Consider the following 57671-nt stretch of genomic DNA (forward strand, 5'->3'; position numbering starts at 1 on the left):
GGTCGGCGTCGCTGTCGAGGTAGCCTGGCTTGCTGCCACGACAATCCGCACCCAGAATGCCTGGTTACCGCTCGGTCCAATCCCAAACAGCTCTCCAGAAGGGTTCATCAGCTTCCAATTGCCCTGGTAAGTTCCAGCCGATTGGGGAGCCACCATCTCCACAGAAATTTCCACACTCTGCGAAGGCAAAACGGACCCTTTCAGTGGGACACTCTCCGGGGCACCCATGCGGTCGCCATAGAAAAAGCTGGCTGAGTAGGCGTTCGTCCAGGTGCAGGTGCCGGTGTTCACCAGCTTCCATGTTTTAACAAAGCTTTGCCCGGCGGGGATCAGGCTGTCGTCTGGGATGGTGACGTCCAGAGGGTTGCCTGCCCCTACCTGATCGCATAGCTTATCGGGGACATTGGTCTGTGTGGCGGGTCCGGCTGTCGGGCTGAGCCTGGGCGTGGCGACCGCCATGGTAGCTGTCTTGGTCGGGGCAGCCGTTGAAGATGCTGTGGCGGCCGGCCTGACGGCTGCTGCTGTCTGGCTATTTTGGGTATTCACCAGTGCGGCAATGGTCTGGTTCACCTGGCTTTGGTTAGCCGTGGCGGTACTGACCGGTAGGTTGCTGGCAGACAGGCGTGCGATTACCTGCCAGAGCAAGAAGATGATCCCACCTGCCACAGCCAGCCAGACCAGGGCGGTCAGCAGCCCAAACCGAACGGGGAGGCGTTTTTCAGCGGCCATGGGAAAATCTTATTTCTCGATTCCGAGCTGGCTGGCGATGAGGCCGGCAATTTCGTGGGCGGCTGCAGGGCGGGCTGCCTGGCAGCAGGCTTCTGCGGCCAGTTCCAGCTGCCTGGGGTGGGCGATCCATGCCCGTAAGGCGCTGACAATATAGCTGGTCTTGGGTGCCCAAATCCCCACGCCTTCGGAGATCACATAATCGACATTGCCATCTTCTTGCCCGGGTAGGCGGCTGTAAAGGATCATCGGTAACCCGGCATTGAGTGCTTCAGTGATGGTGCTCGGGCCAGCTTTAGTCACCAGGATGTCAGCCGCACGCATGAAGTCTGGCATTTGGTGGACAAAACCATAGATCAAGGTCTTCATCGGCCAGGTCCGCGCTTCCAGTTGTTCCTTGAGCGCGGTATTACGCCCGGCAACGATTACCAGCGTGATCGGCAGGTTGGCTGCCGCAATCGCTTCCGCGGTCTTTTCTAGCGGGCCCATCCCCTCGCCCCCACCTACTAAAAGCACCAGCAGCTGGTTTTGCGGCCAGCCTAATTGCTGGCGTAGACTAATTTTATCCCCCACGGGCTGGCAGAAGCGCTCAGCCACGGGTAGCCCTACCACTTTTACCTGCCCCGGCTGCATGCCAGCCTGTATGGCGCGCTGGTAAGCTGCCTCCGTTGGCACCAGGCAAAGGTCAACGCCCGGGTGGTACCACAAGGTATGTCCGGTCACCAGGTCAGTGACTACGGTGATGAATGGTGGGCGCTGTTTACCAAGGGCGTGCAGGAAGGGTTCGTTTGCCAGCGGGTGCACGGAGACGATCATATCAGCCGCATTTTGGTTGATCACCTTGCGTAGTCGGCGTCGGATATATGGATAAGCACCCTCAACGATCATCTTTGAGCTATGGCTGCCATCGCTGATGCGGTAACCGATCGCCCAAACCTCGGGCACCCGCACCATGTAAGGGTACCACTTTGGGGCATAATTTAGAGGGCGTGGAGCCACGTCCAGGAAGATATCCACCATCTGGGTGGTCAGGCGATCATCATAATCGAGCTTCAAGGCTTCTATAATGGCTTCAGTTGAGCTGCGGTGACCACCACCTGTATCGGAGAATAAAAACAAGATATGCGGTCGTTTGGTTGGGATGTTAGCCATTGGGAGTGCCAGGGAGTTCGGGATGTGGGGTGATCGATTTCATTCTGCGGGCTAGCTGGCGCCGCGGAAGCAAAACCCGATGGCCGCAGGTCAGGCATTCAATGCCAATATCCGCCCCCAGCCGGACTACTTTCCATTCATAGCCACCGCAGGGGTGGGGCTTGCGCAGGCGCAGGACATCATCCAGCTGTAAATCGGGCAGCATGAGGGCATTATAACACGCAGCCGTCAGACCCCTGGATGGTATAATCTTCACCTGAGGAGTCATCCAGCCTTGCTGAATTTCTTGCCTTCCCCATCAGAGCTGATCACATACTTGATAATTCTACTCACCGCATTCCCCGTGCATGAATTTGCCCACGCCTGGTCTGCTGACCGGTTTGGCGATACCACTCCACGGGCAAATGGGCGTCTGACCCTGAACCCATTGGCGCACCTGGACCCCATCGGCACCTTGATGATGATCCTGGTTGGTTTCGGCTGGGCCAAGCCGGTGCCCGTCAACCCGTATGCCTTGCAAAAGCGTTCTTCGGCTGCGCCGATGCTGGTCTCCCTGGCCGGACCAATGTCGAATTTACTGATGGCCATCATCGCCAGCATACCATTTCGCGTGGGTCTGGTATCCACCCACGCTATCAAGCTGCCTACTGGTTTGTTGCCGAGCCTCCCCTGGTTTCTGACCACATTTATTTATATCAATCTATTGCTGATGCTGTTCAACCTGATCCCCTTGTTTCCTCTGGATGGTGAAAAGGTCTTGGAATACTTTTTGCCGCCGGCTGGCGTTCGGATTTTAGATACCATTCGCCCATATAGTCCGATCATCCTGATGGCGATCCTGTTCGTGCTACCCATGATCGGTATCAATCTCTTGGGGACGATCCTCATACCAGCATTAACTTCTCTCACCCGCCTATTGATAGGGGCATAGCCTTCGTGCGCATCATGTACCGCGTGGGCCAGTTCTGGCACACGATATTTACCAGAGCCGATCCTGAAAAATATAACCAGGCGCACAAGCTATTAACCCCTGTAGAATGGGAGCTATTTGATAAGCTGCAGCCTGCCGAAAAATCTCATGCTCTGACAATGGTTCACAAGCTGCTCAAGCAGGGGGAGACTCAGCCTGACCTGCTCATTGCAGCATTGCTGCACGACGTGGGCAAGCTGAGATATCGCCTAAACCCCCTTGAGCGTGCCATGATCGTCCTGGCGAAGACTTTTGTACCTGATAAGGTTAAGCGCTGGGGAAGCGAACCGCCTGGCGGTTGGGAAAGCCTCCCATCCTGGCGAAAGGCTTTTGTCCTGTCGGAGCAGCACGCTGCCTGGGGTGCCGAGCTGGCCCATAATGCAGGCGTGAGCCCGCTCAGCGAAACCCTGATCCGCCAGCATCACATGCGGCAGGGCAGCGAGAACCAAACCAAAGAAGATAACCTGCTGCATAAGCTTTGGCTGGTTGATAATGAGAGCTGATCGAGGTTTCCGATGACGATAAAGATAACCATCATTGGCACAGGGCTGGTCGGTGCATCGATCGGTCTGGCTTTGGCGAGCCGGCAGGAACAGTTCCTGCGTACCGGGCATGACAAAAACCCCCAGGCGGCCAATCGAGCGAAAAAGATGGGCGCCCTTGACAAGGTGGATTACAACCTGCCCAGCTCGATCGAAGACGCCGCCATTGTCATCCTGTCACTGCCGCAGGACCAGATCCGTGAGACCCTTCAGTTCATCGCCTCTGACCTCAAAGAAGATGCCGTGATCATGGACACCGCCCCGTTCAAGGGCAAAGTCAGCCAGTGGATGGCGGAGCTTCTACCACCCCAGCGCTACTATATTGGCCTTACCCCGGTGCTCAATCCCGCTTACCTGGAGACCTCCTTCACGGGGGTTGATTCGGCTCGCGCTGACCTTTTCAGAAACGGTATGATGGCGATCTATTTACCCCACGATCTGCCTGAAGAAGCGGTTAAATTAGCTACCGATTTTTGCCAGCTGCTGGGTGCAGAGCACATGTTCATCGATCCACTGGAGCTGGATAGTATGATGACCGCCATTCATCTCCTGCCTGAACTGGTTGCTGCTGCCTTGTTGAATTCCACTGTCGACCGGGCCGGCTGGCGGGACGCGCGCAAGCTTACCGGCCGGCCGTTTGCATTGACCACCGGTGCGCTGCCACCGGCTGGGCTGGCCAGCTCGTTATCCAGCCAGGCCATGGCGAACCGTGATAGCCTGCTGCGCAACCTGGATATCTTATTGGATAACCTGGCAGTGCTGCGGTCGCAGCTGGAAACCCAGGAAGGTGAGCAGTTTATTGCTTACTTAGAAAAAGCCCGCCTGGCGCGTGAGACGTGGCTGCAAGATAAAGCTGATGCCAACTGGGCTGCCAAGGAATTTGTCTCCCCCGTAGAAATGCCGACTTCAAAACAGACCTTCTCGCGCATGTTCACCTTTGGCGGCGGACGAAAACCCAAAAAACCGAAATAACTGGTGCTAGCCGGAGCTATGCGCAGCATTTGACTGCAAATTTTATAATCAGCGAGGTGCCTTATGACCGATAAACTGCAATGGATCCAGGATGAGCTTCAAAAACTAAAAGATGACGGTTTGTACAATCGCATCCGCACCCTCAGCTCGCCTCAAGGCGCCTGGTTGGTGGTGGATGGCAAACGCGTGCTGAATTTTTGTTCCAATAATTACCTTGGGCTGGCGAACGACCCGCGCATCGTCCAGGCTGCCCAGGAAGCGGTAAAGAAATACGGGGTCGGTCCGGCTGCCGTGCGCTCCATTGCCGGCACCATGGACCTGCACCTCGAGCTGGAACGCCGCCTGGCTGCATTCAAAGGCGTGCAGGCTGCCATCACCTTCCAGTCGGGCTTTACCGCCAACATGGGCACCATCCCGGCCCTGGTGGGCAAGGATGACGCGGTTTTTTCGGATGAGCTCAACCATGCCAGTATCATTGACGGTTGCCGGCTGAGTGGGGCCAAGATTATCCGCTATGCCCATTGCAATCCTGACGACTTGAACCGGGTGCTGAGCGAAGAGCGCTCCAATTATCCCAAAGCCATGGTCATCACCGATGGTGTCTTCAGCATGGATGGCGACATGGCCCCCCTGGATAAGATCTACGAGGTCGTGAAAAAATATGACGCCATCCTGATGGTGGATGACGCCCACGGCGAAGGCGTGGTTGGGAAAGGCGGGCGCGGCATCGTCGATCATTTTGGCCTGCATGGCAAAGTGGATGTGGAGATTGGCACCCTCTCCAAGGCCTTTGGCGTGGTTGGCGGTGTGTCGGCCGGCAATCCGGTGGTGGTGGAATGGCTGCGCCAGCGTGGGCGCCCATTCCTGTTCTCATCCGCCATGACCGTCCCCGATGTAGCCGCTTGTCTGGCTGCCCTGGATATCCTGGAGACCTCCACCGAGCTGGTGGATAAGCTGTGGGAAAACACCCGTTACTTCAAGGCTGAAATGCTTCGCCTGGGCTTCGACACGGGGCTGAGCACCACCCCCATCACCCCCATCATGTTAGGTGAAGCACCTTTAGCGCAGCAGTTCAGCCGTGAGCTGTTTGAGAATGGCCTGTTTGCCATGTCGATCGGCTTCCCCACCGTGCCTAAAGGCAAAGCCCGCATCCGCGTGATGATCTCCGCCGCTCATGCCCGTGAAGACCTTGACAAGGGGCTGGAAATCTTCGCCCTGGTCGGCCGCAAATTAGGCGTGATTCAATAATCGTAAAGGCGAAGCATCCAAAGATGCTTCGCCTCTGCACCTCGACGACAAATATCTACGCTAAATTATTCTTTGAATGGATCGTAAGTTGGGTTGGTGCCAGCCCAGATGCAGCTCGGACGCCCATCCAGGTTGCATGAAAATCCATGGCTACAGCGGTGGGCCAGGATGCGCCCCGGCTGGTCTGGCAGGTGCTCGGGTGGGAAAACCACCTGCGCCTGCAGCCCCACCTTCTGGTCGATATGCTGGCAGTACTGCACTTTTAAGGTTTCCCAGGTCTTTTCGGTCATGTCTTATCTCCGATCAGGGATTAGTATACCTTGAACTTTTAGTCCGGCAAAGAGTTTTATTAAATCATCCGTCTCGCTGATTCCCGCCGGCAGGTATTCTGGTCTCTAAATCACGCATACACTCGTGCCGGATTAGCTACCCTCCTTGCTCATCAATGGCACTTCAGTTTTGTTCAGCAACTCTCGCACCACATCCGCAGCAGTTTCTCCGGACAGGGCATTCTCTGGGCTCATCATCATACGATGAGCCAGGCAGGCTACCGCCACCGCCTTAACGTCATCTGGGATGACATAATCACGCCCTTGTAGGACGGCACGCGCCTGGGCTGAGTGGTACACTGCCAGGCTGCCGCGTGGGCTGGCACCCAGGCTGAGTGCGGGATGCTGACGGGTGCTGGTCACCAGGTTCAGGATGTAGCGGCGCACGCTTTCCACCACATGCACCTGGCGCACCCTATTCTGTAAACCAGACAGGCCAGCCACGTCAACGGTCTGCTGCAAGCTTTCGATCGGGTGGGCCAGCTGTTGCCTCTTTAGCATGTCGTCTTCACTGGAGAGATCAGGGTAGCCCAGGCTAATGCGGAACAGGAAGCGGTCCATCTGCGCTTCCGGCAGAGGGAAGGTGCCCTCGAACTCGATCGGATTCTGGGTTGCCAGCAAGAAGAATGGCTTCGCCAGCGGATATGTCACCCCGTCCACGGTAACCTGCCCTTCCCCCATGGCCTCCAGCAGGGCGCTTTGTGTGCGTGGTGTCGCCCGGTTGATCTCATCAGCCAGCAGGATGTTACTGAACACGGGTCCAGGCCTGAACTCAAACTCTCGGTTTTTCTGGTTAAAAATCGACACACCTGTAACATCGTTAGGCAGCAGGTCAGGGGTGCACTGCAGCCGTTTAAATTCCAACCCGGTGGTGATCGCCACGGCGCGCGCCAGCATGGTTTTCCCAGTTCCAGGAGCATCTTCGATCAGCACATGCCCTTCGCACAGCACTGCCATCACCACCAGCTCAATGGTTAACCGTTTACCGATGATCACTTTCTCTACATTGGTGATCACCTTCTTCGCGAACTCTTGCACCTCATCAACAGCGACTTCTGCGGGTTGGATATCCATTTTCATGCTGGCCCTTTCTCGTCAATAGCGCTCATATCTTGTGGCAGTTTTGGCTGGAAGCGTTGCAAGATAGCTCTGGCTTGTTGCATGGTCCATAGCAGGCGTAGCTTCCAGCGAAGCTTGTTCCATAAGCTGATAATTTCACGGCTTGTGCTTGTACCAGTCGCATCTGGCCTGTAGCTGAGCCGCACAATGAGGTTCGTTAATGCTATGGCTTGCCCCACAGCTCTATTTCCGCTGTCCTCCAGGCTGCCCCCACGGCTGGCCTCCTCGATCTGCCTCTCCAGCAAGGCGCAAACTTCAAGCGGGGTCTCACCACCGGTGAATGGCACTCCCAACAGCTGGTCATAGCGTCGCAGCCGGCGATACACCTCGCTGGCTGCCTGCTGGGGCTTCAGCCGGTGCAAATGTAGCTCTGCCCATGCGATCCATGCCCCGCTTGCGAGCAACACTGCACAGAGCAGGGTCAGCCCAGCAGGCTTACTCAGGCTAATTCCGCCTGTACCGCTGGGTGGTGGGGGTACCATCGTTGGCGCAGGTGTGATTGGCGGGAGAAGCTGTTCGTTGCGGTTGATAGCGGGTAATCCAGCCGTCGGCTCAAAGGGCACCCAACCAATATCTGGAAAATAAACCTCCACCCATGAGTGGGCATCTGCCTGGGTAACGATGAAGCGCTTGGAGTTTAGATTATAAGTGCCACTGGCATAACCGATAGCCAGGCGGGCTGGGATGCCTGCAGAGCGTGTCAGGATCACCATGGCCGATGCATAATAATCGCAGTATCCCTTACGCAGGTCGAACAGGAAATAGTCCACTAGGTCGCGGCTGGCGGGGGGCAGGGGCACGTCCAGCGAGTAGGGGTAGGTACTCCGCAGGTACTGCTCGATCGTCCGCGCCCGATCATACGGTGTTGGCTCACCTGCTGTCAACTGGATGGCCAACTGCCTTACCCGCGCCGGCACCTCAGTTGGCACGGCCAAGTAGCGCTGTAAGACCCAATTTGGGTAATCCTCTCCGGCCTGCTTCAGCACCATCTCATTGGCTATCGGTACCAGCGATTGGATTACGTACCCGCTGCTCTCTATCTGCATCCCGAACAGGTCATTGAATGTGCGCCAGGCTGCACTGCTGGCTGTATCAATCACCACGGGCTCACCCGCCGCATAGATGCTCCCACCTTGACCAGGAAAGCTGCGTATGGTCTCCGTCACCAGCTGGTGGCCTGGCAAATTGGGCGGTTGCATCGGCTGCCCCGCCTGGTATATCACCTGGTCTGTCATGCTCGTGCTCCAGCCATGACCGGTATAGATATCATACGTGTAGCTGCGCCAGTATAGGGGTGGTAGCTGCCCACCTTGAAGTAAACCACCCAGGTCATCCACCTGCACTGACATGACTTGCTCATGGCTCAGCTCCGGGCCGGATCCTACCAGCAGCTCGCGTGGCAGCCCGGGATTTCGTTGGCTGCTGAAGGTATCGGGAGTGGGTGTGATAGCCGGCTGGATGCCCAATGACTTCGCCAAACCGCTTTGCTCTTGGGGAGATGAACCTCTTAGCCCAGCTGTCCACTGTGAAATCCGCTGGATGGATAACGATGAAACGAAGGCTGCCAATACCACCAGCAGGATGGTAATGAGCAGTGACACTTCACTCACCTGGCGCGATTTTCTTTGCGGATAAGCAACCTTGGTACTCACCCAATCTCGTTCGCGCTGCCCAAACTGCACGATGGCGACTAGCACCAAAGTTGTGCCCAGGATTATGTAGGTGGAAGCCGAGTTGTACCGCCCGTACGAAAGCGTGCTCAGGTTCAGCAGCACTGCGGGTAGCACTGCCAGGAGGGCATTCTTCCCGGCTCCTACCATCCAACCTGCCCAGGCAGCCACCAGCCATATACCATTGCTCCATACGATAGCCGCAGCTACAGGGTCAAAGATTGCCTGGCCGGTGAATAAACCTTTCATCCATACAGCCGCCCTGCCGAGCACCACCCCCTGTGAAGCAAACAGCCGCTGCACTGCCTCACCCAGGGGAGTCAGGTTCGCTCCTTTGATTGTCAGGGCAGTGACCATGCTGCTGATAAGGTGGACGAATTCATTCACGACGCTGCCAATTCTCGCATTCATCCCACCGGCAATCCATAAGCTAAAGCCCAAGCCTGCTAAGATCACGACCAGCGCTGACCAACCTGCCCGCCAGTGGAAAGCTGCCAGGCTCCACCCGAGCAAAAGGCCGAACAACAGGCTTTCCCACAATAAGCTCCACACCGGTCCCGTCAGCACAGCCGAGATGCCCGCCGCGCAGGCGGACAACAAGATGAAAAGCAGAGACAGGGTGAGCAGCTTGTAAAAACCTGCTGCCTGCATCAGGTTTCTTGTCAGCGAGTACTTTAATCCACGCTCTGCCAGGCTGGCCTCCCGTGCTGTGAATATAGCTTGGCCTTCTCCCCTGCCAGGATTTGACGCCGCTTGTTTTGCTGACCGGTGGCGTACGCATCTGCGAGTAGCTTGCCCGGTAGCTGCCGGTAAGGGACGTTGCCCCGTTTCAGGGCTGCCAGTACTCTTTCCTGCCCAACCGGGCTGCCAAAATCGGTGGGATCCACTAAAAGAGCTGTGAGGCTGCCCCACTTCTGCTGCCTTTGGGCATTTCCCACCCAGGCCGGATCACTCGATGGGGTGATCAGGATGACGGTTGCAGTGCGGATGCTTTGCCCTTGCTGCATTAACTCTGAAAGTGAATGGCTCCCAGGTTGGGCGTTGGCTAACAACCGTAGGATACGCCAGCTCTGGGTCGGGTCTGTGCTGGGCTCCAGTTTCACGTATCCCGGCCCTGCCATCACCAGCCCGACTTTTCGATTCTCCCGTAGCCCGCGCATGGTCAGTGAAGCCGCCAGCACGATGCACAGCTCCAGCGTGGAGTTATCCCCCGCTCCCGCTTGCACCGCCTCGTCCAGGTCAACGAAGATCAACCAATCTCTCGAAGCGGCAGTTTCCAGCTGTCTGACGATCAGCTCATCGAAGTGAGCCGATGCCCTCCAGTGGATATATTTCAGGCTGTCTCCTGCGATGTAATTGCGCAGGCCAATGTCATTGATGTTACGGCCCATAAAACCACGCCGGAGCCGCTCGTCACCTGCAATGCCTCCGCTGGGGATTTTGATCTGGCTGCTTGGCAGCAAAGGCGGCATGATCAGGATGGTGCTGGCATGTTGGTCCAGCTTGGTCAGGGTGTAGATGCCAAAGGGGTCGCTGCAGCGCAGGCGGGTAGGTCCCAGGGTATACACGCCGCGTCGCTTGAACAAATGATTCAGGTGCCGCGTGCGATGGGTATGGCCTGCTACGTCTGATACGAGTCGCATCGGAGTATCCATCGTGTCTGACACATCCGTGATCTCCACCCACAGTGCGGGCAGCCAGCCGCGGTTGGACAGCCTGATTTCCTCGGGCACCGATTCCCCCACCGTGGCCCAGGCCAGGTTGATTTTACGCTCTATTTCCAGGTTACGCTGCAGTGAATGGACCCATAAGAAAGCCAGTAGCCATGCCCCACCAGTCCCGATGGTGAAGATCAGCCAGCCCCGATACCCGGTGAGGATGTATAAGAAGCCTAAGCCAGCCACCAGGAAAGGTAGTATACGCAGGTTGAGGCGTCGCTCACTTTGTCGGGGTCTTTTTTGCACAGGATCTTTGCTCAAGGTGCCCATAGGGTACACCAATACAAACAATGTTTAGTATAATCCCCACTTTTTCCAGCTAGCCACAACATTTGTATGGTTAATAAAAAAAACACTCACCTGGCGCTGATACCTCCATATGCCTTACCAGGGATGAGGATGATTTTCCTCCCGAAGGATAAACCTATTTCAGGAGCTCTTCTGCAAAATGGCAGGCTGTCACGTGTTGCGGTCTCAATTCACGCAGCAGGGGTTCTTCGACAGAGCACCTTTCGCGCGCCATTGGGCAGCGCGGGTGGAAGTGGCACCCTGATGGCGGGTTGATCGCGTTGGGTATCTCGCCTCTTGGCATGGGCAGTGTTCGCCGGTGAGTGGGGTCGGGCACAGGCACGGCTTCGAGCAATGCCCGGGTATAAGGGTGAATGGTGTATTGGTAGACATCATTTAACGGGCCAACTTCACACATTTTACCGAGATACATGATCGCAATCCGGTTGCAGACGTATTTTGCCGTAGCCAGGTCGTGGGTAATGAATAGATAGGTCAGGTCGAACTGTTCCTTGAGCCTCATCATCAGGTCAAGCAGCAATGCGCGTACGGAGACATCCGCCATGGCGATGGGCTCGTCTGCTACGATTAGTGCCGGGTGGGTCACCAGAGCTCTAGCCAGCACCACTCGCTGGCGCTGCCCTCCTGAGATCTGGTGGGGGTAAAGGTCGTAAAAGATATGCGCAGGATTCATACCCACGGCAGATAGGATATCTAAAACCAGCTTACGCCTTGCTTCAGGGGAAAGGTCGGTCAGGTGTATTCTGGCTGGGTGGTCGATCGCCTGGCCGATCGTCATGCGTGGATTAAGCGATGCTAAAGGATCTTGGAAGACGATCTGCATGCGTGAGCGCATCTTGCGCATCTCTTCACTCTTCAGGCTGCCCAGATCGGTGCCATCGAAGATCACCTTGCCTGCTGTGGGTTCTAACAGGCGCAGCACCAGCCTGCCAACGGTAGATTTTCCTGATCCGCTTTCACCAGCCAGGCCGAACACCTCACCCTTGTAGATGCTGAAGCTGACATCGTCCACTGCCTTAACTGATGGGATATTGCCGCGGTTCAATAGGGAAGCGAACATACCAGATTGGATCGGAAAGTACTTTTGTAGATGCTCAACCCTCACCAGTTCTTCATTGGTATCAATAGAAGATATCCTGAGGTTTTGGTTGTGCATGGCGCTCGACTCAGGCATGGCTCTGCTCCTGTTTCTTGGCCATTACCTGAGGGTAAAGCCAGCATGCAGCCAACAGGCCTGCTTCAATATCCTCCAAAGGAGGGTCTTGCTCTCGGCAAATATCCATAACGAAGGGGCAACGTGGGTGGAATCGGCAGCCGTGAGGTGGGTGTGATAGATCCGGGGGTGCCCCTGCCATTTTATACAGCTCTCCACCATCCAACTTGATGTTAGGCACCGAGCGCAGCAATCCCTGGGTGTATGGATGCCTTGGGTTGGCAAAGACTTCGGTTACATCGCCGAGCTCGACCAGCTTGGCCGCATACATCACCGCAATGCGGTCGGCCACTTCTGCCACCACGCCAATGTTGTGCGTGATGAGCAGGATGGTCAGGCCGAATTCTTTCTGCAATTCCTTGAGTAAATCCAGGAACTTGGCCTCAACGATAACATCCAAAGAAGTGGTTGGTTCATCGGCAATCACCAGTTTTGCCCTCAGTGAAAGTGCCAGTGAGATCATTATTCGCTGTCGCATACCGCCCGACATCTGGTGTGGGTATTCGCTGATGCGCTCTTTCCGGATGCCTAGCCGCTCGATAAGTTCTTCGGCGCGTTTCCTTGCATCTGCATCAGAGACTTCCGGCTCATGGGTTTGGATGGTTTCGGTCAGGTGCTCACTGATGCGCTGGACTGGGTTGAGTGAAGTCATCGGGTCTTGGAATACCATCCCGATTTCCGCCCCGCGGATCTCCGGTAACTCCTTCTCCGACAGCTTCATCAAATCGCGACCATCGAACAGCAGCTCACCTTCAGTGATTCTAGCTGGCCCAGTATGTAAGCGCATTAAAGCCTTACCGAGGGTAGACTTACCACAGCCCGATTCACCCACTAAGCCAAGGTTTTCACCTCGTCGGATATCCAGTGAGACATTGTCCACGGCTTTAACCGAGCCCGCCCGGGTGAGGTACTCTACAGTAAGATCGCGAATGGAATATAGAATATCGTCAGGCATTAGCGTTGCCTCAGTTTGGGGTTGAATATCTCCATTAACCCCTCACCCAACAGGGTGAAAGCGAGAACGACCAGTAAGATGGTGAAACCAGGAAAGGTGATCAGCCACCAGGCATTTTGGATGAAGCGTTGACCACGTGCCAGGTCAATGCCCCAGTCGGCAATGGTGGGGGGTAAGCCTAATCCCAGGAAAGCCAGGCCGGCACCGGTCAGGATGGCATCTGCCACGTTTACCGAGAAGATAATGGCTACGGATTGGATGGTGTTGGGGAAAATATATTTCTGCAATATTTCCCAATTGCGAGCACCAATACTTCGCGCAGCTTCCACATATACATCCTCTTTTACCGACAGGGCCTGGCCGCGCACGATCCGGTAGTAGGTGGGGATATACAGCACTGCAATGGCGACAATGACATTCACTACACTGGGGCCCAACACCGCCGTGATGGCGATGGCCAGGATCAGGCCAGGGAAGGCATACATGCTGTCCATCAGCAGGCTCATCAGCCGGTCAAACGACCCTCCGATGAAGGCGGCCATCAGGCCTAAGGGCACACCCAGGATCAGGGAGAGAATTGAAGCGCTAAACCCGATCGTCAATGCCACTCGCGTTCCCCATAATAAGCGGCTCAAAACATCCTGGCCGATATCGTTCGTGCCTAATATAAACCCACCCGATGTATTTGCCCCCCCTGCTATACTTTCCCCCTCCTGAAGGGTTGGGTATTGGGATTTTACCCTCGCAAACTCATCTGATTCGACAACTGCCGCGACGTCCGTCCCGTTTGCCACGGCTTGCAGCGCTTCATCCAGAGTAGCGTAGCGGTCAATGACCGGGCGCAAGCGTAATCCACCTGGCTCGTTTTTAATCTGGTTGTCAATTTCCTGTGCTGCAGTATTTAATGCCCCGGCGGTATTACCTCCCTGGACGACTGCTACCGTAGGGCGTGATTGGTCTGAGGTGACGGCCAGGTCTTTTAAGGCCTTGACCGAAGACGTGTTCAATACGACCAACACAGGTACTGGGGGGTATTGACCGGGCGCCAAGAAGCTTGGTCCTACAATGGCATCCGGCTTGTATGGAGCAAACAATGAAGGAACGAAGGCAATGATGATAAAAATTACCACTAAAACCGATGAAATTGCTACGAACCACCAATCTGCTCCATACCACTTTCTGGCGTTGAGAATGCGCCTGACAAAACCTACCTTTTCAAGCTCAACTTCCCAGGTTTCGGTTGGGGCGCTAATTTCGGGAGGGGTTTTTCCGACGTTGTGCATGGTTAATACCTCACCCTTGGGTCAACCAGGCTGTAAATGACGTCCACTGCCAGGCTGATCATAGCTACCAATAGGGCGAACACCGCGATGGTGCTTTGTACGGCTGTGTAATCTCGTTGCGAGATGCGCTCCACCAGGTAACTGCCCATACCAGGCCAGGAAAACACAGTCTCGGTTAGAACCGCACCTGCCAATAAGATGGCAATCTGTAAACCTATTAATGTGATAATGGGAATAAGTGCATTTTTAAGTGCATGGCCGTAAACCAAGACACGTTCACGGATGCCGCGCGCCCGGGCCGCTGATATGTAATCCATCGATAATGTTTCGATAACATTGATGCGTGTGAGGCGTACGAAAATACCCGACAGGATTAGTCCAAGCGTGATCGTGGGCAATACCAGGTGCTGCAGCACCGACTTGAGTGCCAGCCAATTACCGGTAATGATCGAATCTATGGTGTAGATATTGGTAATATGGGTTAATGTAGTGCCGATGACCGGGTCGATCCGGCCGGAGATTGGCAGGATGTGTAATTTCACCCCAAACAATAGCTGGAGCATCAATCCCAACCAGAATATGGGTAGTGAGTATATGATGACTGCGTAGATACGCCATCCATAATCGGCCACCCCCTTGCGGTGGGCAGCCGCGTGTGCACCTCCGAATATCCCGATGACCAATGCCAGGATGGAGGCAGGTATGATCAGCTCCAACGTTGCCGGGAACCGCTCGCTCATCTCGTCCGCGATTGGCCGGTGAGCACCCACGAGGGAATTACCAAAGTGCAGGGTAAATAATTGCACCAGGTACCGGCCGTACTGGACATACATCGGATCATTTAATCCGAGCTGGGTGCGGATCTGCTGGATCATTTCGGGTGTCCCTTTCGGGCCAAGCGCTGATCGCACCGGGTCGCCTGGAACCACCCTCATGATGAGAAATACCAACGATCCCAGGATGAGGACCATCGGCAGGGTCAGCACAATGCGAGTCAGAATATAGCGCCGCAGACCAGTACTGCCACGGATGAACACATAACCTAGCAGAAATAGGGCCGGAACACCGATGAGAAGTGCAATAAAACCGATAGGAGACATAGATCAAGAAAAGGTGGGAAGCGGGGGTATTCCCCGCTTCCCTGGGTTTGTAATGGTTATGGTGTCTTGTTGATTAATGAGTAGTAGAACTCGATGTTGGGTCCGACGTTCAAAGTCTCAGGATAGGCGAACGTGCTGGTACCCGTGATATTGGTCCTGTAGATAATATGTTCTGCATTGAAGAAGATGGGCACAGACGCCACCAGATCAGCATAAATATCTGCGGCCTGCTTGTAAAGATCAGCGCGTTTTCCTTGGTCGGTTTCACTGTCTGCTTGGGCTAACAGGTCAACCAGTTGCTTAGCCTTGTCGTTGATCGGGTTGCCGTAATCGGTACCCTCAGCAGCCGGGGAGACGTTGGTGCCTTCACCACCGTTGTAAACGAATGGATCCAGGTAGTTGGAGCTGTCAGGATAATCGAAGAACCAGCCCAACACGCCTGCGGCATAAGCTTGTCCACCAGTCAGGGCAGTAACATAGGTGCTCCATTCCTGGGCCTGCAAGGTCACCTGGATCGCACCGGTTGCTTCCAGTTGCTTTTTAATCAACTCCATCCAGGCTGCTGTGGATGGCCCGTAGTGCTCAGGCGGGTACCACATCTCAAGCTTGAGTGGATTGGTCTCGGTATAACCAGAAGCGGCCAGGAATTGCTTGGCGGCGTCCAGGTTCGGCGCAGCGTACATGGTGTCGAAGACATCATCCGCACCCAGGAACCCTGATGGGATCATCGAGTACAAAGGTTCCACGTTACCGCCGTACACCGTGTCAGCAATTTCGTTGCGGTCGATCGCAGAGGCAATGGCCTTAACCACATTCGGATCGTCAGTGGGTGCCATGGTGTGGTTGAGGATTAGGAAGCGGATTGATCCACCTGGAACAGTTGCAACGTTTAATCCTTCAATGGCCTTCAATGGGTTGATCTGGTCGGGTGAGAACTGGCGCCAGGCAACGTCGATCTCGCCATTCTGGACCGCCAAAGCCATCGTCTGGGCATCAGCGTAGTCTCGGCGGATGATCTGGTCAACTTGCGGCTTCAGGTCACCGGTGTAATACGGGTTCGGCTCAAAGACGATCTGCTCATCTTTGGTGAACTGCGAGATATACCAGGGTCCGACACCGTAGATGGGGGCTTCCGGGAACAGCACGCAGGTATCAGCGGGGAACGTCTTTGGATCTGATACAACATACGGCGCGGTTGCCAAAAGCTGGACAAAATAACCTATTTTGTTTTTAAGGGTGAAGACGATCGTTTTAGCATCGGGAGCAGTAATGCTTTGAACGTATGGAGTGACCAATGCACCTGCCACACCATTCGGGCATGTGGCTCCCGGGCCGATGGTCAGCAGGCGGTTAAGCTGTGCCGCGTACATGGTCGCATCTAGGGGAGTTCCATCTGCGAACTTGATACCATCCTTCAATGTGAATGTATAGGTCAGGCCGTCCTCAGAAATCGTGCCCATGTCAGTTGCCAGCGCTGGCTCGAGGTCCAGCGTGCCAGGTTTCCAGCGTAGCAGGCCTTCACTGATATTCTTGATCGATTCCCAGTCCATAATTGCGTAGGCATCTGCAGGATCAAGGCTGGCAAGTTTATCAGTGACGCCAATGATGACCGTGTTCTTGGTTGGCTCTGCAGTAGGTGCTTCAGTCGCAGGCACTTCCGTTGGTGGAACTTCGGTGGGTGGCACTTCAGTTGGTGGAGCCGCCACGGTTGGCTCGGCGGTTGGCGGGGTAGTTGGCGTGGCTTGCGGAGCACAGGCTACTAGGATCATGCTGGCCAATACGACGAGGGCGAAAATTTGGAACCAGCGGTTGTGTTTCATATGTTCTCCTTCTTTGTGTGTTTAGTTTTGTTCAACATTATCGGATGTCTGATCGTAAATCGAAGCATTTATCTTGATTCTTCACCTCCTTGTCACAGATTCTGCACTGGTATCTGCCGTACAGATTAAGTGATAATTATACGCTGAATTATGCTTCATTCGTTCCATATTTCATAAGTGCATGATTAACTACCCCAAAACACTGACCCTGGTTCACAATACATCATTATATGGCAGATGAAAAAAAGGAGCGGGTGGTTAGCCCGCTCCTCATTATATTCGATATCCTATCAAGGCGTCTTCGATAGCGTGGCGTAGTTGAACTCGATGTTCGGCCCAATGTTCAAGGTCTCGGGCGTTGCATAGGTACTCGAGCCGTGGATATTGGATCGGTAAACGACATGTTCTGCCACGAAGAAGAGTGGGATAGTGACCACATTGTTGGCAAAAAGATCCTGCGCTTGCTGGTAAAGCTGCGTGCGCTTGGCAGGATCCTGCTCAACATCAGCCTGGCTTAACAGGTCAACCAGCAGCTTGATCTGGTCATTCATCGGGGTCCCGTAAGTTGAGCCGGTTGTCGGAGCAGTAACATTGGTGCCTTCGCCCTTGTTGTAAACAAAGGGATCCAGGTAGTTGGATGAATCAGGATAGTCGAAGAACCATCCCAATAGTCCAACGGAGTAGGATTGACCACCCGTCAGGGCAGTCACGTAAGTGCTCCACTCCTGCGACTGCAGGTTGACCTGGATTTCACCAGTTGCCTCAAGCTGTTTCTTGATCAGCTCCATCGCCGCGGCTGTCGAAGCCCCGTAGTGCTCAGGTGGATACCAGATATCCAGCTTTAGCGGATTGCTGGTCGAGTAGCCTGAAGCCTCCAGGTATTTCTTGGCTTGGTCGATATTGGGTGCTTGATAGATGTTATCAAACGATGTGGATGCGCCTAAGAACCCCGGTGGCACCATTGAGTACAGTGGATTCACATTACCGCCGTAAACAGTATCAACGATTTCATTGCGGTCAATTGCTGCAGCGATGGCCTTATCGACATTCAGGTCATCCGTGGGTTTCATGGTGTGGTTGATGATCAGGTAGCGGATGCCTCCACCATTGATCGTACCAACAGTCAATCCTGAAATGCTCTTGAGCGGTGTGATCTGCTCGGGCGAGAGGATACGCCAGGCTACGTCGATCTCACCGTTTTGCACGGCTAATGCCATGGTCTGTGGGTCAGCGTAATCGCGCACGATGATCTCGCTCACTTGCGGCTTCAGGTCACCCGTATAGTACGGGTTGGGTTTGAGCACCACCTGCTCCTTCTGAGTGTATTGGTCGATGTACCATGGGCCAACGCCGTAGATCGGTGCGGTTGGGAACAGCACGCACTTGTCGGTTGGGAAGGTCTTGGGATCGGAAGCTACGTAGGGTGAAGTTGCCAGGAGTTGCCGGAAGTAGGCAACAGGTGATTTCAGTGTGAATACGATGGTCTTGGAATCCGGGGCGGTGATGCTAGCAACAAACGGTACCGCCAGTGAATCGGCTACGTCATTCGGGCATTTCGGCCCGATGGTCAGCAATCTGTTGAGCTGTTGGGCATAGATCGTAGCGTCGAGCGGTGTGCCATCACCGAACTTGATCCCATCCTTCAGCGTGAAGGTATAGGTCAGCCCATCCGATGAAACCGTGCCTAGGTCAGTAGCCAAGCCTGGGGCAAGGTCGATTGTGCCAGGTTTCCATACCAGCAAGCCTTCACTGATATTTTTAATCAGTTCCCAGTCACGCGTGGCGTATGCGTCCGCTGGGTCGAGGCTGGCAATCGAGTCAGTTGTCCCGATAATGATTGTGTTAGCACTCGTTGAAGGGTTTCCTGCCTGGGTAGCAGCTGGCGTGGTTGCCTGGGTTGCAGATTGAGTAGCTGCAGTGGTAGGTGCCTCGGTTGTGGCTGCGGTAGGTGCACCACCCTGAGTGGGTGCCTGTGTGCTGATTCCTCCTGGCGGGGTCGCATTGCCAGCGGCGGATGAGGCACATGCAGACAGGATCATACTAGCCATGAGAAACACAGCCAATATATAATACAGGCGAGTTTGTTTCATATTTCCTCCTTCAGATTTTTCTCTATACCAAGAAATTTATTGGACGTTCTTTCATACTTTCCTTGCCGCTCAATAGATTTCCGCCTCTTTTTATTGACCAGCAATTTTTAATGTGAAAGATATTATATGTAAATCATGGTTTTTACAGGTGATTGTTTCATAAAACCACGATTAATAATCGGACAAAACCACTCTATATTACGAGTAAATTCGATTAAAGAATTTTGATTGGGGATAATTTGCCGGGTTTTTCTCAGCTTGGATGATTACTCCGGTTAGCTTTTGTCGTTTTAGGAAAAATTTCCTGCAATGTCGATACTTGCTTAGAAAGATTAATGATCCAACCAATCACTATAAAGCTCGAAAGAAGTATTGTGCCAGATGTTGTCCATCCCTTTGGACTTGACTTGGGTTAGCTTTTATCCTTATGAAGCAAGTTTCTTCATATTCGTCCCGAATAAACAAGCAGAAAGATCGTACATCGACATCATGCTAGTCATTTAATCATTCTAAGCATGGTTAAGGCATGATCTTTCGGTCATCACCAACCCGCCGTGATTCACTACTCATAATTAATCAATTGGGGCTGCCTCGAAAGTTGATGAGGCAGCCCCAATTAACCATCATTAACTCCTGCGCCCCCTAAGGGGTAAACTTGATCACTTGAGTCTCGCATACCCCGGTCATATCATTATGTGAACAGATGGTTATGGTAGCTTCAAAGGAATGACCTGCAGGGTTATACGTAAAATCATTACCATATAGATAGCCGACCTTGCCTGGGTCAATATAACCGATTGCCTTCTCAATTGTGCAGTCCGTGACCAGGTCAAATACCATGCTGGAGGTTGTCTGCTGGGTATGCGCGGTGATGTCTTTCGCTACAATGGTATAGGCTTGCAATGTCTTCGTGCCGGTATTAATGACCTTGAATTCTAAAGAATAGCCTTCGCATTCTTTGACCATTGTGAACCCTGTAGTGAAATTCACCAGGGGTGGAGGGGGAGTAGCTACTGGTAGATTGGACAGGCTGCCGTTGATGGTGACGTACTTGGTCCACAACCAGCAAGATTGGGAAGGATTTGCAGGATCTTCAGCGATCACATAATCATCAAAAGCGGAGTTAGCGACGATCTTTACAGTTATTCCGCTCATGAACACCATGACTAGTGTGTAATCACTGGATGGTCCGGTCCGGCAGTTCGTGTTTTCATTTATGGTAGCGGTCGCCAAGGTACCCGCACTGGCTGGAGGAGCTGCCGGGGTCTCTGTTACTCCAGGCGTTTCAGTAGGGAGCGGCTGTTGTGTGGCTGGGATGGCCGCGGTTGGGAGGAGTGTGCTGGTGTCAGCTGCGGTAGCGGTCGGCTGTTGTGTGGCTGTTGGAACTTCGCTCATGGTCGGCGCTGAAGTTGTGGCAACCAGCTCAGCAGAGGGGCTGGCTTGTGCCTGGGTATTTGTTGGAGCCAGCGTTGGGCTGCTACAGCCGGTTGAGAGCAGTGCCGCGATCATTACATAGATAAAAAGTCGAGCAAAACTGAATTTCATGCTGCCTCCTTCGATTATATTGTTTGTGAACGGATGAAAATATACGCTAGACCTCACTACATGAATACTTATACTCCTTTTTACGCTTGCTGTGAATAATCTTTGCCGATTAACAGGATATCATTTTCTTCATGGTGTGGATATTATTGGTTCCGAACCTTCGCTCAAATTAGCCTTAGTATTCTAAATGCTATTGGTTTATGGAGGGTATGGTTCGCTGTCTGACATTAAGGATATAAAAGGTAGCACTGGCTAGAAATACGCTGCCGAGCGCAGTCAATATCACTACCTCTGATCCAATCGGGACGATCAGCTGGCCCATGATCCATGGAATGATCATGCTGCCCAGGCTGGAGCCGGCGAAAAATATGCTGGTGACCTTACCCGACATATGCATCCTGCTTTGGGCATCATTCAACAGCGTTGGGAAGGTTGACGCCATGAAGAACCCCGTCCCGATGGCTCCGAGCCAGAGGAATGTTGCCTTTGATGAGAAAAATAGCAAGACTAGCAGGCTTACGATGATCCCGCAGAAATTAATCCACAGCATGGTGTGGGGCCTGAGCTTCACCGAGAGTGGAATGGAAACCAGGCGCCCTACCGTTAATGCTCCCCAGAAGGCAGCATTGATACTGGCAGCCATCGTGGGATTGGCATAGGCTTGATAAGTCGAATACGTGTAAATCCAGCCTCCGAACCCTAGTTCAGCGCCCGTAAAAGCAAAGAAGATGATGGTCAGCAGGACTACCTGGATTGGAATAGCCGGTCGTTCTTCGGCTTGCTGCCTGGACCGGATGTGGGAGGGGCTGGGTAAGAATGGTATGATCAGGCCGACCAGCACAATCACGATCGCCGGCAACCAGTAAACACTGTTAAGGGATCCTGCACTGGCCAATACTGCCGCCACAATGAGCGGGGCTGTGGTTGTCCCGATCCCATAAAAAGCATGCAGCCCGTTCATAAATGGAGGTACACGCTCACCATGTAACCACACGATCAGGGTGTTAACGCCTACATCCATGACGCCTTCGACGACCCCGATGACGAAAAAGATGATCTGCAGGAAAAGAAGCTGCTGTGCCAGCGGGACAATGACCATCATTCCGCCGAGTACGAGCAGTGCTGCCCCGATTACCGGGTGGCCTTTCACCCGGTCATATACCCTTCCCGAAGCAAAAGACCCCAACAGGTAACCGAATGAAACCACCAGGAATAAGGAGCTGATCTGTGCCAGGGTGGAATGGGTGTTACTCGCCAACCCCTGGATGGTTGGCCCCAGCACAGCAGTGGCTGCACCCAGGCAGATGAAGCTCAGGTAGTAAACAATGGTGGTGCTATATAAGGTTTTATGAGGCACTTCGGTGTTCATGGGAGCTTCTTTCCTGGGTGATGCGGGTGATCATATTCATCCTGGTGGCCTGTGCACTCTTTTGAGGGCATTTCACATTCGTCAATGTGCGTGCATGGTGGGTATTTTAATTCATATCTCAGGTCTCTGACCAGCACACCGCTTGCCTTTTATTTATTCCGTCGGTTCCATGTCTCTGTTCCTATCTACGCTTCAGCCATTTGTGTCTCAATCATTGCGATTCCTAACCCTGCAAGCTTACCGAGCTAGCTATTTAAGTAGGATATAATTTCTGCGAGGGCTGTTGAAGGCGATCGTAACGTGCGAATCATCCGCCACGCGCACAAGACGTTCAGATTTACCTTGCGTGTAACACACCGTGTTCAATGCAAGCGCCTGAATGATTATCTGGACAGGAGATCGCTGAAATTCATTCGATGAGAGTAAATTATGCCTGACTATTTGATCACCTGCTGTTCCACGGTTGACCTGCCTTACGAGCATCTGCTCAAGAGAGGCATCCCCTATACCAGTTTCCACTTTAATATAGATGGGATGGAATTTCCTGATGACCTGGGCCAGACCATGCCGTTTGAGGAGTTTTATCGTCGGGTTGCTGCAGGGGCGATGCCCACCACTTCACAGGTAAATATGGGTCAGTACCTCAGCTTTTTTGAGCCATTTCTGCAGCAAGGCCAAGATATTTTACATCTTTCCTTATCTTCCGGTTTATCGGGGTCATATAATTCTGCCCTGCTTGCCCGTGAAGAGCTGCTGCATAAATATCCTGGGCGTAAACTGTTGTTGGTCGATACTCTGGGAGCGTCATCAGGGTACGGCCTGCTAACCGACCTGGCTGCCGACATGCGCGATGGAGGAGCAACCCTCGAAGAAGTGCACGCCTGGGTTGAGGCGCGTAAGCTTAATCTCCATCATTGGTTTTTCTCAACTGATCTCACCCATTACCGGCGCGGGGGGCGATTATCTGCCACCTCTGCCTTCATGGGCACCCTGATGCACATCTGTCCGCTGATGAACATGAACGATGAGGGTAAATTAATTCCCCGGGCGAAGGTCCGTGGGAAAAAGCATGTCATCAGCGAAATTGTCCGCATGATGGAGCTGCATGCCCAGGATGGCCTGGAGTATTCTGGAAAGTGTTTCATCAGCCATTCTGCATGCATTGATGATGCTCGTGAAGTTGCCCGGTTGATCGAAGCGAAATTTCCTCGGATGAATGATTCGGTCATGGTCAACAGCGTTGGCATGGTTATCGGTTCCCATACCGGTCCTGGCACAGTCGCCCTCTTTTTCTTGGGTGACAAGCGCACCTCCTGAAGCAACCCCACTAATAATTTTCAAAAAAGCGATCGACCCCATTCCACAAAGCCACGCGCTTGTGACTTTTTTTATGATGAGGGTATCTGGCATCCTTCTCTGTGGGGATCCGCTCGTCGAACCTTAATTGTCCTTGAAGTGGCATTTTTCCTGCATATCTACGTTAATGCCAATCGGTTTCTATTATTTATGCAAGAACCTTTGACATTCTTTCTTACCGCGACTAAAATGAGTACATGTTTCGGGAGGCAGGATGAGTGCCTGGCCAGGAAAATTCGTTATCGGTCTTACGGGTAATATCGCTACCGGCAAAAGCGTCGTGCGCAAGATGCTTGAGCATCTTGGTGCTTATGGCATTGATGCCGATGCGCTCGGTCATCGGGCCATCGCCAGGGATGCCCCTGGGTATAAACCGGTGCTAGATACGTTTGGCAAGTGGATCTTGGGCCCCGATGGCCAGGTCGATCGGGCCAAGCTAGCCCGGGTGGTGTTTGCCGATCCTGATGCTTTGGTGCAGCTCGAATCCATCGTCCACCCGCTGGTACGCCAGGCCATTGACCTTTTGATCCGCCGTTCATCGCAAAAGGTGATCGTGATCGAGGCCATCAAGCTGCTGGAAGGTCCCCTACGCCAGGCATGTGATACCATCTGGGTGACCTACACGCAAAAACAGACCCAAATCTCCCGCCTCACTCAAAAACGGGGCCTCAGCCTGGCGGTTGCCCACCAGCGTATTAATTCACAGCCAGCGCAAGAAGAGAAAGTTAAGGCTGCCGATATAGTCATCCAAAATGAAGGCTCATTTGAAGAGACCTGGCAGCAGGTCACGCGTGCCTGGAAAGTGCTCTTCCCTTCCTTCGATTCGGGTATCTATAAGCCCATCACCGCCCCCAAGGGCGTCATGCTGGTGGAAAAAGCCCGCCCGCGTCATGCCGCCGAGATTGCCGCTCTGGTTGGCCAGCTAAGCAACGGTCGCAACAAGCCCACCGACGAAGACATCATGGCTGCTTTCGGTGAAAAAGCTTTCCTGTTCCTCAAGATCGATGGGGCTCCGGTGGGTGTGGTAGGCTGGCAGGTAGAAAATCTGGTTGAGCGTACCGACGATGTGTATATCGATCCCAGGCAGCCTCTCTCAGACGCCATGCAGGCGCTCTTAAAAGAAATCGAGTCGACCTCCCGTGATCTGCAGTGTGAGATTGCCCTGCTCTTTTTACCCCCCGAATTATCCGCTCAGGAAGACATCTGGACTTCCCTTGGGTACGAGATGTGCACCATCGAATCATTAGGTGTGCGTGCCTGGCAGGAAGCAGCTCAAGAGACCCTTGGAAAAGGGGAGTCCATGTACTTTAAACAATTACGCAAGGATCGCGTGCTGCGTCCTGTTTGACCCACCGTTCCTGCCTGCTTTCCAACGTGAATAAGCTTCGACGCAGGAGAAATACCGAATTTTTTAGGATGGATCAAGGTTCTCGTGCAAAACCTGCTTAGCTACCTGATTGAAAGCCTGGGTTTTATCATCGACCGGATTACCTGGTTGAGTATCCTCGACCTTGCCATCGTCACGTTAATCTTCTTTGGCTTGCTGATTCTTCTGCGCGATACCCAGGCGGTTGTGTTATTGCGGGGTGTGCTCGTCCTGGTGGTGTTGGGAAGCCTGTTAAGTAGCATGGAAGTCCTGCCGGCCTTTTCCTGGCTGGTGCGTACCACCCTGCCTGCGTTGGTCCTGGCTATTCCGGTGATCTTCGCCCCCGAGATTCGCCGGGCATTGGAGCGCCTTGGGCGAGCAGGATTTATATTTGGCAATGGCAAGGCCTCCCCAGGCACACAAAGATCCATCTCCGCCGTGGTCAACGCGGCTGTCCGCCTCTCTGACCGCCGCCATGGTGCTTTGATTGTCTTCCAGCGCCTGGATAACCTGGAGGAATACATCCGCACCGGTGTCACCGTGGATGCTCAGATGACACCTGAGCTGATCCTGCAGGTCTTTTATCCCAATACACCCCTGCATGATGGCGCAGCCATCATCGAAGGCTCACGTATGGTGGCTGCTGCCTGCGTGATGCCTCTCTCGGCCAGCGGCGTCTTGGCTCATACTCCCGACCGTCAGCTGGGCTTGCGGCACCGGGCTGCCCTGGGGATATCTGAGACTACCGACGCAGTCGTCGTGGTTGTTTCAGAAGAGAGCGGCACCATCTCGGTGGTCCATAACGGCCGCATGATCCGCCGCTTGGATTCCGAGCGCCTAGATAATATTTTACGGACATTCTTCTCACCTGAAGCTGAGCGTAAAGGCTTGGCAGACTGGTTTAAAAGCATTTATCCGAGCAATGACAAGCCCACGGGTGAGGATAAATAAGTGAAGATCCTGCGCTGGCTGGCAAAGAATATAAGCACCCTGCTTACGGCTTTCATCCTGGCTGTCATTGTGTGGGTCTCGGCAGTAATTGCCTCCGACCCGAACGAGGAGCACATCCTGGCGCGGCCAGTCCCGATTGAGATCATCGGGCAAGACCCCAGCTTGCAGATTATGGGTGATGTGCCCTCAACCGTCTCGGTAGTGCTCCGCGCTCCTTCCTCGGTGTGGACGCAATTGGATAATGATTCCAGTGCAGTGACTGCCAGGGTTGATCTGTCGGGTTTGGCAGCGGGTACACACACCCTCCCAGTCCAAGTACAAATCACCCCCCATCCGGTCCGCCTGATCAGCCAGGACCCGGAGCAGATTTCCATTGCCATGGATAATATTGTCTCGCAGGAATTTGCGGTTGATTTGGTTGTGACCGGTAATCCACCGGTTGGTTACCAGGCACAAACGCCGCTCATGAACCCCGAACAGATCACGGTGACTGGGGCCGAGTCATTGGTTGCAAAAGTTCAGCAAGCCGCCATCACACTGGATATGACCAATGCCAGCCATACCATAATCCGCAGCGAAGTGCCTGTTCTGCTGGATGCTGAAGGCCAGGTGGTGAGCGGCTTGTCCATTACTCCCGAGTCAGTCCTGGTGACACAGCCCATTACTTTATTGGGGGGATATCGCTATGTGATCGTCCGGGCGGTCACTGAAGGTCAGGTTTCCACTGGTTACCGGGTAACGAATATTTTTGTCTCGCCTATTGGGGTGGTGGTATTCTCTTCAGATCCCGAGCTGGTCAATAATTTACCCGGGTATATTGAGACCCAACCTATCGATCTGACCGGCAAAGAGGATGATTTTGAAACCCTGGTCGACCTGAACCTTCCCAATGGGATTACCGTGGTGGGCGATTCGAAAGTGCTCGTCCAGGTGAGTATTGCTATGGTTGAATCCAGCCTGGCGATCTCCTTGCCAGTCGAAGTGATCGGGCTTTCGCCGGGCATGGTTGCCACCTCCGAGCCCCCCGTAGTGAATGTTATCCTGGCCGGGCCGGTTCCTGTGCTGAATACCCTCAGCCCTACCGATGTGCGCGTGCTGATCGACCTGACCGGTTATGAAGTTGGCACCTACCAGTTTACGCCCCAGGTGAATATCCTGCCTACCGGGGTGACCCTCAGCTCGATTCTACCTGCCACGGTGTCTGTCACCATCAACATTGCACCCACCCCAACTCAAACGCTTACCCCAAGCGGCACCCTTACCCCAACCCCGGTTGCGACGAAAGTACCCTGAGGATAATTGATGGCAAAACCAGTTGTAGCCTTGGTTGGAAGACCCAACGTCGGTAAAAGCACCTTATTTAATCGCCTGGCTGGAGAACGTCTGGCAGTGGTGGATGATGTCCCTGGCACCACCCGCGATCGCCTGGTGATGGAAGCCGAATGGGCGGGACGTGTCTTCGACATCGTGGATACCGGCGGGATTGACCCCACTCAAACTGGGACTGGTCGCAGCCAAAAGCCACTCTCCATCGGTTCGGCTGATTTTATCGAGCAAATCCGGGCACAGGCTGAGATTGCCATCCAGGATTCAGATGCGGTTTTATTTCTCACCGATGCGGACAGCGGTATCACTCCCGCAGATTATGAAGTGGCGCAAATCCTGCGCAAGCATCAGCGCGATGTGGATGGCCAGGTGCGGCCGCCAGTCATCCTGGTGGTGAACAAATGTGAGAATGAAGCCCGCCGCATGGCTGCTATGGAATTCTATGAGCTTGGCCTGGGTGAGCCTTATCCAATTTCTGCTTTGCACGGCACGGGCACGGGCGACATGCTGGATGCCCTGGTCGATGCCATTCAGAAAGACGGTGAGGAAGTTGAAGATGAATCGGTTAAGATCGCCATTGTTGGCAAGCCCAATGTAGGCAAATCCAGCTTGCTGAACCGCATCCTTGGCGAGGAGCGTGCCATCGTCAGCCCAATTGCCGGTACCACCCGCGATGCCATCGATACCCACCTGACCTATGCTGACGTGCCCGTGACCCTCATCGATACTGCCGGTATTCGCCGTCGCGGGCACATCATCCCCGGAGTGGAGCAATACAGCGTGCTGCGTGCCCTGCAGGCCATCGAGCGATCCGATGTGGTCCTGCTTGTCCTTGACGCCACCGTCGGTCTCACCGCTCAGGATGCTCATATCGCCGGGTTCATTTTGGACGCCTGGAAAAGCTCGGTCGTACTGGTAAACAAGTGGGATGCGGTAGAAAAAGACACCCACACGATGGTCGATTATACCCAGCATATCCGCCAGGAGCTCAATTTCATGGATTATGTGCCGATTCACTTTATTTCCGCCAAGACCGGCCAGCGTGTGGATCAGGTACTGCCAATCGCCTTACAGGTTCAGGAGGAGCGCCTTACTCGCTTGCCCACCTCGAAGATCAACCGCATTATTCACGAAGCGCAAGACCGGCATGCTGCCCCTTCCCATGGGGGGGCGGGATTAAGGATCTACTATGGTTCGCAGGTTCGCAATGACCCTCCGGTATTTCTCCTGCACGTGAATGATCCCAAGCTGGCCCATTTCACCTACCTGCGCTACCTGGAAAACTGTATTCGCCAGGAGCACCCTTTTTTAGGTACACCTATCCGTATTGTCCTGCGTCCGCGCCGAAAATGACCCGCCCAGGGGATAATGCACTGCTGGATGTTCACAGATTATTAATCCACCCGCTCTTGTCCTGCAGTGAGACCGGTCTTATAATGCCTGGAACGCGGAGGAATTTTGAACAGAAATCTTATCGAGGCTGAGCCCTCAATTTCTCAACCGAAAGAGCAGCGGTCTGGCTTTTTCCGTTTTTTAGTGGATGTCCTGGAGACCCTGGTACTATCCGTGGTGCTTTTTGTCAGCATCAACCTGATTTCAGCTCGCATCCGGGTGGATGGTGCCAGCATGGAACCGACTTTACTCTCGGGTGAATATGTCATCGTCAACCGCATCAGTTACAAGCTGGGCTCGCCTCAGCGCGGCGATATCATTGTCTTTCACTTCCCGCGCGATCCTCGTGAAGAATATATCAAGCGCGTGATCGGTTTACCGGGCGATAAGGTAGAAGTAAAGGATGGCGAGGTTTACGTCAATGGACAGGCCTTGGATGAGAGCTATCTGAAGGTACAAACCAACTACCCGGGATCCTGGCAAGTTTCGGAAGGTCAGCTGTTTGTCCTGGGTGATAACCGCAACAATTCATCCGATTCACACGATTGGGGCACGGTCCCCATGAATTATGTGGTCGGTAAGGCAGTTCTGGTCTATTGGCCACCGCCCGAGTGGGGTTTGATTGATCATGTCCCGCTGGTCAGTGCCGCCAGATAGTCAGTGAGCAATCTTATGGAATTGGCCCACATCATCTCGTTAGCGAAGGATTATGACCACCAGCTGCCTCCAGCCCCCGCACCATTCACTCCACCTGCGGGCAGGGAAATTGCCGGCTGGATTGACCACACCCTGCTCAAACCCGACGCCACCGCTACCCAGATCCGCACGCTGTGTCAGGAAGCACAGCAGCATCACTTCGCCTCCGTGTGCATCAACCCGTCCTACGTTCCCTTGGCCAGTGGTCTGCTGAGAAATGCTGCTGAAAAAGTCTGCGTGGTGGTGGGTTTTCCCCTGGGCGCCACTCTCCCTGAATATAAGGTGTATGAAACCCTAGCCTGCATAAGTGCTGGTGCTGAAGAGATCGATATGGTCATCAACATCGGAGCTCTCAAGTCGGAGGCTTACGGTCTGATGCTGAACGAGATCCAGGCTGTCACGGGCACTGCCCACAACCAGGGTGCGCTGGTTAAGGTGATCATCGAGACCTGTTTTCTCACCCGCCAGGAGAAGATCATGGCTTGTCTGCTCAGCCAGGCGGCTGGCGCTGATTTCATCAAGACCTCCACTGGATTTGGCACTGCAGGTGCAACTGTAGAAGATGTGGAGTTGATGCGCTGTGTGATCGGTCCCGAAATGGGCCTCAAGGCGGCTGGTGGCATCCGTACCTATGCGGACGCCCTGGCGATGATCAGGGCTGGTGCCACCCGCCTGGGTGCCAGTGCCGGGGTGAAGATCCTTCAGGAAGCTGAGGCAGCCGTTCATGAGTGATGATGCCGAACGTCCGGCTGAGCAATCACAGGCTGGTGAGCAGCCCGAAGCCCTGCACGTCTGTCCAGAGTGCCACACCGGGGTGTTGCACCTCGAATACCTCACTTATTTCACCTGGCTGAACGATGAGCTTATCACTGTGCCGAATTTCCCCTCCTGGGTCTGCGACGTGTGCGGCAAGCGTGAGTACGATACCCACGCGGTGAGCTGGTTGAACATGTTGCTCAGCCCAACCACGGGCCGGAAAAAGAAACCGCGGCGCAAGCATTTGCCTCGCAATTTGAATCGACCTCAACCCCACAGCTAAACCTAAATTCGGAGCTACGTGATGGTCTCGCCGATCCCAAACCGCCTCATCCCCGCCGAGATATTGACCACCAGCCACTACATTTTTGGCCAGATCAAGGTCATCCAAAGTGGCCTGGTAGGCATGCTTACCGATACGACCACCTCGTTCATTGAGGTCAATGACGCCAGTATTGCGCCGATTCACAAACCAGCCAGTGTGGTGAATTACACTGCCCAGCTGTACATGGTGCGCTCTGAGATCGCCGTGGTCAGCTTGCGTAAGCGTGAGTATATGGGCTTGCAGGGCGTCTTGAGGAGTGGCTACCAGCGCCTTATCCCCTACCCGGTCCAAATATCGACCCGTACCTATGACATTACTGCCACTATTGAGTGGTCAGGGCGTTTCGAATTTCCCGCATTAATTGCTGAAGGAACGAGCAATTTTATTTTCCTGTACGAGGCATCCCTCACTGCGCCTCTCTACCCCGATTTAAAGATCGAATCGCCGGTGATGTTACTTAATCGTTCCTTCCTTGAGACGCTGATCGTCACCAAGTAACGATCGGCCAGGCCATTAATCCTTTTCGCCGTAGGTTCATCTGCCTTCTTTTGAAAAGGCCACCCCGTTTGGCTATATATCGTGCCTTCCTATGGGGATGCCGATTATTTTTTGGGCTAATCATGCTCCATCCAGTGATGGTAGATCTCCTTCCCTGATGGATATACTATAATATCCTGATTGGATTGCTCATCCTTTCCAACTATCCTCAATTGAATCGAGGCTCGCTATGGATCAAAAACTCTCCCTTGGCTTTAAGCTCAAGTACGGTTTAGCCGACCTGGGCTTTGCCCTGATCACTTCGGCAATCCAATTTTTCCTGCTTTTTTATTACACCGATGTCGCAGGAATCGATCCGGCTCTGGCTGGCCTGGCATTGATGGTCGGAAAACTTACCTGGGACGCCTTCAATGATCCCCTCTTTGGCTACTGGTCTGACCGGACCAGGGCAGCCTTTGGACGCCGCAGGATCTTCATGGTGATTGGTGCGGTACCGCTCGGCCTGGCCGCCTGGATCATGTTTTCATTGCCGCAGGGGCTCACCGGTGCCGCAGCTTTCTTCGCCGTCCTGGTCAGCTTCCTGCTGGTAGACACCTTCCACACCATGACCACCACGCCGTATTATGCCCTCACCCCCGAGCTGACCCGTGATTACAACGAGCGCGCCAGCCTGACATCCATACGCATGATCTTCAGCGTTTTGGGCTACATCCTTGGGGCTGCCCTCACCACCATCCTGGCCAGCATCTTTGAATCAACCGGGTTGAGTATGCAACAGGCCTGGAGCGCGACGGGTGCGGTCTTCGGTCTCGTAGCCATTACCACCACCCTGATCACAACCTTCTCCATCAAAGAACACCCCGAATTAGCCGGCGAGCCATCCAAGCTGCCTGCATTTAAGGCGGTTTTTACCGCATTTAAAAACAAGCCATTCATTATCCTGATGATTGCTTTTATCCTGAGCAGTTTCAGCTTTACCGTGCTCACCGCCCTGGTGGCTTACTTCATCACCTACCAGCTGAACATGGGTGATCAGGTCTCCTATGTGCTGTTGGTCATGCTGGTCATGATCGGCCTTTTCCTCGTCCCTGCCAGGATGATCTCCGATCGCATCAATAAGGGACCGACCTACGCCTTGGGGTTGTTCATCGCTTCTCTGGCGGTGATGACCGGTTTCTTCCTGCCCCATGAACCCACCCCGTTGATCTATCTCATCGCCGCGGTGGCCGGGATCGGCTTTTCCACCCAATGGGTTTGCCCGTGGAGCATGTTGCCCGACGTGGTCGAATATGATGAAAAAATGACTGGGGAGCGCCGTGAAGGCATTTATTACGGCTTGTGGGCATTCCTGACCAAGTTCACCAGCGCCTTGGGTGTGGCAGTCAGTGGCTGGGCTTTGGGGTTGTTTGGCTATGTGCCCAACGTCGAGCAGACCGCCCAATCGTTATTTGGTATTCGGCTTTTCTTTTCCATCGTGCCTGCCGTGGTGATCCTGATCAGCCTGCCATTGCTGATCTGGTATCCCATCACCCGCCTGAGTCATGCCGCCCTGGTCAAGGAGTTGGCCGAGAAAAAAGCTGCCAGCCTGCAGGAGGTCGTATGAAGGTTGTCGTCATCGGTTCAGGCATGTCGGGGCTGACGGCAGGGGCGTACCTTGCCAGGGCCGGTCACGAGGTGGTCGTCTATGAGCAATTCGATGCACCCGGTGGGGTGACCGCCACTGTCCACCAGGAAGGCTTCGGCTGGGATATTGGCCCGCTGTTGGTGGAAGGCTTTGCTCCCGGCGATAAAGGCCGTATCATCCTGGAAGAGCTGGGTGTCAGCCAGCGTGTTCCGGCGGTACATGAAGACCGGGGTTTATCCATGCCAAAATTTGCCCTGTGGAAACCCAAAGACTACCAGGGCCCATATTGGAGAAGGGAGCGCCTGAAAGAGCTGTTCCCCAGCGAGAGCCAGGCACTTAACCGCTATTACCAATTTTATGACCAGATGATCAAGCTGATGGGCATTGCCCGCCAGGCGGAGAGTGCCCGTGGTCTGGCCGGACTTTGGCTGAAATTACAATTGTGGCTGGCTTTTCAGCCGGTCAAGGGCAAGGCTAAATGGAATGGTGGCCAGCTCATGGATTATTACTTCACATCGCCAGAGCTCAAAACCTTATTCCTGGGCATTGTGGCCGATTTCGTCACCGCCCCCAGTGAGTTTCCTAGCCTTGGCGTTCCTTCCATCCATCTGGAGACCGCCTTCGACAAGCGCATCCCAACCTATCCCAGCACGCGCAGTGCTCAAACAGCCTACACCTACATCCTGGGTGGCTGCCAGACCCTGGTCGATGCCGTTATGGGAGTGGTGCTTGAAAACGGTGGAAAACTGCTGACCAATACCACCGTCAACCGCATCCTGATTGAAAATGGGCGCGCCACCGGCGTGGAGCTGGCGGATGGGCATATCGAGCCAGCCGATCTGGTGCTGGCCTCAGGTGGCATGCAGGAGACCTTCTTTGACCTGGTGGGGCGCCAACACCTGTCGGCTGATTTCATCAAGCAGATCGAATCCAACCTGCTGATGGAGTCGGTGCTCATGGTCCAGCTGGGGATCGACTTTGACCCCACTCGCTACCAGCCTGCTGCGCTGTGCTATTACTATAACACTCATGACCTGGAAGGCTCGGTCAAACGCCTGCGCACCGGTGAATATCACGAAGGGAAGGAAGGCCTGCTGATCTATGTCCCCTCACTGCATTCCCCCTCGCTTGCACCCTCCGGAAAATATGCGGTGACGATATACACCGTTGCCCCCGATACGCTGGCAGTTGGCAGCTGGACATCACGCCGGGAGGAGCTGGCCGACAAGCTGGTGGCGGAAGCCGAGAAATACATCCCAGGGCTGCGGGAACATACCCTGACCCGCCTGGTACTCACCCCGGAAGATTACCGGGCGCGCACCCACCTAAAACATCACTCCTTCGGCGGTGTACCACCCGTGATGGGCAACCAGCCTCCTGCCCATAAGACGCCCATTGCGGGTTTGTGGTTCATCGGCGCTCAAAGTGAAAGCGGTGGTGCCGTGATTAATGTGATGACCGGTGCTCAGAAGGTCGCCCGCCGGATATTATCCAGTGAGTGAGGATCTTTCCATATTGGTGGTTGGGGTGAAGCATTCAGATCGTGCTGGTAGTTGATATATCATCAGACCTGAATGCATCGCCCCTATATCAATATAACGAGCTTTTATTACAGCCCGTTCTTTCTCATTCATTTGTTTAGTGTATCTGCCTCGGGCGTTATACAGCTGCAAGGTTTGCGCCTGGTTTTAATTAATTCCTCCCCCAATTCCTGATTTTTGGAATTGGGGGAGGTTGGAGGGGATATCACTCTCATTCTTCAATAGGTTTAATATCATCGCTGATAGATCTTCAATTGCGTTTGCTCACCCCACCTCGTCAGGCCGCACCTCCCGCCCACTGGCTGCGGATTGCAGGGCGGCCAGGGTGAACTGCAATACCGCCTTCCCAGTCGCTCCATCCAGCCTGGGTTGCTCACCTGCCATCAGTTTTTCAATGCCGTCCACCGTGGTGGCGATGAAGCTGTCATGCCACTCCACCCCTTGAACCGGGATGGGAGTCGTTTTGCCATCCTTGAAAAGGACCAGCTCGGGAAGATCGACCGTCCTGGCGGTATAGCGGTTGATGAACAGCATTCCTTTCTCGCCAATGACCTCGATGCGGTCGTCGTCGGCATAGTAATCCGAATGGATCCGCATTTTCGGGGTGTATTCGATGTCCAGCTGCCCGTAGCATCGGGGAGCTTTGTATTGAAATATGATCGCGGCTGGGGCGTCAACCTTGACCATCCCACCGGCTTCCCTGACCGGTGTCTGGTCGATCCAGGCAAACACCTTTTCCACTGGTCCACCCAGGTAATACCCTAGCGAAAACAGGTGGTAGCCATGGTCAAAGACCAGTGGCCCGCCACCGCACTGCTTCTCATTGAAACGCCACACCCAGGCCGAAAGCGGCACCTTCCAGGCGGTGTCGGCCGTGCCGGTACTGACGTGCATGCGCACCGCCCGCACCTCGCCAATCTCGCCCGCCTCAATCATTGCCCGCGCTTTTACTGCCGGGGCATAATAAACAAAGGTCTCATACACCCTGAGCATCACACCGGCCTTCTCAGCTGCAGCGATCATTTGGTCAGCTTCGTGCGCCGATAGCGCCATGGGTTTCTGCACCGAGATGTGCTTTTGCGCTTGGGCAGCCTGGACGGTCATCGGGCAATGCAGGTGGTGGGGCGTCAACAGCTCCACCAGGTCGATTTCTTTATCTCCCAGCACCTGCTGGTAATCTGTGTAGACTTTCTCTACGCCCCACTCACGAGCCTTGCTATGCGCTCGCCGCTTGTTGGTGTCGCACACCGCCACGATGTGTGCGTCTGTGCGCTGGCGGTAACCCAGCTGGTGCAGGTCAGAGATTCGCCCGCAACCGACGATTGCTACCCGGATAGCCTCCATATTCGCTCCTCTATTGATCTTTCAGCACGGTCTCTTCATTCCCTTGGGTGCTTGATTGCAGAGTAAATCTGAATAACCATTCCCTGTCGTCGTTTCTGCTGCCTCCCTCAGGGTATTCACGATGGAATCCACTAAAAAGCAGCTCTCCGGCGTTTTCATAAACCGATATCGTGCCGCAAGCCTTGCACTTCGTCACACCAGTTACCCACATTCCAGCGGCCGTACACTCCCATTCCCCCTAGCGGATTTGTTCCATAATAAACGGGGATGTGGATTAATGACAGCCCAAAATGCTCCCCGGCTTGCTCAAGGGCACCTTGTAAAGACTCTGGCGTACTCCCCCCATCCAGGGCGAGTAGACCCGGGATACTGCGGCCCCAGGCTAAGTAATCAACTTTCAGGGTGTCCCAGGTTGCAAAGCCCACCCCATACTGCGCTTCTTGCAGGCCGCTGATCGCCCCCATCCGCCCGTTATCGAGCAGCAGTATGCATCCGCGTGCCTCGTGCTGCATCCCATCGATTAGGATCTGCGGGTTCATGCTGAAGGATCCATCGCCGGTCAGGGCAAGCCCGTAAAACGGTTTTTCTGCCGCGCCCGTGGCAAGCAGGCTTGAGACTGCAAAGCCCATATAGGAAGCACCCGACTCGTTAAATGTTTGCTGCGGGTTATCGTCCTCTATCACCTGGAAACCGTTCGCTTGCACGTCTCCAGCATCGAAAAAGCAGACAGCCCCCTTGGATTTTGCCCAGTCAGTGGCAATCATGATGGCTACTGGCTGGGTCAGCACGGGTTTACCCCAGTAATTATCTGGGATGACCGGGTTAAGCCTGCGGACTTGCTTGATGCACTGCCAGGCAAGCTTTTGCTCTGTACAGGCCTGGAGCCACTCACCCTTTATCATTTGCATGGGGCCAAGCGCCTGGATTACTCTCTGCAAAGTCCTTCGTACGTCGCCCACCAGGGCCAGAGTCTGGTGATAGTGGGTGGCATCCTCGATATCGGCGTTGATATTGATTACCCGCTTCACATGTGGGTAGCCCGTGCGCGAGCAGTCCGATTGGCACACTGCCCGGGTCCCAATGGCGATCAACAGGTCGGCATTTTCCATGGCGAAGTTGCCGCACAGGGAGCCCTTCGAGCCACCAACCCCCATGTTTTGCGGATGGCTGTAGGGGATGCAGCCAGTGGTGAGCGGTGTGTGCACCAGCACCCCGCCGGCAGCCTCCAGCAGTTGGGTTAGCTCCTGCCCGGCGGTTCGCCCTCCACCGCCCACCTTGATGACCATCCTATCGGCTTCGCTGATCCATTCTACTGCCTGGGCATAATCACCTTCCGCTGCTCCCAGCTGTATCGGCTGGGCTTCAGGCAGCTCGCGCAGGTTGAAATCGGTCAGCCAGGCTGCCTGGGTGTTCATCGGCAGCAACAGGTAAAATGGTCCCGGCCGGTATGGATGACCGACCGTTGCTGCACCGCGTTGCAAGGCAGTGGGCAGTGCCAGGGGCGTATGCAGGCTGTATGCCTGCCCCATGCTTGCGGCCAATTTTAAGGACAGGCCCTGCTCGTGCCTGGGGATTTGTTGCATGTTGAAACCTTCATCCTCCGTGGTCTCATCGCCAAACAGGTACCAAACGCCAATACCATCGGAGGCTGGTACCAATGAGGCTGCTATGGCCTGCAATGCACCCGGCCCAATAGAAGTGACCACCGCTGCCTTTTCACCAGTCACCCAGCGTAGTGCAGTTGCGGCGTGAGATGCTTCAATCTCGCTGCGCAATCCATATACGTGCAGCAGTCCTGCTTCTTGGTAGGTGCGCAGCACTTCACCGACTTCGGTAGAGCCATGTCCAAAGACACTGAAAAAGACCTTCACATCCTGTTTGAGCAGGCCAAGTACCAGTGCTTCCGACAGGGTCAGGCTGAGCCGGTTGGGTAGGTTGCCCCTGCTGAAAAGTTCGGAGTGCTCCACTCGCTGGCGGGTAAGTTCTTCGTGGGTTGGCTTGGTCGAAGAAATCATGGCTTTATATTCCTATCTGCTTGTTTCCATGCCTTGTAGAAGACACCGATTTAATTAGGGTTGGCGCAGCGCCTGCCTGGCCAGCAGTAGTGCAGCCAGGCTTTTTCCATCCATCAGTTCTCCCTGGGCTGCCATCTCGTAGGCTTTCTCAGCCGGGATGGTTTCAAGGGTCAGGAATTCGTCCTGGTCTCCAGGTAGCGGGTCTGGGGAGAGCCCCGTGGCTAGATAGACGTACATATACTCTGTGGAGTATCCTGGTGCCAGGAAGAACTCTCCCAGCTTCACCAGGTTCTCTGCCGCAAAGCCCGTCTCCTCGCGGATCTCCCGCCGGGCACACACTTCCGGCGGTTCCCCTGCACCCAGCGTGCCGGCTGGCAGCTCGAGCAGCTCCTTACCGGTGGCATGCCGGTATTGCCGAACGAACAGGATCCTACCGGCCGCGTCCACTGGCAGGATGGTGACAGCCCCTGGATGTTCAATAATATCCAGGGGCGTGCTGTACTGGTTTGGGAAGCGCACCTGGTCGCGCCGAACGTTGAATGCCCGCCCCCGATAGACGGTTTCCTGGTTGAGTGTCTCTACGATCATTTTGCTCCTTAAAAACTACGAAGGTTTAAACAGGATGTGTTTAAACCTTCGCAAGTGTCGGTATGGTTCCTAGGGGATGATCAATACTTCTCCGGCCGGTAAATCACCCGATTGCAGGCTGTTCTGCAGGGCAATCATGTCGGGTGAGACGTCTCCGTAAGAGCAGGCGATCGTGTTGAGCGTGTCACCTGACTGGATTTTATAATAGTCAGGATGCGGCTTCAGCGCCCGGTCTCCTGCGAAAGTGTTACCCGTCTGGGGGAGCTTTAAGACCTGCCCCGCATAGGTGTATGAGCTACCCGAGAGTCCATTCAGGCTGAGCAGCTCGTTGATATCTACATTGAAGCGGCGGGCGATGCAGAAAGGATATTCACCCTGCGCCAGCGTATAGCTATCGGGTGGCCCTCCGGGTGTGGCCTGTACATAGGTTACGGGCGTGTCAGTAGCCACTGGAGCGGGCGGAACACTCGTTGCAAATGGACTGACCGGTGTGGTCGTGGGAATTTGTCCGGGTGCTGCTGGCGTCACGGTCGCGAAGCCTGGTAGTGCCTGGGCTGTCTGGGTAGCGAAGGCAGACACATCAATACTACCGCCTGTTCCCTGGCTCGCTTCTGGTACCGGGAATTCACTGCTGCTAGTTTCTGGGCCTTTTGAGGCGGGGAGCTTGCAGGAGGTCAGCCCGACCATCAGGATGCTAACCAGCACAAGCAGAATGAACGTACGTAGAGTGGTAGTGCGGTTCATAAGATTATCGTCTCCTTCACCCACGGCCAGGCAGTGCCGGGCAAATGATTAGCATGTCTTGGCCGAACAGCGGCGTCGTAGATGATACTAGCATATTCCCAAACCTGCGTCAAGCAAATTAACGGTGCGGTTTTTTAGTGGGAGACACTTCAAATCGGAAGTCGCAGATATCCGCCCCTTCCATGATCGTTTGGGTGCGGGTGAGCGTGATATCGGGATTGAAGCCTTGTAGCAGGGCGAAATCGCGTTCGCAAGACAGCACCTTGCCCAATTCAGTGATGCCCAGGTGAGCGTACATTTCTGCGTATCTGCAGCGGTAGACATTGAAGCAGAATCGCTTGCGCGTTTGCTCGAGCACCTCGGTTTGGATGGCGTTGTCTTTCTTCCACGCTTCGGTCGCCAGCGCAAAGTGTTGCAGGTCATTGCATTCCATGCCGGCTGCCATCTGGGCACCTTGCTCTCGGGCAATGTCCTGGATGACCTTGCGGGTGATTTCCCACACCTTTTCACGGTCATATTCCACGCACAGGGCTTCCAGCAGGGGGGCCAGGATACGGGCCTCGATCTCACGCCGGTTGAGCAACCCGACAACATTCATATAATCAACGGGGATGGATGGATCATCTTCCATAGCTTAGGATTGGTTGCAAGGATTGTGCCATCTGTTTATGATTTGTTGGGATTATCCTGGAACGCCTGCGATGGCTCTTCCAGGTCATCGTCCAGCACCCGGCCAGCTGCGAAGCTCATGCCCTGGATAAAACCCCGCGCCTGTTCGGTTAATGGGTATCCAGCCTGCAGGTCATTCCAGAACGCCGCTGAATGGTTGGGGTATTTGCGGTGCATCAGCTCATGTGCGATCACGTAGTCAATGACCCAGTCTGGCCAGCCTTTGATCTTATCGCTGATGCGGATCTCGCCATCGGTTGGGCCTCCCCGCGTGCAGCTGCCAATGCGCGCCTGCATGTTGCTCACCCAGCGGATGTTATTCCATTGTAGTTTGCCCTTAAAATATTTATGGTTGATCCGCTCCGCCCGCTGGTGCAGCTCGGCATCCGTCCGCCTGGCGCGTACCGCGCTGGCTTTGTCCACCTGGCTGGCTACCTGCTCCAGCAGGGCTGCCACACGGTATCTTGGCAGTCGGTACGGTATGCGTAAAAGCAGGGAACCATCCGGCAGCCGCTCCCAGCGGGATGTCTTGGTCAGGCGTTTATCCCTTTTCAGGTTGACGATCACCTGCTCGCCCTGCTTGTTTCGGATCTGGTAGCGCTGGTATTCCATTACCGCTTAGCCTGCCGAAAAACCTGGCAACTCCACTACTTCCTCGCCAATTTTCACCAGGTGGTAGGGCATCCAGGCTACCCCGAAGATATCCAGCAGGATGTCCTTCTTTTGTGCCGAAATGGGGATTTCGCTGGTCTGGCTGGCAATTTCTGCCCATTTATCGCGGATGGCCTGGGTCGCAGTCGCTTTTTCTGCCTCGATGTCAGCGATCTCCTTCTGGTAGTCCTTGATTGCCTCCTCCGATTCCTCCACGTCGCTTTTGGCATTGGAGGTCATCCTGCGCTTGCTTAGCGATGAGCTAATCGAGCGTTTGCGTCCAAAGCCCAGGATACCTGCCACCGCCTCAAGCCCTGTACCCAGCTCCTCCATTTTTCGGCTGGAGAGCTCGGCTTCGTCCTGTTTCAGCTCACGCTGCTCGCGTTCCAGTTTATCCTTCAGGATGCGCAGCTTGGTCTCATAAGTCAAAGAGACTTTTTTAGCTTCCGCTTCGCTGGCTTCCTGGGCGGCCCTGCTGCAAGCCGCATGGAAATCTCCCTCGCTCACCTCCGGCCCTGCATACACCTTGAGGGTATCATTCGCACGAATGTTGATCTGGGCTGCCCGGTAGGACCAGTCTTCGAAATCTTTTTCCAGGGCATTCATTACCTTTACATCGTTCTCCGGAGCCTGGAGCGGTGCAAAGCGTGCCTGCGGAGCAGGTGCTTTATCCAGGCGCTCCGGGTCAATTTTTGGGCTCGGGTAATTATCCCAGCGCACGATTCCCCTGCGGTCCGGATTCGCTACCAACGCTGTCTTGAATAGATCGATATCGAGCTTGTATTTCAGGCTCACCAGCCGGGCACTGGTTTGCCCGAGGATCACCGGGCGATAGACCAGACCCTGGCTGAACGCTTCCGCTGGGTATTCTCGCTCTGCCGCTTTGAATGCCTGGGTGAAGGTGAGGTTGTTGGGCAGGAAATACTCCTGTATACCGGTTGGGATTGTCGGTCGCGTGGCCGAGAACCCTGCTGGGCCGGAAGTCCCACTTGCCGTGGTTGGAACTGCAGCCATCGCTGCCGGTGCCTGTGTGGCGGTCGTCCCTGCTGGTACAGTCATGGGTGGCGTAGCCGCCGGTTGTAGGCTGGTCCCAGCCAGCTTGTTTAGCTCGGGGATTTGCGTGCGGGTCAGCGGCCCGGCCAGGTAATTCATCGCCCAGCGTGTCTGGAACAAGGCCGGTCCCTTGGCGTTCACGTTGTGCAACAGGAAGACCCGCTTGCCCAGGGTGGAGATCAGCCGGTCATAGGCTGCCCGGTCAAGTCCGCCCGCCATGGCGCTGTCCAGCCCGTCCAACAGGCGTTGCTTGTCCTGGTCGGTCTGCAGTTTGCCGATCATCCACGTCCCGGCGTTCGAGAGCGCCTTATAATCCACATCCACCGGGTTCTGCGTCACCAGAACCTGTCCGACCCCAAAAGCGCGCGCTTGCTTCAACATGCGCAGCATCGGCTGTTTGGAGGGTGGGTTGGCTACCGGCGGTAAATACCCAAAGATCTCATCGAAGTAAACCAGTGCACGCAGGCTGGTTGTGCCGGTCTGGCTGCGCATCCAGGTTTCCACCGCTGAATACAGCAGGGTGATGAAAAACATGCGTTCCGCGTCGCTCAGGTGGGAGATGTAAAACACACTGTGGCGGGGTTTGCCATCCGCAGTGTATAAGAGGGAGGCAATATCGAGCGGCTCACCCTCGATCCATACCTGGAAAGCGGGTGCAGCCAGGATGTTATTCAGCAACATCGCCAGCGCAAAGCGGTCTTTTTCGGGGAAGAAGGTATTAACATCGAACACGCCTAATTTCGGGAAGGGCGGCGATTGGGTCTGCAGGATCAGCTCGCCCAGGTCGAGGTCTTTGCCCTGCCTCCAGGCATTTTCAAAGATGTTGGCAAGCAGGATGTGTTCGCGTGAGCGGACCGGGTCGATATCCGTCATCCCCACCAGCCCCAATAGGGCTGTCACCGTGCCGGAGATCCTTTCCCGCAGCGTCTCCTTGTTGGTTTCCCACGGAATGGTGGGCGCCTTGAATGATGCCAGGATATTGATCGGGATGCCCGCATCCGAGCCTGGGGTGAAAATGGCAAATTTGGCCGACTCAGACAGAGTCTGCAGGCGTGGCTGGTCGATATTCCAATCCGTTAGCCCTTGTTTCCACAGCTGGGCGGCGTCTGCTGCAGCTTGCTCAAGCGACTTTCCTGCCCGGCGCGCTTGGTCTGGGTTGACCCAGGGCTGAAAATCCTGTGGCAGCAGGTTGGGGAAGTGCAGCAATGTATTGGTGATGTCGCCCTTGGGGTCGATCATCAAGGCCGGGATGTGGTTCAGTGCGGCTTCTTCCAGCAGGTCGATACACAATCCGGTCTTGCCCGAGCCAGTCATGCCGACCACCACGGCATGCGTGGTCAGGTCTGCCGGCTCGTACAAAAGTACCTGATCCGTCGTTTTGGCTTGCTGCGGGTCATAAGCCCGTCCAAGGTAAAATTTCCCACCGGTTTCCACCATCATTCACCTCTCTGTTTCTTCATAAACAAGCTGGAACTCATTTATATACACTCCCGCAATATCAGGGTTATGGATAATGAGCGTGTTTTCATCATTATTATACTCAGCGTTGTTGCTGAAATTATACGAGCCGGTAATCACTTTTTGCCCATCGATGATGATGACCTTGTGGTGCATCAGGTGGGTGTTGCCGTCCAGCCTGACGTCTACCCCGGCTTCAGCCAGCGCTTCAAACTCGGTGCCTGAATTGCTCTTGTATTGATCCTCGTCAAATACCCCGCGCACTTCCACGCCAGCCTGCGCCTGTTCGATCAGCGCGGCCCTCAGCTCATCGGACGTAAAGGAGTATGCCATAAAGTAGATGCTTTCCCTGGCGGAGTTGACAGCTTCCAGGATATGCTCCAGGGTGCCATCCTCCGGGGAGAAATATACCTCGATCGCGCTGCCGTTGATTGTGAACGTGGGGTAAGGCGTCTCGGAGTGTTTCTCCTTACTGAACGCGTCATTCACAAACATCTGCTCGAATTCCCGGGTGTAGTCTTCTGCCAGCTTGCTCGAGCGTAGCCGAATCAGGTTGTTGTTATCCAGGTACCCGCCTCCTGTCGTGAAGTTCATCGAGCCAGTCCATACTTCGCTGCGGTCGATGACCACGAACTTGTCATGCATCAGGCTTTCGTGGCGATCACCCAGCACTTCAATTCCCTCGGTTTTCAGGTCCTGTACCTCCTGCTCATCCATGTTATCACTCTCGACCACCAGGCGGACGTCCAATCCCCGCCGGTGTGCCAAGATGAGCGCATCCTGGATGGACCACAGGTTGAGGTCGTATATTGCCATGACCACGCTTACGCGTGCCTGCTCGATCGCGGCTGCCAGGGCTTCATCCGGACCACCCCTGAAGGTCGTTGCTTTGGGGTTGTTGGGCTCGGTGAAATAAACCTCATACCATCCGCTCTGATTGTCCAAAGGAGGTGAGGGTGTGATGCCCACCACCGATCCTATCGCCGTAGAACAGGCACTGGTGGCAAAGATCATGGCTAAGAGGATCAGGATGCGCTTAATCAAGGGAGGCTGGGTGCACTTCAGGGGCTAAGCAATGTACCAGTGATTATAGCTTAAACATAATCCTTCTTCGTAATATAAAAAAGCCGGCCTGATTAATCAGACCGGCTTGTTGATCTACCCGCTAATGTTTCATTTCTTTGGGCATCTGGATCAGCCCGATGATGTTCCCTTCCGGTCCCCTGACCGATGCAATCAGCTTGCCCCCGCCTACATCTTTGATTTCCTGCACCCGTTCAGAACCCCCATCCAGCAGGATCTGCAGGTGTTTCCGAATGTCATCGACATGATAGTAATCGATCGGGCCACTATGGCCATCTTTATCGCCGTTCGGGTCAAGCCCGATTTCCTGGCCGTCGATCCGGTACCCAACATAGTAAGGCTCGTCAACGTATGGCTGTGTATCCAGCAGCCTGCTGAACATTTTTTTGGCCCGGTTCAGGTCTTTAACCGGGTAGATTACCGTTCGTATTCCCTCGTTCATAGGTCACTCCTTTCCACATGGTTTTCCCAAAGCAAAGCCTGTTGGTTGCCATTAGATTCCTGATTCAGGTTCTGCTCCGGAGAGGGCTAATAATCCCTCTTTGATGAAACCTCTTCGCCATGATCGATGAGTGCTTGAAAAAAGTTATCGTGAGGCTTCTTTCCTTAATCCGTTGCCGCCGGTGCAGTGGTTTTTACCGGGACGACGGCTGTGGCTTGCAGGAAACCGACGTACATCAATATCGCGCCTAAGAACTCGCTCAGGTACAAGAAATCCGGCAGCCCCAATTGAATAAACGTGCCGCCCATGGCAGGCAGGATTGCGCCTGCTGCAATCAGGATATTACCCACCATGCGGTTGAACAAGATGCGCTTACGCCAAAATATGAACGCGGAATAGATCGCCCCACCCACCAGGGTGAAAGTACCGTAGATGTTGAGCAGGATCGTCAGCAGGGTTACCAATCCCGAACGAGTCAGGATATCTTTATACTGTGAAGATAATGGCACACTCGGGTTATATGTTGCTGCAGCCGAGGTAATAGGCGCCATAAATACCAATACGATTGCCAGCAGGCTGATGATGATAAGGACATAGTTCAACATCGTCGCCACACCCCGTCTCCGCACCAGCAGGTTGACCGTGCCTTGCCCAAGCCAGGCAGCGGTCAGCATGGCACCACATAAGTACCACAATTTCAGTGCAGCTGCGTTGAAGGTGAACAGCAAGATGACTTCGGTCAGTGCTCCCAGCCCATATAGGACCAGTCCGATGCCCCAAAACAACAGGTGGGCACCATGCCGGGTTCGGAATCGGCTGAAAACTGCCGCGGCAAAGATGAATGTGATGATCGTGGTCAAAATTGGCAGGTAATGCATTTTTTCTCCGTGTTTAGTGGAATATTAACTATCTTAAGTTAATGTGAGCTGTGCTGAATTGCCTCGTAAGTATCCAACAGGGTAATGATGATGATGTCAGAAAATGAGTTCATCTTGCGGAACAGTTCGGACCAGATTTGCGGCGAGCGCACATCTGCATTTTCATAGGCCGATAGGATGGCATCCATCACTGCGGTACGGAAAAACTGGAAGGCATGGGCTGCTTCTACACTGCTCAATCCTACTCGTTGTCCGCGTGAGGCATATTCATACCCCAGTGAGCGGGCTTCGGCGTCTAATCCATCGCCATTGGACGTTAAATGGCCGATCAGCCCTTGCACTAACGAGCGTCCACTCAGGCGGTATTGCTCGCGGGCATCATTGTCCATCTTGCGATACCAGTTTTCGCTTTCCAGGTTGCTTTCACTGATCTGTACCCGGGTGTTCCGTAAAACATTGGCGTATACCGAGGGTGCCTCCGGAGTCGCGCTTTCCCAGTGGGTATGCATGCGTAGCTCGACATCCGACCGTCGGAAGCGCCGGTGTCCCCCTTGAGTTCGCTGTGAAGGGAGGTATCCATGATCAGCCCAGGCTCTGACGGTGCTCGGATGAACTCCCAACTGTTGTGCTGCCTTGCTCAAACTCAGCCATTCGTCCATAAAGCATCCTTAATCGACAAGCTAGAGTAGAATTCCCAACTTTATCAGCTTCTAAGTAAATAAACAATGTAGATTTACTTAGAATTTGTATAAAAGATTCTAAGGATGGTAAAAAAACTGGGCTGCCCTAAAAGCAAGCGGGGCAGCCCAGTTTGGCTTTAATTGAGGCTCAGTTGGTTATTTCTTAGCCAGATCCCAATAAGACATCTCCACCACCCGGTAGGTGTAGTTGGTCGTATTTTCAGGACTGACGAATACGCCATAACGACCGGAGGTGAATTTATTGTCGAAGATTTCGGCGATCTGGTTACCGTTGGCATATACTGTGATTGTGTTACCGATGAACTTGATCCCCATCACGTTTTGCTTATTGGTGCCAGCAATGATATAGCTGCTGGGTGTATAGCTTACTAATTCTTTTGTTGTATACGGGTTGGCTCCGTCTAGCCGGAACACCCACAAAGAGCCGTCGCAGGTGAAAGACACCACATATCCATAGGATACACCGGCCTGGTGTTCGGGGCCGCGCACGATCAACCCGTAGGCATCTTTTCCGGCACAGCTGCCCGAGTCAAAGGTGGACTGCAGGTAGAAATCGCTCAGCTCGCGCCATTGGAAGTACCAGGTACTGAACCCGGGCATCTTTCCCGTTACGTAGAATTTTGCATCGATCTCACTGATCTTAATATAGCTGGTGTTCGGAAGCAGTCCGGTAGTCGGGTTCGTCCAATCATTGATATTGCCGCCGGTCATTGGGTCTTCAAATGTCGCTGGCCCGTAGACTGCTACCGGGTTGAACGACCCGGTGATGGGCGTGACGTTAGCAGTAGGCGCGGCTTGGCCGGGTGGGATGTCCACCGTCAGGGTGTAGCTTGATTTGCCATTCCCGGCTGTCATGCTCAGGTAGTAATCCTGTGTCGCTGGCAGGGTGCCCGACCAGGTGGTCTGTTGTGCGGAGCTGTTCAGCAGAACCTGACCATCCGCCCCAAACACTCCCAGATACACATCTCCGTTGGGGGAAGCCAGCTTTACGCTCATCGTCTGTGAGGCATTGGCTTTCAAGACGTAATACAGCGTCTGGCTGGTGTCTACAATGCCTTCAACCGTGGCACCTGTCCCGCCGGCAGCAAACTGGATCCGGCTGGCAGACGGTAAGGTTGCCACTGGAACTGCGGTTGGAGGGGGTGACACCTCGGTCGCTGGCACCGTACTCGTTGGAATCGGGGTGGCTGGTACCAAAACCTGGGTGGGTGGCAGGGAGGTGTTCGTCGGCTCGGCTTGAATGCCAGTGGTCGTTGTTGGTATTATCGGCTGCTGGGTAGCGACGGGTGGGGGATTACCGCTCGCCGGTAACTTACAGGCGGTAACTGCCACTGCCAGTATTGCCAGCAGTGCACAGGTGAAGATGATTTTCTTTTTCATAGTTGCCTCCTTAGCGCCCTTGCAAGTGTCCTATGCTGATATTCTACATCATTTTATAAATCGGTTGGGAAGCTTTCAGTGTTGTTGGGAAGGAAAAATGGCTTATGCATCGTAAACACGGATGGCAGCTGTGCCTTCCAGAGGGCAATAATGCTCGCAGATCCCGCAGCCGATGCACAGCTCTCGTAACACGGAGGGGCGCTGCACCGACGTCACTTCACCACTTGCATCCACCACTTCCGCTTCTTCCAGGCGGATAGCTTTCTGCGGCGTGGGGCACATCTCCTCGCACACGATGCACGCCAGCCCGCTTGCCCAGGGCAGGCAGCGGTTACGGTCGATGCTGGCTTTTCCAATCACTGCCATGCGCTTTTCCTCCAGGAGCAGCCTGGGGATCGCTCCGCTTGGGCAGACCTGCCCGCAGGCGGTGCAGCCATAGTCACAGTAACCCACGCGTGGCACCACCAGGGGTGTCCACAATCCAGCCAGCCCTGCTTCAGTGGCTGCCGGTTGCAGTGCTGTGGTTGGGCAGATCTTCATGCACTGCGAGCAGCGGATGCAGGTGGATAGGAATAAATCCTCAACACTCACGCCCGGTGGGCGAATGCGCCAGGGATTGTCCTGTTGCAGGTGCAGGTCGGTGCCGAGCAGTAACGCCCCGGCTGCGCCGGTTGCCAGGGCTCCCAACGCTTGCCGGCGGGTCAGGTCGAACTCGTGTTTTGGGGCTGGTTTTACAGAAAGCCCAAAACGGATATCTCCCGGCTTGCAGCTGGCAAAGCAGTCCAGGCAGACTGTGCATTCGGATGGCATGATGTGGAAGTTTTCCGGGTTGGTGTCCACCGCTCCTGGCTTGCACACCACCGCACAGCGTGTACACTGCGTGCAAGCGCTGCCGATCAACGGGCGGAACAGTGAAATCTTGGAGAGCAAACCCAGTAGAGCCCCAAGCGGGCACAGGTACCGGCACCAGAAGCGGTGTGCCAGCATGTTGAGGGCCAGGATGCCTGTGAACATCCCGGCAATCAGCAGGCTTTGGGCGAACACAGGCTGCTCCACCGGGATGACCACCCCCCGCACGATGCCTTCAAAGCTATCCAGGGCTGGCGAGAGCACATCCACCCGGTAGAGAATCGCCTCCACGCTGTTGATGGCATAGAATATCGCGGGCAGGATGGCTGTGGTCAGTGTGCGCGTGAAGATGGCGATTGGGTCCAGTACCAGCCAGGTCAGTATACCGAAGAGTGCTCCTGCCAGGCTGACGGCCAGCAGGAAGTATTTCACCCATCTCCACTGCGGCGAGATGGTTGCTGAGCGTTTACGGGCTTTTTTGAAGGTTACCCATTCCAGCAGGCTGCCGAGTGGGCAGATCCACCCACACCACGCTCGCCCGATGATCAGGGTCAACCCAACGGTGACCAGTGCCAGGGCCAGCTTGGGGATCCAGCTTCGGCTGGCCAGCATGGCCCCCAGGGCAGCCAATGGATCCAGGCGGAAGAAGATATCGGAGAGTGCCGGGGCGACCCTGCGTTCCACCACGGCAAAGATCAGGTAGATGTAGACTGCGAAAAATAGTATTTGGACGGCCTGCCGCACCCGCCGCCAATTTTTCCAGCTCATCAGAGCTTGAGCTCCTGGATGTTGATGCTTGACAGGTCCAGCGTGCCCAGGCCCATCTTGGCGCTGGCTTTGATATAACCGATGTCCTCCCCGCTCATGCCAAACAGGGTGGTTGCATACGCATCCGCTGCAACAATGTCCCGGCTGGCAATGATGGTATCCATCTGTTTCACGTCTGCCAGGTCGCCACCGGTCGGGCCGTGCCTGGTCAGGATGCGCACCGCGTCAATCACGGTCAGCTCAGGCATCACCAGGCTGGTCAGGTCGGCAATGCGCTGTGAGAGGTTGATGTGCATCAGATTGCGGTCAAGGATTACCCCCATCAGGTTTTTTCCCCCCAGGGTCAGCTTGGTCGAGCCGTGGTTCTTTGCGATGGGCACGTTGATCAGCAGGTCAGCATTCAAGATATCCGGGTAGATCTCTACCGAGCTGATATCCTTGCCTTGATGGATATCTACCACTTCATATTTGGAACGGGTCATCACGTGCATCTCCCCACCCGCTGCTTCGACAGCCTCCTTTATCCCTGAGATTTCATACGCCGACTTGGCCGTGCCTCCGAATGGATAGTCCATTACCCGCACCCGCTTGGCACCTGCTTCCAGGCACATGCTCACCAGCGTTGCCACCACCGTGGGGTTGGTGGTGGAGGCGTATTCGGGCGGGTGGTAATCGGTGCAGATATTGGGCTTGATGATCACGTCGTATCCTGGGCTGACGAAACTGGCCATGCCGCCCAGTGCTCCGATGGCTGCTCTCGTGATCGCGGCTGGGTCTGGCCCGTGCGCTACAGCCAGGTACGCCGGAGTACTGGTCGCTGAAGGTTCAGGGCTGGGGCTGCCTGGCTCTGCAGGCGTTGCCTCACCTGCCGTGGGTTCAGCCGGGTTGGTAACCGTGGCTGCCAGGCTCGAGGTTGGGTTGGCTGGCGCGATTTGTTCTGTCGGTGTCACCTTAGTTGGCAAGCTTGTGCTCTTTGCGGGGCTACAGCTTGCCAGGGCTGCACCTGCCGCCACAGTGGCGGTCAGTTTGATGAACGTCCGGCGCGAGAGGGGGTGTCGGCGTGTCATAGGCAATCTCCGTAGGTATACCTGGTAGAGGAGCAACAATAAAGTCTGGTTAGGGATGTATTATAAATGCGAATCCTTCACTGAGCAAAATTCGCAGCTAGCGCAGGCTGGTTTTATGGGTGCTGGTTTTGATGAAACGTCTTGGAATACCAGCTCACTCTCTTGGCACCACTGAAGTTATAATCCTCTCATGCCTTCCTATCCAGTTCCACTCCATGAGATTCGCCGCGAGCTCGTCATTGCTAATTCGCGTTTCATTGCCTGCCTGGCCCCGGTCTTTTCCGTTGATGAAGCCAAAGGATTTATACAACGCATCAAGGCTGAGTTTCCTGATGCCACCCATCATGTGCCGGTCTACCTTGTTGGCCATGCTGCTTCGGAGATTGCCCACTGCTCGGATGCGGGTGAGCCTTCGGGTACCGCCGGCCGGCCTGCCCTGGCGGTGCTACGTGGCAGCGGGTTGGGCGATGTCGCAGTGGTGGTCACGCGCTATTTCGGTGGGACAAAGCTGGGCACCGGCGGGCTGGTGCGGGCCTATTCTGAAGCAGTGCGCATGGTTGTGGAGGCAGTGCCGCGCGCCGCGAAGGTGCTCACCCACACGGTTATGCTGGTTTTCCCCTACACCTACCTGGAGCGTATACGCCTGCTGGTCTCTGCCCACCTCGGTGAGGTGCTGGATGAGGATTTCACCGCCGAAGTGACCTTGACTGCCCGGTTGAGGGTGGAGGAACTACCGGCTTTTCAGTCTGCCTTAAGTGATCTGACCAAGGGCAAGGTGACCGCAGAGATCATCGAGACCACTGAGATATTGATGCCGCTAACTTTTAAACCATGATTTATATGATTTAATGATTACTATGATTAAAACAGTGCTGATTTACACTGCCCATCAATAGTATTTGGATTCAACATGTGTAAGATTTCATAGTCAATCATATGATCATTAAAATCATCGTTCAAGACAATAACATCTGAACCATGATTTTTATAATTGCTTGATTGGCATGATTTCCAGGCTCCAAAATCATCCTCTATCATGTAAACAATCAAATCATATATCTCGATGAAAAATTTCTGAATTGTGAATTGCTTTTCTGACCGCCTTGACCCATAAATCATGGTCCATCATATAATCACGTAAATCACAGTTATAGATGGTCTATTTACTATGAAGAATCCCATCAATCCCCAATATTTGCATTCCGACCTCACCGCAAAAATAATCGCTTGTGCTATGGAAGTTCATCGCGTGCTCGGTAATGGTTTTCAAGAAGTCATTTACCAGCGTGCTTTGGAAATTGAAATGCATTCCCAGGGATTAGATTTCACGCGTGAGCATGAGATGAAAATCTACTACAAAGGCGTTGATATTGCCACACGCCGGGTGGATTTCTTCGTTGAAGAAAAAGTCATGGTGGAGATTAAGGCTGTGATAGCTTTAGAGGATGTCCATCTTGCTCAGGCGATTAATTATCTTGAAGCTTATGGATTAGAAGTGGGATTGTTACTAAACTTTGGCTCGCGTAGCTTGGAATACAAGCGCGTGATGAAACTTAAAAAGCACGAACCATGATTGATGTGATTAAATGATCAGCATGATTTTTCCAAGGTTTTAATCATAGTCCATCATTTAATCATTCAAATCATAGTTCATGACAAAGCCGTCTGGATCAAGATTTCTATGATTAGCATGATTTTAACAAGGTTCTAATCACAGTCAATCAATTACTCATTCTAATCACAGTTCAGCTCTACAGCATCATCAGCACCCGTTCGTGGGCGGAGAGCTCCCGGTACAGGTTGTCCAGCTGCTCCTGGCTCTCAGCCTTGACCTGCACCGTGATCGAGACGAATTTGCCGTTCCGTGAGAGCCGGCTCACTACAACATCCTCCTCCGCTAGCTCGGCATGCTTGCGGATGATCTCCACCACCAGGGTCTCAAAATCATCCTGGTTGGCCCCCATGACCTTGACCGGAAAGCGGGTTGGAAAATTCATTAGGGGGGTGATTATACCCTACTGGCTGCAGCCCTGTATGCTCGCCGTGCCATCCCAGCCAGCCAGGCGTGCCGAAAGCCACCAGAATGCCTGTCCTTTCAAATAACAATTCAACGAGTGGGAATGGGCACAGCTAATTGCTGGTGATGGGCAGGTTCCAGGATGGCTGTCGCACCAGCTCTGGCACCAGGGGCAGCTGTCATCGGGGTTGGGGTAAGGCGTGCCGTCCGGCAGCCAGCTTTCAATATCGGCGAAGTCGTACAGCACCTTGCCATTTGCCATTACGTAATTACGCACCATGTTGTTGTTGCGATTAAGCGTCGAATCACCTGTGCTGCCGTCGGTGTGCCCTGTCATATATACGAAGCGCACCTCAGGATATTCCCCCTCCAGCTGGGTCATCATGTCCAGGTACTGCTGCACTTCGCCAGTGCTAAGCCACGACATCTCGCCGCACCATGACCACATGAAGGCATTGGCTTGCGGTGCCGAGTTAAGCATATTGCGTGCGTTAGCCAGAAAAGCGCTTGCACTCCAGCTAAAACCGCTGTTATAACCCATGCGCAAGTAGGGTGGGTTGCTTTGGTCGGGAGGGATGATCCACTCCTTGAGAAAATTGTAGACGGGAGGGCTGTCATGGCTGCTTATATAGTCAGCTCCTGCCCAGATTTGCGTGCCATGCGAAGTGGAGCCGTAAGACCAGACCACGTTTTGCTTGGCAGCCTCGATCCACACGGATGGTATTTGGGTGATATCCCGGCTGGTGTGGTCAATGATGATTGCCGAGTGAGGCTCAGCCTCCTGAATCATCGGCAGGTAGAAGATATTTTCAGCCTTTGGGCTGGATAAGCTTCCATGGAGCACGACCTCTGGGGGCGAAGTAAAAGCCAGCGTCAACCTGGCTGAAACCAGCACGACTACGACGAATAGAATAACTGCCCCAACATAATAAAACCAGGGAACTTCTCGAATTGTCCGCATGAGAGCCTCCGCACCATCATTCCGCCTGTTTTGCCAGATCCGTGATCATCTCCAGCATGTGTTCGTAATGTGACCCTTTCCAGTAAATCTGGTTGCAGGATGGGCAGATGCGGAACTCGTTATAGTAGATCTTGGTCAGAGGTTCCAGGCGCTCGAGGATGTCGGCCTTGCTGACCACCTCGAGTGGGCTGTTGCATCTCAGGCAGCGTTGAAACGGTTTCACCTGCGCCACCAATCTGAAATGCCTCAGCACTTCACCTGCCTGCCGGCGTGGGTCAGTTTGATGGATGCAGTATCCGTGCCTGATTACCTTGCGCATCAACAGCCGCCGGTCGCGTGTTAAAAGCACGCGCTGCTCCTCCATTGCCATGCTGGCGAGCTCTTCATCCTGATAGTCATTCCGGTATTGGCTGTCGAAGCCCAGCATGCGCAGATATGTAGCTAGTTTACCCAGGTGGTTATCCAGTAGGAAGCGTGCCTCCCCTTCCAGTGGCGAGTCGGGGGGGTATATTTTTATCTGGTCACCTTCGTGCAGGCGTTGGTTGATATCCACGGCTTGCCCGTTGACCTGTGATTGCCCGATCTCTGTGTGCGGCACGCCCAGCGATTCGATCATGTGCTTGAGCGATTGGTGAGGTGCGAACTCCAGGGTGAACGAAATATCCTTGCGGTAGTGGGGCAGGAAGTCGTTCAGCTCCCCAACGAAGGAAAACGTGGCTTTCATGGAAAGCTCAGCATTCCCGTCAAGCCAGCTTCAACCTCAAGGCAGACCAGTTATCATCGATCGAGATCATCGCCACACCCTGCAAGCCTAGCGTTTGCGCATATGCGTTGATCGAATCGCGGTTGATATCAGTCTTCACCTTGGAGGTGCCTTTGTGATAGGTCACCCACAGCATGCCTTTGGCTGCCAGGAGATCCTTGAGTTCAGGCAATTTTTCCTCCAGCTCGGCTTTATTTGAGACGAACACTTGGATTGCTTCCACCTGGCAGCTTGAGTCACTCAATAATGTAACGCCTTCGGGTGGTTTACCAAGTGCCTGGATATATCCGGCTGGTGGGTTCACCACCAGGAACCTGGTTCCCGGTTTGACAGATAGTTTTTGGATGATCGATTTGTCCGCCATATTACCTCCTGATATGCTTGGCGATATTCATATCATAACGGTTATTCGCCGGCATTATAGCCTGATACCCGGTTTTTGGTGTCTCTTTTCCAGGCAATTTGATCAGTCCACGTTATTTGGGGTGTTTCAGATTCCGTTTTAGTATATCGGACCCTGCATCGGCGCGCATCATGGCGATCGCCACAGCAGGGAGACTGGCAGCGCTTGGGTAGATCAGGTATCTTGGAGACCAGCTTGGGTCGTACTTCGCCTTGAATTCGTGCAGGCCTTTGAAGTTGTAGAACTGGTTAATGTGTTCGTACACATAATGCAGTGCCCGTTCGAAAGTTGGATCGGTGGGGTGCTCCCCAATACCCGATAAACCACTCAGCCCCATATTGAATGTAGCATATCCCTCAGCCCTGGCCCATTCGATCAAGTTCACAAACAGGAAGTCCATCTGCCCCTTTTCTGCCTGTTTACGATGGCGCATAAGGTCAATCGAGATCTCGTTAACCTGATATTCCGGGATGATGTTCGCAAACGCCTCGATAAACCCTTCGGGGTTATGGATAACGATCAGTGGGGTGCTGTTTAGATAATCTTTATCGAACCATCCCAGCGAGAAGTGCTTCTCAGTGCCGTGCATCGAAGTCAGCCATTCATCGCTGATCTGGTGCAGCTCCTGCATGAGCTCGGCAGGATGGGGAGGTTGCCGCACTTCCGCCCGGTAACCCAACTTGTTCATCTTGTTCACTCCGGTGCGGATGTTCTTTTTATCACCCCCGGCGATGCTGAAGGTGGTCAGGTCGATGATGGCTTCGTGGCCGATACACACTTCGTGGTAACCCAGCTCATGATAAGCCTCCAGGTTGTCTGGTAACACCTGTGCATAAGCGGCTTCCCAATCATTCCTCTCACACAACTCCTTGAATCCAGCAATAGTGCTTAGCGTCTCTTCAGTCGGTCCAATGGGGTCACCCAGTACCAGCGCGATGCGGCCCTCCACCGCATACCCGATCACTGATCCACCCGGGCTGAAATAATACAACTTATCATTAAAAAGGAGCATGCGGGCGATTGAGCTACGGCCGTAAGCCTCAATGATTTCCTGGGCCTTGTACCGTTCTTCCTGGGTCGGCCCGCGTCGCACCAAAACGGGTCGGATGAGCATGATCAGGGCATAACCAATGGTTACTGCCCCTACGATATAAATCGAGCTAACGAAGTAACGTCCGAAACGACCGGTGGGCACCACGCCTGGGTTATAAAATTGGGTGAACATCACCACGGTCTGCCGTGCCGCGCCCAGGATGCTGAAGCCGGCTTGTTGGCCAGCCACGATAAAATGCCGGTTCAGCAGGTAAAAACCGAGCACGCCGTACAGCAAGGTGAAGACCAGGGCTGCCAGCAGAGCTAGCAGTCCCTGCCTGACGGACGGCGGGTCAGATTGGGCATGGAAATATGGGCGCAGGTAGATCAGCCAGGCTGCCAGGACTGCTGCCAGGATCGCCTCTTCGTAATCCAATCCCTTAAACAGGTGCACAGGCACCGTTAGGATCAAAATTGTCACGGTCAGTACCCAGGCAAGGCGTTTGCGCCTCCACAGCCCATTGGCCAGGATCAACAGGGCGAATCCTGCCAGCACCGAGGTCAGGTGACCGCCTATGCTCACTCCAAAGGGAGAATATTGTTCAAGCATCACCATCCGGGTGTGTAGCGTGGGGGTCAGCCCGGATAGCACATCAATGATCCCCATCACCGCCGTCAGGATGGCTACCAACCGCACACCCCAAAGCTCGCTGGTAGTTTCTTCCTTTGCGCCAAAGTATTTCAAGCGCCGCAACAGGATGAACCCAATTGCCAGTGGGATCCAAAATGTCAGGCCGCGAAAAGCGAGGGAGATGATGGTCGCATTAGCCAGCGGCACCCCCAGGGAGGCGAATACCAGGGTCATCATGCCTTCCACCACTCCAATCCCCTGGGGTGTCACGGCGATGATCCAGAACAGGATGGCCATCGCATACCCCGCCACCAGCATCCCAAAATGCACCTTCTGGTGAAACGCCAGGAATAGTGAGTAGAGCATGCTCAGGTTGATCAGGTGGGCAACGAAGGCGATTCCGATGGTCTGCATCAGCAATGCGGGTCGTGCCGCAATGGCAATTGCCGCTTCGGTGAACTCAGCGGTGTTATTCTCTACCCAGCTGTCTTCCAGGAAAGCCGGGCGGTTGAAGATGCGCGCCATCCAATTGGCAAACCGTTGTGCCCAGCTGAGAATGCGTCGCAGCCATAAGGGGCGCCATAATCCCAGCAACAGGAAGGAGGTCAATCCCCCAATGACGAGCAGGAGCAGGGCTGCGGTGAGGCTCTCGTAGTATTTGAGATTATGGTGGGTGAACAGGTAGATCATCCCGGTCACCAGCACCACCAGAAAGGCTGAAAAATCCGCCACCATCACCAGCAATGTGCCGACTGTCGCCTTGGCGGCAGATTGTCCGCGCCTGGAGGCATCATCCACAAAGACCGCCATCCCGCTAGCTCCGCCAATCGGTGCCGCCACATTCATGAATATGGAGATGAATGTCAGAGGGATCAGTTCGACTAATCGGCTTTGGATACCGACCGTCTGGAAGGCTGAATGGTAGATACCTGTATACGTGGTGAAATAGACGATCATAAACAGGATGGCCGCCACTACCCACTGCCACTGACCTTGCATCAGTGTCTCGGCTATCTTGGTGATATCACTGAATCGGCTGATCACCACCCAGAGAAAGATGATAACCAGCAGCCAAAAAATCCATCGTCGCTTCATGCTGCCCCCAGGAATTCTAGCAATCCTAATTCATTATAATCATCCCCTACGCTCTGTCCCGTCTCATATTATTAGTGCGCTATTAGATTGCAGCTCGCCACTGGTGGCTAGTGGATTCAGGGTTTTCACAGCCTCATTTGCGTTTTTTTGGTTTTGGTTGGCTGGCTGAAAAGCCCGGGAATTCCGGCGCCCCCTGTGTACGCATGCGCTGTTCCTCGGTGACCAGGCTGACTTTTGGCCCTTCTGTCCATTCTCCACCGTTTAGCTCATCCGTGGCAAATAGGATGGCTTCCTTCGGGCTGTTGGCCCAGATGGTCTTAGCATAGGGCTCGATCGAGTTGGCCGCGTAGCTGCTGGTCTTTTGCTTCTTCCGCCCCCCTTGCTTGTTGGCGAACAGGCCCTCGACGTAATATTGTGGCATGTCACACCTGCCTGTCATTCTCCAAATAGCGCCGCTGGCGCTTGGATCGTCACCACTTCTCCCCGGGCGCAAACCTGTCCATTGGCGGATAGCCAGGCATCCATCACCACCTTGCGACCTTTGATCTCCTTGACCTTTGCCCGGATTTCCAGGGGCACCCCCAATGGGGTAGGTTTGAGGTAATCCACTTTTAGCGAAGCAGTCACGAATCTGAATGCTGGCAGGCTGTCCATGCTGCGTCCTTCCGCCTTGTAAGAAGCGGCTGCGGCCGTTCCTGTGCAGTGACAGTCGATCAAAGACGCGATCAGACCGCCATAAACATACCCAGGGATGGCGATATGATAGTCTCTTGGGGTGTAAAGGCACACGCTTTCATCCCCATCCCAGTAGCTCTTGATCTGCAGGCCACGTTCGTTCAGCCGTCCGCAACCATAACAGTAACTCACATTGTCAGGATAATAATCCTGGAAAGCTTTTTCACTCATCGCTTTGCTCCTATTTCTTTGGCTGCCATCTCGAGGATCGTATATCCATCCTGGACCAGCTCCTCCAGGCCAGCTTTTGCTCCGTCGTCCAGCTGCTCACCTGCCTCCATGCGCTCTATATATCGTAACAGCGAGCCACGTAACCCGCTTGCCCGGTGAGCATAGGTGGAATCGACTGAAAGGTGCTCAAGGCGGTTTGCCAGCTGCCTGGT

At 54.3% G+C, this 57671-nt stretch carries 55 protein-coding genes (2 of these 55 cut by a window edge); 17 read left to right on the forward strand and 38 right to left on the reverse strand.

Annotation, left to right across the window (positions count from 1 at the left end; translation table 11 throughout):
- The 3 genes in view from C3F13_18855 to C3F13_18865 are tightly spaced (at most 9 nt apart) and all read right to left on the reverse strand, a layout consistent with a single transcriptional unit that may run on beyond the window.
- On the reverse strand, positions 1 to 729 hold the 5' portion of the coding sequence (locus C3F13_18855; protein ID PWB49465.1) for a hypothetical protein. It extends 408 nt beyond the left edge of the window; only the first 729 of its 1137 coding nucleotides appear in the window; its start codon is at positions 727 to 729; the stop codon falls past the left edge of the window.
- Positions 730 to 738: 9 nt separating this feature from the next.
- Complete coding sequence (locus C3F13_18860) at positions 739 to 1878, reverse strand: galactosyldiacylglycerol synthase (GenBank protein ID PWB49466.1); 1140 nt, start codon at positions 1876 to 1878, stop codon at positions 739 to 741.
- On the reverse strand, positions 1871 to 2083 hold the full coding sequence (locus tag C3F13_18865; GenBank protein PWB49599.1) for a DUF951 domain-containing protein: 213 nt from the start codon (positions 2081 to 2083) through the stop codon (positions 1871 to 1873). The genes C3F13_18860 and C3F13_18865 overlap by 8 nt, the downstream gene beginning before the upstream one ends.
- Before the next feature lie 69 nt (positions 2084 to 2152).
- On the opposite strand from C3F13_18865, the gene C3F13_18870 reads away from it, so the two are divergent.
- The 4 genes from C3F13_18870 to C3F13_18885 all read left to right on the forward strand — a co-directional run bounded on the left by C3F13_18870 (position 2153) and on the right by C3F13_18885 (position 5610).
- A complete protein-coding gene (locus tag C3F13_18870) occupies positions 2153 to 2809 on the forward strand; it encodes a site-2 protease family protein (GenBank protein ID PWB49467.1) in 657 nt (218 codons plus the stop codon).
- Between the two features lie 14 nt (positions 2810 to 2823).
- Complete coding sequence (locus C3F13_18875) at positions 2824 to 3351, forward strand: hypothetical protein (GenBank protein ID PWB49468.1); 528 nt, start codon at positions 2824 to 2826, stop codon at positions 3349 to 3351.
- A 12-nt stretch (positions 3352 to 3363) separates the two neighbouring features.
- Positions 3364 to 4362 (forward strand): hypothetical protein, encoded by a 999-nt coding sequence (locus C3F13_18880; GenBank protein PWB49469.1) that lies wholly within the window; start codon positions 3364 to 3366, stop codon positions 4360 to 4362.
- A 63-nt stretch (positions 4363 to 4425) separates the two neighbouring features.
- Positions 4426 to 5610: a glycine C-acetyltransferase gene (locus tag C3F13_18885; protein ID PWB49470.1), complete on the forward strand. Its 1185-nt coding sequence runs from the start codon at positions 4426 to 4428 to the stop codon at positions 5608 to 5610.
- A 65-nt stretch (positions 5611 to 5675) separates the two neighbouring features.
- On the opposite strand, the gene C3F13_18890 is transcribed toward C3F13_18885, so the two are convergent.
- The 12 genes from C3F13_18890 to C3F13_18945 all read right to left on the reverse strand — a co-directional run bounded on the left by C3F13_18890 (position 5676) and on the right by C3F13_18945 (position 22130).
- Complete coding sequence (locus C3F13_18890; protein PWB49471.1) at positions 5676 to 5900, reverse strand: hypothetical protein; 225 nt, start codon at positions 5898 to 5900, stop codon at positions 5676 to 5678.
- A gap of 132 nt (positions 5901 to 6032) precedes the next feature.
- Complete coding sequence (locus C3F13_18895) at positions 6033 to 7013, reverse strand: AAA family ATPase (protein ID PWB49600.1); 981 nt, start codon at positions 7011 to 7013, stop codon at positions 6033 to 6035.
- Positions 7014 to 7015: 2 nt separating this feature from the next.
- A complete protein-coding gene (locus C3F13_18900) occupies positions 7016 to 9379 on the reverse strand; it encodes a hypothetical protein (GenBank protein PWB49472.1) in 2364 nt (787 codons plus the stop codon).
- 23 nt (positions 9380 to 9402) lie between these two features.
- Entirely contained in the window at positions 9403 to 10716 is a 1314-nt protein-coding gene (locus C3F13_18905) for a hypothetical protein (GenBank protein PWB49473.1), read from the reverse strand.
- 154 nt (positions 10717 to 10870) lie between these two features.
- Entirely contained in the window at positions 10871 to 11911 is a 1041-nt protein-coding gene (locus tag C3F13_18910; GenBank protein ID PWB49601.1) for an oligopeptide ABC transporter ATP-binding protein, read from the reverse strand.
- A 10-nt stretch (positions 11912 to 11921) separates the two neighbouring features.
- Entirely contained in the window at positions 11922 to 12923 is a 1002-nt protein-coding gene (locus tag C3F13_18915) for a dipeptide/oligopeptide/nickel ABC transporter ATP-binding protein (GenBank protein PWB49474.1), read from the reverse strand.
- Positions 12923 to 14206, reverse strand: a complete 1284-nt coding sequence (locus C3F13_18920; protein ID PWB49475.1) for a hypothetical protein — start codon at positions 14204 to 14206, stop codon at positions 12923 to 12925. Before C3F13_18920 ends, C3F13_18915 begins: the two co-directional genes overlap by 1 nt.
- Before the next feature lie 2 nt (positions 14207 to 14208).
- Positions 14209 to 15306, reverse strand: coding sequence for a peptide ABC transporter permease (locus C3F13_18925; protein PWB49476.1), 1098 nt, complete (start codon positions 15304 to 15306; stop codon positions 14209 to 14211).
- Between the two features lie 56 nt (positions 15307 to 15362).
- Complete coding sequence (locus C3F13_18930) at positions 15363 to 17126, reverse strand: peptide ABC transporter substrate-binding protein (protein PWB49477.1); 1764 nt, start codon at positions 17124 to 17126, stop codon at positions 15363 to 15365.
- A gap of 290 nt (positions 17127 to 17416) precedes the next feature.
- Positions 17417 to 19216 (reverse strand): peptide ABC transporter substrate-binding protein, encoded by a 1800-nt coding sequence (locus C3F13_18935; protein PWB49478.1) that lies wholly within the window; start codon positions 19214 to 19216, stop codon positions 17417 to 17419.
- 642 nt (positions 19217 to 19858) lie between these two features.
- On the reverse strand, positions 19859 to 20761 hold the full coding sequence (locus C3F13_18940; protein PWB49479.1) for a hypothetical protein: 903 nt from the start codon (positions 20759 to 20761) through the stop codon (positions 19859 to 19861).
- 190 nt (positions 20762 to 20951) lie between these two features.
- Positions 20952 to 22130 (reverse strand): hypothetical protein, encoded by a 1179-nt coding sequence (locus C3F13_18945; protein ID PWB49480.1) that lies wholly within the window; start codon positions 22128 to 22130, stop codon positions 20952 to 20954.
- Positions 22131 to 22559: 429 nt separating this feature from the next.
- Between C3F13_18945 and C3F13_18950 the strand changes: the two genes are divergently transcribed.
- The 11 genes from C3F13_18950 to C3F13_19000 all read left to right on the forward strand — a co-directional run bounded on the left by C3F13_18950 (position 22560) and on the right by C3F13_19000 (position 33922).
- Positions 22560 to 23447: a DegV family protein gene (locus C3F13_18950; protein ID PWB49481.1), complete on the forward strand. Its 888-nt coding sequence runs from the start codon at positions 22560 to 22562 to the stop codon at positions 23445 to 23447.
- A gap of 253 nt (positions 23448 to 23700) precedes the next feature.
- A complete protein-coding gene (locus tag C3F13_18955) occupies positions 23701 to 24834 on the forward strand; it encodes a dephospho-CoA kinase (GenBank protein ID PWB49482.1) in 1134 nt (377 codons plus the stop codon).
- A 105-nt stretch (positions 24835 to 24939) separates the two neighbouring features.
- The gene (locus C3F13_18960) at positions 24940 to 25803 is read left to right on the forward strand and encodes a TIGR00159 family protein (GenBank protein ID PWB49602.1); all 864 of its coding nucleotides are present in this window, start codon (positions 24940 to 24942) and stop codon (positions 25801 to 25803) included.
- Positions 25804 to 27096 (forward strand): hypothetical protein, encoded by a 1293-nt coding sequence (locus C3F13_18965; GenBank protein PWB49483.1) that lies wholly within the window; start codon positions 25804 to 25806, stop codon positions 27094 to 27096. It abuts the gene before it with no gap.
- Positions 27097 to 27105: 9 nt separating this feature from the next.
- Positions 27106 to 28482, forward strand: coding sequence for a ribosome biogenesis GTPase Der (locus C3F13_18970; protein PWB49484.1), 1377 nt, complete (start codon positions 27106 to 27108; stop codon positions 28480 to 28482).
- A gap of 183 nt (positions 28483 to 28665) precedes the next feature.
- Complete coding sequence (lepB, locus tag C3F13_18975) at positions 28666 to 29178, forward strand: signal peptidase I (GenBank protein PWB49603.1); 513 nt, start codon at positions 28666 to 28668, stop codon at positions 29176 to 29178.
- Between the two features lie 15 nt (positions 29179 to 29193).
- Positions 29194 to 29949, forward strand: coding sequence for a deoxyribose-phosphate aldolase (gene deoC / locus C3F13_18980; GenBank protein PWB49485.1), 756 nt, complete (start codon positions 29194 to 29196; stop codon positions 29947 to 29949).
- Positions 29942 to 30256 carry a hypothetical protein gene (locus C3F13_18985; GenBank protein ID PWB49486.1) on the forward strand — a complete coding sequence of 105 codons (315 nt, stop codon included), beginning with the start codon at positions 29942 to 29944 and terminating at the stop codon, positions 30254 to 30256. The genes deoC and C3F13_18985 overlap by 8 nt, the downstream gene beginning before the upstream one ends.
- A 21-nt stretch (positions 30257 to 30277) precedes the next feature.
- The gene (locus C3F13_18990; GenBank protein PWB49487.1) at positions 30278 to 30796 is read left to right on the forward strand and encodes a hypothetical protein; all 519 of its coding nucleotides are present in this window, start codon (positions 30278 to 30280) and stop codon (positions 30794 to 30796) included.
- Positions 30797 to 31025: 229 nt separating this feature from the next.
- Positions 31026 to 32399, forward strand: a complete 1374-nt coding sequence (locus tag C3F13_18995) for a hypothetical protein (protein ID PWB49488.1) — start codon at positions 31026 to 31028, stop codon at positions 32397 to 32399.
- The gene (locus tag C3F13_19000; protein PWB49489.1) at positions 32396 to 33922 is read left to right on the forward strand and encodes a hypothetical protein; all 1527 of its coding nucleotides are present in this window, start codon (positions 32396 to 32398) and stop codon (positions 33920 to 33922) included. The genes C3F13_18995 and C3F13_19000 overlap by 4 nt, the downstream gene beginning before the upstream one ends.
- Before the next feature lie 303 nt (positions 33923 to 34225).
- On the opposite strand, the gene C3F13_19005 is transcribed toward C3F13_19000, so the two are convergent.
- From C3F13_19005 to C3F13_19070, 14 genes are all read right to left on the reverse strand, one after another.
- The gene (locus C3F13_19005) at positions 34226 to 35305 is read right to left on the reverse strand and encodes a dehydrogenase (protein ID PWB49490.1); all 1080 of its coding nucleotides are present in this window, start codon (positions 35303 to 35305) and stop codon (positions 34226 to 34228) included.
- 155 nt (positions 35306 to 35460) lie between these two features.
- Positions 35461 to 37320 carry a thiamine pyrophosphate-binding protein gene (locus C3F13_19010; protein ID PWB49491.1) on the reverse strand — a complete coding sequence of 620 codons (1860 nt, stop codon included), beginning with the start codon at positions 37318 to 37320 and terminating at the stop codon, positions 35461 to 35463.
- A 54-nt stretch (positions 37321 to 37374) separates the two neighbouring features.
- On the reverse strand, positions 37375 to 37908 hold the full coding sequence (locus C3F13_19015) for an ADP-ribose pyrophosphatase (protein ID PWB49492.1): 534 nt from the start codon (positions 37906 to 37908) through the stop codon (positions 37375 to 37377).
- Positions 37909 to 37977: 69 nt separating this feature from the next.
- Positions 37978 to 38652 carry a hypothetical protein gene (locus C3F13_19020; protein ID PWB49493.1) on the reverse strand — a complete coding sequence of 225 codons (675 nt, stop codon included), beginning with the start codon at positions 38650 to 38652 and terminating at the stop codon, positions 37978 to 37980.
- A 118-nt stretch (positions 38653 to 38770) separates the two neighbouring features.
- On the reverse strand, positions 38771 to 39235 hold the full coding sequence (locus C3F13_19025) for a hypothetical protein (GenBank protein ID PWB49604.1): 465 nt from the start codon (positions 39233 to 39235) through the stop codon (positions 38771 to 38773).
- A gap of 83 nt (positions 39236 to 39318) precedes the next feature.
- Positions 39319 to 39933, reverse strand: a complete 615-nt coding sequence (locus C3F13_19030) for a metal-dependent hydrolase (protein ID PWB49494.1) — start codon at positions 39931 to 39933, stop codon at positions 39319 to 39321.
- 6 nt (positions 39934 to 39939) lie between these two features.
- On the reverse strand, positions 39940 to 42465 hold the full coding sequence (locus C3F13_19035) for a hypothetical protein (protein ID PWB49495.1): 2526 nt from the start codon (positions 42463 to 42465) through the stop codon (positions 39940 to 39942).
- Complete coding sequence (locus C3F13_19040; protein PWB49496.1) at positions 42466 to 43527, reverse strand: phospholipase; 1062 nt, start codon at positions 43525 to 43527, stop codon at positions 42466 to 42468.
- A gap of 121 nt (positions 43528 to 43648) precedes the next feature.
- On the reverse strand, positions 43649 to 44008 hold the full coding sequence (locus C3F13_19045) for a glyoxalase (GenBank protein PWB49497.1): 360 nt from the start codon (positions 44006 to 44008) through the stop codon (positions 43649 to 43651).
- A 164-nt stretch (positions 44009 to 44172) separates the two neighbouring features.
- Positions 44173 to 44886, reverse strand: coding sequence for a hypothetical protein (locus C3F13_19050; protein ID PWB49498.1), 714 nt, complete (start codon positions 44884 to 44886; stop codon positions 44173 to 44175).
- Positions 44887 to 44924: 38 nt separating this feature from the next.
- Positions 44925 to 45545 (reverse strand): hypothetical protein, encoded by a 621-nt coding sequence (locus C3F13_19055; GenBank protein ID PWB49499.1) that lies wholly within the window; start codon positions 45543 to 45545, stop codon positions 44925 to 44927.
- A 177-nt stretch (positions 45546 to 45722) separates the two neighbouring features.
- Complete coding sequence (locus tag C3F13_19060) at positions 45723 to 46967, reverse strand: hypothetical protein (protein PWB49500.1); 1245 nt, start codon at positions 46965 to 46967, stop codon at positions 45723 to 45725.
- 102 nt (positions 46968 to 47069) lie between these two features.
- Complete coding sequence (locus C3F13_19065) at positions 47070 to 48584, reverse strand: hypothetical protein (GenBank protein ID PWB49501.1); 1515 nt, start codon at positions 48582 to 48584, stop codon at positions 47070 to 47072.
- Complete coding sequence (locus tag C3F13_19070; GenBank protein ID PWB49502.1) at positions 48584 to 49651, reverse strand: cytoplasmic protein; 1068 nt, start codon at positions 49649 to 49651, stop codon at positions 48584 to 48586. The genes C3F13_19065 and C3F13_19070 overlap by 1 nt, the downstream gene beginning before the upstream one ends.
- Before the next feature lie 190 nt (positions 49652 to 49841).
- Between C3F13_19070 and C3F13_19075 the strand changes: the two genes are divergently transcribed.
- Positions 49842 to 50486, forward strand: a complete 645-nt coding sequence (locus C3F13_19075) for a YigZ family protein (GenBank protein PWB49503.1) — start codon at positions 49842 to 49844, stop codon at positions 50484 to 50486.
- Positions 50487 to 50512: 26 nt separating this feature from the next.
- Here C3F13_19075 and C3F13_19080 read toward each other — a convergent pair whose 3' ends face one another.
- Complete coding sequence (locus tag C3F13_19080; protein ID PWB49504.1) at positions 50513 to 50770, reverse strand: hypothetical protein; 258 nt, start codon at positions 50768 to 50770, stop codon at positions 50513 to 50515.
- A 49-nt stretch (positions 50771 to 50819) separates the two neighbouring features.
- Here C3F13_19080 and C3F13_19085 point away from each other — a divergent pair, with 49 nt between their 5' ends.
- On the forward strand, positions 50820 to 51224 hold the full coding sequence (locus C3F13_19085; protein ID PWB49505.1) for a GxxExxY protein: 405 nt from the start codon (positions 50820 to 50822) through the stop codon (positions 51222 to 51224).
- A gap of 178 nt (positions 51225 to 51402) precedes the next feature.
- Here C3F13_19085 and C3F13_19090 read toward each other — a convergent pair whose 3' ends face one another.
- From C3F13_19090 to C3F13_19125, 8 genes are all read right to left on the reverse strand, one after another.
- Positions 51403 to 51648: a DUF493 domain-containing protein gene (locus C3F13_19090; protein ID PWB49506.1), complete on the reverse strand. Its 246-nt coding sequence runs from the start codon at positions 51646 to 51648 to the stop codon at positions 51403 to 51405.
- Between the two features lie 18 nt (positions 51649 to 51666).
- Positions 51667 to 52629 (reverse strand): hypothetical protein, encoded by a 963-nt coding sequence (locus C3F13_19095; protein PWB49507.1) that lies wholly within the window; start codon positions 52627 to 52629, stop codon positions 51667 to 51669.
- A gap of 16 nt (positions 52630 to 52645) precedes the next feature.
- On the reverse strand, positions 52646 to 53353 hold the full coding sequence (locus C3F13_19100; GenBank protein ID PWB49508.1) for a twitching motility protein PilT: 708 nt from the start codon (positions 53351 to 53353) through the stop codon (positions 52646 to 52648).
- 19 nt (positions 53354 to 53372) lie between these two features.
- On the reverse strand, positions 53373 to 53756 hold the full coding sequence (locus C3F13_19105) for a hypothetical protein (protein PWB49509.1): 384 nt from the start codon (positions 53754 to 53756) through the stop codon (positions 53373 to 53375).
- A 112-nt stretch (positions 53757 to 53868) separates the two neighbouring features.
- Positions 53869 to 56553 carry a hypothetical protein gene (locus C3F13_19110; protein PWB49510.1) on the reverse strand — a complete coding sequence of 895 codons (2685 nt, stop codon included), beginning with the start codon at positions 56551 to 56553 and terminating at the stop codon, positions 53869 to 53871.
- Between the two features lie 133 nt (positions 56554 to 56686).
- Positions 56687 to 56974: a hypothetical protein gene (locus C3F13_19115; GenBank protein ID PWB49511.1), complete on the reverse strand. Its 288-nt coding sequence runs from the start codon at positions 56972 to 56974 to the stop codon at positions 56687 to 56689.
- Positions 56975 to 56988: 14 nt separating this feature from the next.
- Positions 56989 to 57459 carry a thioesterase gene (locus C3F13_19120; GenBank protein PWB49512.1) on the reverse strand — a complete coding sequence of 157 codons (471 nt, stop codon included), beginning with the start codon at positions 57457 to 57459 and terminating at the stop codon, positions 56989 to 56991.
- Positions 57456 to 57671, reverse strand: partial view of a hypothetical protein gene (locus tag C3F13_19125; protein PWB49513.1) — the 3' portion only. The gene runs 36 nt beyond the window's last position; the window shows 216 of its 252 coding nt (coding positions 37–252); its start codon lies off the right edge, out of view — the gene reads right to left on this strand; its stop codon occupies positions 57456 to 57458. The genes C3F13_19120 and C3F13_19125 overlap by 4 nt, the downstream gene beginning before the upstream one ends.

The organism is Anaerolineales bacterium, assembly GCA_003105035.1.
Taxonomy (GTDB): domain Bacteria; phylum Chloroflexota; class Anaerolineae; order Anaerolineales; family UBA4823; genus FEB-25.

Bases quoted from the DNA above. Each gene is read 5' to 3' on its own strand.
- C3F13_18860 (PWB49466.1), bottom strand. From the start codon at position 1,878: ATGGCTAACATCCCAACCAAACGACCGCATATCTTGTTTTTATTCTCC.
- C3F13_18865 (PWB49599.1), bottom strand. From the start codon at position 2,083: ATGCTGCCCGATTTACAGCTGGATGATGTCCTGCGCCTGCGCAAGCCC.
- C3F13_18875 (PWB49468.1), top strand. From the start codon at position 2,824: ATGTACCGCGTGGGCCAGTTCTGGCACACGATATTTACCAGAGCCGAT.
- C3F13_18880 (PWB49469.1), top strand. From the start codon at position 3,364: ATGACGATAAAGATAACCATCATTGGCACAGGGCTGGTCGGTGCATCG.
- C3F13_18885 (PWB49470.1), top strand. From the start codon at position 4,426: ATGACCGATAAACTGCAATGGATCCAGGATGAGCTTCAAAAACTAAAA.
- C3F13_18890 (PWB49471.1), bottom strand. From the start codon at position 5,900: ATGACCGAAAAGACCTGGGAAACCTTAAAAGTGCAGTACTGCCAGCAT.
- C3F13_18895 (PWB49600.1), bottom strand. From the start codon at position 7,013: ATGGATATCCAACCCGCAGAAGTCGCTGTTGATGAGGTGCAAGAGTTC.
- C3F13_18900 (PWB49472.1), bottom strand. From the start codon at position 9,379: ATGCAGGCAGCAGGTTTTTACAAGCTGCTCACCCTGTCTCTGCTTTTC.
- C3F13_18905 (PWB49473.1), bottom strand. From the start codon at position 10,716: ATGGGCACCTTGAGCAAAGATCCTGTGCAAAAAAGACCCCGACAAAGT.
- C3F13_18910 (PWB49601.1), bottom strand. From the start codon at position 11,911: ATGCACAACCAAAACCTCAGGATATCTTCTATTGATACCAATGAAGAA.
- C3F13_18915 (PWB49474.1), bottom strand. From the start codon at position 12,923: ATGCCTGACGATATTCTATATTCCATTCGCGATCTTACTGTAGAGTAC.
- C3F13_18920 (PWB49475.1), bottom strand. From the start codon at position 14,206: ATGCACAACGTCGGAAAAACCCCTCCCGAAATTAGCGCCCCAACCGAA.
- C3F13_18925 (PWB49476.1), bottom strand. From the start codon at position 15,306: ATGTCTCCTATCGGTTTTATTGCACTTCTCATCGGTGTTCCGGCCCTA.
- C3F13_18930 (PWB49477.1), bottom strand. From the start codon at position 17,126: ATGAAACACAACCGCTGGTTCCAAATTTTCGCCCTCGTCGTATTGGCC.
- C3F13_18935 (PWB49478.1), bottom strand. From the start codon at position 19,216: ATGAAACAAACTCGCCTGTATTATATATTGGCTGTGTTTCTCATGGCT.
- C3F13_18940 (PWB49479.1), bottom strand. From the start codon at position 20,761: ATGAAATTCAGTTTTGCTCGACTTTTTATCTATGTAATGATCGCGGCA.
- C3F13_18945 (PWB49480.1), bottom strand. From the start codon at position 22,130: ATGAACACCGAAGTGCCTCATAAAACCTTATATAGCACCACCATTGTT.
- C3F13_18950 (PWB49481.1), top strand. From the start codon at position 22,560: ATGCCTGACTATTTGATCACCTGCTGTTCCACGGTTGACCTGCCTTAC.
- C3F13_18955 (PWB49482.1), top strand. From the start codon at position 23,701: ATGAGTGCCTGGCCAGGAAAATTCGTTATCGGTCTTACGGGTAATATC.
- C3F13_18970 (PWB49484.1), top strand. From the start codon at position 27,106: ATGGCAAAACCAGTTGTAGCCTTGGTTGGAAGACCCAACGTCGGTAAA.
- deoC (PWB49485.1), top strand. From the start codon at position 29,194: ATGGAATTGGCCCACATCATCTCGTTAGCGAAGGATTATGACCACCAG.
- C3F13_18985 (PWB49486.1), top strand. From the start codon at position 29,942: ATGAGTGATGATGCCGAACGTCCGGCTGAGCAATCACAGGCTGGTGAG.
- C3F13_18990 (PWB49487.1), top strand. From the start codon at position 30,278: ATGGTCTCGCCGATCCCAAACCGCCTCATCCCCGCCGAGATATTGACC.
- C3F13_18995 (PWB49488.1), top strand. From the start codon at position 31,026: ATGGATCAAAAACTCTCCCTTGGCTTTAAGCTCAAGTACGGTTTAGCC.
- C3F13_19000 (PWB49489.1), top strand. From the start codon at position 32,396: ATGAAGGTTGTCGTCATCGGTTCAGGCATGTCGGGGCTGACGGCAGGG.
- C3F13_19005 (PWB49490.1), bottom strand. From the start codon at position 35,305: ATGGAGGCTATCCGGGTAGCAATCGTCGGTTGCGGGCGAATCTCTGAC.
- C3F13_19010 (PWB49491.1), bottom strand. From the start codon at position 37,320: ATGATTTCTTCGACCAAGCCAACCCACGAAGAACTTACCCGCCAGCGA.
- C3F13_19015 (PWB49492.1), bottom strand. From the start codon at position 37,908: ATGATCGTAGAGACACTCAACCAGGAAACCGTCTATCGGGGGCGGGCA.
- C3F13_19020 (PWB49493.1), bottom strand. From the start codon at position 38,652: ATGAACCGCACTACCACTCTACGTACGTTCATTCTGCTTGTGCTGGTT.
- C3F13_19030 (PWB49494.1), bottom strand. From the start codon at position 39,933: ATGGAATACCAGCGCTACCAGATCCGAAACAAGCAGGGCGAGCAGGTG.
- C3F13_19035 (PWB49495.1), bottom strand. From the start codon at position 42,465: ATGATGGTGGAAACCGGTGGGAAATTTTACCTTGGACGGGCTTATGAC.
- C3F13_19045 (PWB49497.1), bottom strand. From the start codon at position 44,008: ATGAACGAGGGAATACGAACGGTAATCTACCCGGTTAAAGACCTGAAC.
- C3F13_19050 (PWB49498.1), bottom strand. From the start codon at position 44,886: ATGCATTACCTGCCAATTTTGACCACGATCATCACATTCATCTTTGCC.
- C3F13_19055 (PWB49499.1), bottom strand. From the start codon at position 45,545: ATGGACGAATGGCTGAGTTTGAGCAAGGCAGCACAACAGTTGGGAGTT.
- C3F13_19060 (PWB49500.1), bottom strand. From the start codon at position 46,967: ATGAAAAAGAAAATCATCTTCACCTGTGCACTGCTGGCAATACTGGCA.
- C3F13_19065 (PWB49501.1), bottom strand. From the start codon at position 48,584: ATGAGCTGGAAAAATTGGCGGCGGGTGCGGCAGGCCGTCCAAATACTA.
- C3F13_19070 (PWB49502.1), bottom strand. From the start codon at position 49,651: ATGACACGCCGACACCCCCTCTCGCGCCGGACGTTCATCAAACTGACC.
- C3F13_19075 (PWB49503.1), top strand. From the start codon at position 49,842: ATGCCTTCCTATCCAGTTCCACTCCATGAGATTCGCCGCGAGCTCGTC.
- C3F13_19080 (PWB49504.1), bottom strand. From the start codon at position 50,770: ATGATTTATGGGTCAAGGCGGTCAGAAAAGCAATTCACAATTCAGAAA.
- C3F13_19085 (PWB49505.1), top strand. From the start codon at position 50,820: ATGAAGAATCCCATCAATCCCCAATATTTGCATTCCGACCTCACCGCA.
- C3F13_19090 (PWB49506.1), bottom strand. From the start codon at position 51,648: ATGAATTTTCCAACCCGCTTTCCGGTCAAGGTCATGGGGGCCAACCAG.
- C3F13_19095 (PWB49507.1), bottom strand. From the start codon at position 52,629: ATGCGGACAATTCGAGAAGTTCCCTGGTTTTATTATGTTGGGGCAGTT.
- C3F13_19100 (PWB49508.1), bottom strand. From the start codon at position 53,353: ATGAAAGCCACGTTTTCCTTCGTTGGGGAGCTGAACGACTTCCTGCCC.
- C3F13_19105 (PWB49509.1), bottom strand. From the start codon at position 53,756: ATGGCGGACAAATCGATCATCCAAAAACTATCTGTCAAACCGGGAACC.
- C3F13_19110 (PWB49510.1), bottom strand. From the start codon at position 56,553: ATGAAGCGACGATGGATTTTTTGGCTGCTGGTTATCATCTTTCTCTGG.
- C3F13_19115 (PWB49511.1), bottom strand. From the start codon at position 56,974: ATGCCACAATATTACGTCGAGGGCCTGTTCGCCAACAAGCAAGGGGGG.
- C3F13_19120 (PWB49512.1), bottom strand. From the start codon at position 57,459: ATGAGTGAAAAAGCTTTCCAGGATTATTATCCTGACAATGTGAGTTAC.